Origin of the sequence: Kitasatospora humi (assembly GCF_020907985.1) — a bacterium.
In the GTDB taxonomy this organism is placed as follows: Bacteria; Actinomycetota; Actinomycetes; order Streptomycetales; family Streptomycetaceae; genus Kitasatospora; species Kitasatospora humi.
Genome location: NZ_JAJJPA010000030.1, coordinates 1 through 57071 on the forward strand (window position 1 = coordinate 1; position 57071 = coordinate 57071).

Below are 57071 nucleotides of genomic sequence, written 5' to 3' on the forward strand. Positions count from 1 at the left end.
TCGGGGGGCCGACGTTTGCCGTCGAGCCGGGCGGGACATGCCCTAGCGGGGCCCGCCGTTTCGCCCTTCCGGTCACGGCCGGAAGGAACCCCCAGACGCCGGACAGCCGGCGGCCGGACAACGCACTCCGTACGGGTGATCGTCCTTGACGCGGCGGTCCGGAGGGAGGAGCGTTGGCTGTTATGAGGGGCGAGCCAAGTTGCCCGAGGTGCGCCGGTCGGGTGCGTGCCCCCGGTCTCTTCTCCGACACCTGGCAGTGCGACACGCACGGCGCCGTCCACCCGATGCAGCCGGTTCTGCCGCCGAGTGTGGAAGCCCTGGGGGTGGCGGTGGCCCGGTCCGAGGTCCCGGTCTGGCTGCCCTGGCCCCTCCCGGTGAGCTGGCTCTACACCGGTATCGCGCACGTCGGTGACGACCTTTCCGGTGCCCGGGCCACCGCGGTGGCCTGCTCCGGGCCGGCCCCGCTGGGCGGCTTCGGTGAGTTGGTGCTGGTGGCCGAGGAGTTGGGCGTCGGCCTCGGCGCGCGCTACGCGGGGCTCAAGGGTCCGGATCCGGGCGAGGGCATCTCGGTGGACCGGCCGGCCGACACCAAGCTGCTGGCCGCCGGGCGCCCGACCCCGATGTGGCACGTGCAAGGTGCCCCGGAGGACCGCGCGGTCTACGTCGGCGAGGCCCGCGGCCTCTGGATCTGGGCGATCGCCTGGCCCGAGCAGTCGGCGCTGCTGATGTACGACGAACTGGTCCTCACCGATCTGCGGGACGCCGGCGCCGAGCTGGAGCTGCTGCCCTGCGGGGCGCTCTCCCCCCGCTTGCTCGGCTGACGGCCCATCCCCGACCTCCCGGCCCGTCCGCCACTATCCTGGGCCGCTCCGACCCACGACTTCGTCCGTCAGGAGCCAGCCCGTGCGCATCGACCTGCACGCCCACAGCAACGCCTCCGACGGGACGGACAGCCCGGCCGAGCTGATCGCCGCGGCGGTCGCGGCCGGCCTGGACGTGGTTGCCCTGACCGACCACGACACCGTGGCCGGCCACGAGGAGGCGGCCGCGGCGCTGCGAGCCCTGCCGGCCGGCACCCGGCTGACGCTGGTGCCGGGGGCGGAGCTGTCCTGCCGGGTCGAGGGGATCAGCATGCACCTGCTGGCCTACCTCTTCGACCCGACGGAGCCGGCCTTCGCCGCCGAGCGCGAACTGGTGCGCACCGACCGGTTCCGGCGCGGGCGCGCGGTGGTCGACAAGTGCCGGGCGCTGGGTGCGCCGATCACCTGGGAGCAGGTGCAGCGGATCGCCGGAGGCGGTTCGGTGGGCCGTCCGCACATCGCCAGCGCCCTGGTGGAGGCGGGTGTGGTGGCCACCGTTTCGGACGCCTTCACCGCCGAGTGGCTGGCCAACGGCGGCCGGGCCGACGTGCCCAAGCACGAGACCGACCCGTTCGAGGCCGTCCGGCTGGTCCGGGCCGCCGGCGGAGTGCCGGTCTTCGCCCACCCGGGCGCGGTCAAGCGCGGCCGGATCGTCTCCGAGCAGGTGATCACCGAGCTCGCGGCGGCCGGGCTGGGCGGGCTGGAGGTGGACCACGTGGACCACGACCCAGCGACCCGCGCCCGGCTTGACCGGCTCGCCACCGGGCTCGGGCTGTTCCGCACCGGCTCCAGCGACTACCACGGCACCCGCAAGACGGTGGCGTTGGGCGCCTTCACCACCGAACCGGCGGCCTACCAGGCACTGCTCGACCAGGCCACCGGAGCGAAGCCGATCACCAGCTGACTCCCACCGCCCCGGGCACCGGCCGGGGACCGGGCCGGCTCCGAGTCAGTCCAGCGGGACCCCGCGGCGCTGCGGATCGCGCAGGTCGGTGCCGTGCGCCAGCCAGCGCTCCTGCAACTCGGCGGCGCCGCGCACCCGCTTGTGCGCGGCCTCGTTGGGCGTCATCGGCAGCAGCGGCAGGAAGCGCACCGCCTCGGCGGGCTCGGGCAGTTCCAGGTCCTCGACCATCCCCCAGCCTTCGGCCGGGGGGACCCCCATGCCGCCCTCACCCACCAGCACCGAGGTGAACGGCGCGCCCGGCCAGAGCGGCTCGCCCAGGTCCAGCGAGCTGCCGGGCGCCACCACCAGGCCTTCCACCTGCGGGGTGGCCGCGAAGACCGCCAGCGCCCTGAGCACCTCGTCGCGTCCGCCGCGCAGCGTGAGGACCAGCTCGGCACGGGGGCCGCGGACCGGGTCGGCCACCACTGCGGTCGGGTCGGCCATCGGTGCGGCCGCCATGCCGAGGGTGGTGTAGCGGACCAGGCCGTCGGCGTCCGGACCGAACCGCAGCACCTCGATCTTCTCGGCGCCCAGGAAGGTGACCGCGGCCCGTCCGCTCGGTTCGCCGAAGGTGGCCAGCAGCCGGGCCTCGACGGCGGTCAGCACCTCGGCGCGGGTCGGTCCCGGTGGGGGCACCTCCCGGCCGGAGGCCGCGGGAGGGTCGTTCGGCGCCGAGGAAGGGTCGCCGAACAGCGGGAAGTCGGAGGCAGCCATACCCGCGAGCCTACCCGCCGGTAGTCAGCGGGCCCCGGCGTAGGCCGGTCAGCGCCGTTCCCCGCGCAGCACCAGCCCCAGCCCGGCCAGGATCAGCAGCAGCGCCGGCCAGGACGCGGCCGGCGGCAGCTGGCGCAGCCACAGCGCGGCGATCAGTGTCGCGCCCGGGGTCTCCAGCAGGATCGCGGTGGAGGTCACCGAAGCCCCCAGCGTGCGCACCACGCGGTTGCTCAGGGAGTGGCCGAGCAGTTGGGCGACCACCATGAGCAGCCCGATCTGCCACCAGGCGGTGGCCGACCAGCCGCTCAGCCGGGTGCCGGTGGCCAGGCAGAGGACCAGCAGCACCAGGGCGGTGGTGGCGTAGCAGACCAGGGTGTAGGCGGTGGTGCTGACGGTCCGCCGGACCTCCGCGCCCAGCAGCATGTAGCCGGCCGCCGCCAGCCCGGCGGCCAGCGCCAGCCCGTCGCCCAGCAGCGCCCGGGTGGAGAGGCCGAGGTCGACGCCGGTGAGCACCAGCACCCCGGCGAACGCGGTGGCCGTGCCCAGTCGGACCAGCCTCGGCGCCCGGTGCCCGGTCAGCTGCAGGATCAGGATGGTCCACAGCGGGGTGGTGGTGACCAGCGCGGTGGCCGAGGCCACCGAGGTCATCCGCAGGCTGGGCATCCAGAGCGCGAAGTGCGCCGCCAGTAGCGTCCCGGCTCCAACCGCCAGCAGCAGCTGCCGCCGGCCTATGCGGCGCAGTTCGGCGCGGTGCCGCAGCAGCGCGTAGGGGCCCAGCACGCCGACCGACATGACGTTGCGCCAGCAGGCGATGGCCAGGGCCGGTGCGGCGGTGGCGCTGATCAGCGGTGCGGAGAAGGAGATGCCGGCGACCGAGACGGCGAGCAACGCCAGGTCGACGGCGGGCAGCGCGGCGCGGTCCGGCGCCGCGGTCTGCCGGACCGCGGCGGCGGGCCGGGTCAGGGCGGGCGAGGGCGAACCTTCAGCCACGTCGGCGCCGTCGGCCCAGTACCAGCTTCGGCAGCCCGGCCGGGATCGGCTTGCGGGTGGTCGCCGCGCTCGGCATCGGCTCGGCGCTGTGCGAACCGTCCGGCATCGCGCCCGGGCGCTCGCTGAGCCCGCCCACCGGCTCCAGGCGGAACACCTGGCACTCGGCCGCCCAGCGGTCCGTGATGGTGTCGGTGTCCGGCGCGTTCAGCCGCTTGCCCTTGAGCTCCTCCACCGCGCCCTGCCAGGCCTCGCCGCGCGGTTCGAGCGCCGTCACCCGGGCCCGGAAACCGACCAGCCGCCCCCACTTGTCCTTGCTGCGCACGGTGACCTCGGCCGTGGCACCGGCCCGCAGCCCGTGCAGCGGCTGCTCGGCACCGCCGCCGACCAGCACCACCGCGTCGTCGTACCAGGCGTGCCAGAGCGGGCGGCTCTCGGCGACGCCCTCCGGTCGCACCCAGAGCAGCCCCGACTTCTTCACCGCCTCCTCGAGCAACGCCCGGTCGAGGAGGTGGTCAGCAGTCGCGGTGGTCCCGTCCATGCGGCACAGCGTACGGGGCGGTACGAGGGCGGCGGCAAGCCCGGCCGTCATCCGTTCGATAACCTGGCCCGAACACGAGCGGAGGGAAGTCCATGGCAGGACCTAGCAGCCGGGTCTTCATCTCCCATCTGGCGGGGATCTCCGTCTTTGACCCCAACGGCGACCAGGTCGGGCGGGTGCGCGACGTCGTGGTGGCGCTGCGGATCGGTGCCCGCCCGCCGAGGGTGCTCGGCCTGGTGGTCGAGGTGGTGGGCCGGCGGCGGATCTTCCTGCCGATGACCCGCGTCACCAGCCTGGAGTCCGGCCAGGTGCTGACCACCGGTGTCATCAACATGCGCCGCTTCGAGCAGCGGCCGACCGAGACCCTGGTGCTGGCCGAGCTGCTGGACCGCCGGGTCACCGAGACCGCCACCGGCGCCGAGGTCACCGTGCTGGACGTGGGCATGGTGTCGACCCGGCTGCGCGAGTGGGAGATCAGCAAGGTCTTCGTGCAGCGCGGCAAGCCGGGCCGGCTGCGCAAGTCCCGCGGCGAGACGGTCACGCTGGACTGGTCGGCGGTCACCGGTTTCACGCTGGCCGAGGAGGGCCAGGGCGCGGCCAACCTGCTGGCCACCTTCGAGCAGCTGCGCCCGGCCGACCTGGCGAGCATGATGCACCACCTGTCCGCCAAGCGGCGGGCCGAGGTGGCGGCCGCACTGGACGACGAGCGGTTGGCCGACGTGCTGGAGGAGCTGCCCGAGGACGACCAGGTGGAGATCCTCGGCAAGCTGCAGGACGAGCGGGCCGCCGACGTGCTGGAGGCGATGGACCCGGACGACGCCGCCGACCTGCTCTCCGAGCTGCCCGGCGACGAGGCCGAGCGACTGCTCCAGCTGATGGAGCCGGACGAGGCGGCGCCGGTGCGCCGGCTGCTCACCTACGAGGAGAACACCGCCGGCGGTCTGATGACCACCGAGCCGATCATCCTGGAGCCGGACGCCACGGTCGCCGAGGCGCTGGCCCGGGTCCGGGTCCGTGACCACAAGCCGGCGCTGGCCGCGCAGGTCTACGTCTGCCGGCCGCCGAACGAGACGCCCACCGGCAAGTACCTGGGCACCGTGCACTTCCAGCGGCTGCTGCGCGAGCCGCCGTTCACCCTGCTCGGCTCGCTGCTGGACGACGACCTCGATCCGCTGCCGCCGGACACCCCGCTGCCGCTGATCACCAGCTACCTGGCAACCTACAACCTGGTCGCGGCGCCGGTGGTCGACGAGGCCGACCACCTGCTGGGCGCGGTCACTGTGGACGACGTCCTGGACCACCTGCTGCCCGAGGACTGGCGGGAGGCCGCCCTGCACGGCGAGGGGAACGGGACATCCGAGCACGAGAGCGAGGCGCACCTTGGACGCTGACCGCAGCAGGCGCGGCCGCACCGGCCGCGACGGCGACGACGAGGGGCTGCGCCAGCGCCTGCAGGGCGAGCTGCGGCAGCTGCGCGAGCCGCGCGGCCGGGAGGGTGGCGGCAAGCAGCGCGCGGAGACCGCGCACGGCGCCGCGATGCGGGCCCGGCTGGACCAGCCGCGCACCGGCAAGGCCCCGCTGCTGGCACTGCCCAGCTACGACCCGGAGGCGTTCGGCCGGCTCTCCGAGCGGATCGCCCGCTTCCTGGGCACCGGGCGGTTCATCGTCTGGATGACCGTGGTGATCATCATCTGGGTCGCCTGGAACACCCTGCTGCCGAGCACCGTCCGGTTCGACGAGTACCCGTTCATCTTCCTCACCCTGGTGCTCTCGCTGCAGGCCTCCTACGCGGCCCCGCTGATCCTGCTCGCGCAGAACCGCCAGGACGACCGCGACCGGGTCAACATGGAGCAGGACCGGGCCCGCGCCGAGCGCAGCATCGCCGACACCGAGTACCTCACCCGGGAGGTGGCCGCGCTGCGCCAGGGCCTCGGCGAGGTGGCCACCCGGGACTTCGTCCGCTCGGAGCTGCAGAGTCTGCTCAAGGAGCTGGACGAGCGCCGGGAGGCGGCCGACCTGCTGTGATCTGCGGCACGCTACCGGTCAGTCGGTCGGCCCGGTGGCGCGCCGTACCATCAAGGCATGGCCAATGAGACTGAGGTCGCGACCGGCGTGACGGAGGAATCCGTCCGCAAGGCGCTGTCGACCGTGCAGGACCCGGAGATCAACCGCCCGATCACCGACCTCGGCATGGTGAAATCCGTGGAGCTCGGCGACCAGGGCGCGGTCAAGGTCGCCGTCTACCTGACCGTCTCCGGCTGCCCGATGCGCGAGACCATCGTCGACCGGGTGAAGACCGCGGTCGGCCGGATCCCGGGTGTCGCCACCGTCGAGGTCGAGCTCGACGTGATGAGCGAGGCGCAGCGCAAGGAGCTCTCCCAGCTGCTGCGCGGCGGCGCGCCCGAGCGGGAGATCCCGTTCGCCAAGCCCAACACGCTGACCCGGGTCTACGCCGTGGCGTCCGGCAAGGGCGGGGTCGGCAAGTCCTCGGTGACCGTCAACCTGGCCGCCGCGATGGCCGCCGACGGCCTGAAGGTCGCCGTGGTGGACGCCGACATCTACGGCCACAGCGTGCCGCGGATGCTGGGCGTCGAGGGCCGCCCGACCCAGGTCGAGGACATGATCATGCCGCCGTCCGCGAACGGCGTGAAGGTGATCTCGATCGGCATGTTCACCCCGGGCAACACCCCGGTGGTGTGGCGCGGCCCGATGCTGCACCGCGCGCTGCAGCAGTTCCTGGCCGACGTCTACTGGGGCGACCTGGACGTGCTGCTGCTCGACCTGCCGCCCGGCACCGGTGACATCGCGATCTCGGTGGCCCAACTGGTGCCGAACGCGGAGATCCTCATCGTCACCACCCCGCAGCAGGCCGCCGCCGAGGTGGCCGAGCGGGCCGGCACCATCGCGCTGCAGACCCACCAGAAGATCGTCGGCGTGATCGAGAACATGTCCGGCATGCCCTGCCCGCACTGCGACGAGATGGTGGACGTCTTCGGCACCGGCGGCGGTCAGACCGTGGCCGACGCACTCACCCGGGCCACCGGCGCCACCGTCCCGGTGCTCGGCAACATCCCGATCGACGTCCGGCTGCGCGAGGGCGGCGACGACGGCCGGCCCGTGGTGCTGGCCGCCCCCGACTCCCCGGCCGGCGCCGCCCTGCGCACCGTGGCCGGCAAGCTGGGCGGCCGCCAGCGCGGCCTGGCCGGCCTGTCCCTCGGGCTGACGCCGAAGAACAAGTTCTGAAGCTGACGCGCCCCCAGGACCTGGCCCCCGTCAGGGTGTGACGTACGGTGCCAGGTCCTGGACCACGCTGAAACCCATGGCGTAGGCGCTGACGCCGCGGCCGTAGGCGCCGAGCAGCACGCCGGGGGCCTCGCCGGCCAGTACCCAGCCGTACTCCGACTCGCGGTAGCGGAACGGCTGGGGCGAGCCGTTGACCGGCAGGGTCAGCGGGGACCAGCCGGGGCCGGCGAGGTCGTCGGCCAGGTCCCAGGCCAGGGCGGTCTGCTGGTCCAGCCACTCCTGGCGGCGGGCCCGGTCCAGCTGTCCCGGCCAGGTCGAGCCGAGCAGGCCGGAGCCGGCCAGCCAGGCGGCCGACGAGGCCGAGGTCGCCTCCAGCACACCGGTGCCGTCCGCGCTGCGCCGGCCGGGCCGGTGGGCGACCGTCACCACCACCGCGAACCGGCGGTTGCCGTGCGTCTCCTGCTGGCGCGGCGGCTCCTCGCCGTGGCCCAGCGAGCCGTAGTCGATGGTGCGCGGCTGCCCGGGGCGGATGCCGCCGGCGCCCGCCTGGAGCAGCCAGCGGCGGCCGGTCCAGCCCTCGTCCAGGCCGTACCACGGGAAGTCGGCGGCCAGGTAGGGCGCCAGCGGGTCGGCCGGCTCGGCGGTGCGCCGACCGGGCACCTCGGCCGCCTGGGCGGTAGCCGTGGCGGCCGGGCCCGCCTGACCACTCGACGCGTCCATCCGGGACCTCCTCAGCGAGCTGTCGAACCATCAGAACAATAGCGGCGTGACACGACGACACCCCGCCGGGCCGGTGGCCGGACGGGGTGTCGTAGGTCCGTTGGGGGCACGGGCCGGGGGTCAGGTGGCGTCGGGATCGAACGGCGCGCGCTCGCCGGCGGCCAGCGGCACCCCGGTGTCCGGGGCGGCCTGGTGACCGCCCGCGGAAGCCACCGGCTTGGTGGTGCCCAGCGGGCCGGCCGGCTTGTCGTCGAGCACCGACCGCAGGTCCAGCTCCTGGCGGAGGGTGTCGATCCCCAGGCTGTCGTTGATCTCCTTGAAGCCCAGCGGATCGGCGCCGTCGCCGACCAGGTTCTTGCGCACGAAGGTCTTCGGGTTGAGGTCCTCGAACTCGAAGTCCTTGAACTCCGGGCCGAGTTCCTTGCGGATGTCCTCCTTGGCGCCGTCCGCGAACGAACGGATCTTGCGGATGAACCCCACGCTGTCCTGGATCAGCTTGGGCAGCTTGTCCGGCCCGAAGATGATGACCGCCATCACGACCAGCGTGGCCATCTCAAGTGGGCCTATGTCGAAGAACACGTGAGCTCCCAGTTGCCGGCGGTCTGACCCGGCTCGGCCCGCGACGCCGGTCCAATACAGGGTAATGGTCGCCGGCCGCTATCAGCCCACGGGGCGATGAATCCCCGGGGTGGCGATCGGGGTGCCCGGCGGGACCGTCCGCCGGGCACCCCGAAATCCATGCCCGCTAGGGCAGCTGGTGGCCGTTCACCACCGGGTTCGCCGCTCCGCCGGTGGGGATGGAGCTCACCAGGTCGTACGGCCTGCCGAGGTGCGCGTGGGACGGGAAGTCGACCGACATCGGCTCGCTCGCCGGCAGTGCCGGGCTGTCGCTCCCCGGCACCTGCGGGTTGACGGCCGTGCCGTGCTGGTCGTCCACCGGACTGTCCCCCGCCACCGCGGCCAGCCCGAGGCTGCCGAAGCCGCTCAGGGTCACCGCCGCCACCGAGAAGGCGCCGGCGGCCGCGACCACCAGCCGCCGCCCGCGCGGCACCGCGGGGCGGCTGGACGGCAGCACCGCGGCCGGACGCCGGCGGTCGGCCCCCGCCGGGCTCGGGTCGGTGCCGCGCCGCCCGCTCCACAGCCGCACGTCGCCGAACCTCCCGCCCTGGTGGGCCCGGGGGTCGGCCGGCGGCAGCGGCGCGCCGGCGCCCAGTGCGTTGCCGCCGAAGGAGGCGCCGCGACCGAACGAGCCGCCGGTCAGTCGGCTGCCGCCGAGCGTCGGCCCGGTCGGCTCGGTGAGGGGCTCCGGCGCGGCGGGCGTGCCGCTCCCGGGGCCCGGAGCCTCGTCGTCCGGCAGGGCGGCGACCGCCAGCAGCCGGGCCATCAGGGCCCCGGACGGACCGGGTGCCTCGGTGCGGGTGAGCAGTTGCTTGACCCCGCGCGCCGCGTCGACCTCGGCCAGGCACTGCGGACAGGTCGCCAGGTGGGCCTGCACCCGCTCGCGGGCGTCATGGCCCAGCTCACCGTCCAGGTAGGCGGTGAGCCGCTCGCCGAGGTGGTGCTCCCCGGCCGACTCCGGCGGCCGGATCGCGATCGGACGGAGCTCCGGCAGTTGTGCCTTCGCGCCGTCCGCCCGGCCGGACGCCGTGCGCCGGGCCGCGGACCGGCCTGCCCCGCTCACGATCGCCTCCGTCCGCTCCCGCCCGGCAACCCGGCAACCGCCTCGGCGGCCACCGCGCCCACCGGCACCGGCTCCGGCTCAGCGCTGGACCCGCCGCGCCGGACCCGGCCGGGCGCGGCACCCGGAGCCCGGTGCTTGAGGGCGGCCCGCAGGTGCGAGCGGCCCCGGTGGATCCGGCTGCGCACGGTCCCGAGCTTGACGCCGAGGGTGGCGGCGATCTCCTCGTAGGACAGCCCCTCGATGTCGCACAGCACCACGGCGGCGCGGAACTCGGGGGCCAGGGTGTCCAGCGCCTGCTGGACGTCGGCGTCGAAGTGGGTGTCGCTGAACGCCTGGGCGGGGCTGGGCTCGCGGCTGGCCAGCCGCTCGGCGGCGTCCTCGGCGAGCGCGTCGAACCGGATCCGCTGCCGGCGGCGGACCATGTCCAGGAAGAGGTTGGTGGTGATCCGGTGCAGCCAGCCCTCGAAGGTGCCGGGCGTGTACGTGGAGAGCGACCGGAAGACCCGGACGAAGACCTCCTGGGTGAGGTCCTCGGCGTCGTGCTGATTGCCCGTCAACCGGTAGGCCAGCCGGTAGACCCGGGCGCTGTGCGCCTCGACGATCTCCTCCCAGCTGGGCGGCGTCCAGCCCTGCGCACCCGGTCCCTCATGGAAGGTCGCGAGCGCGGCGGGGGCCGAGGTCTCGGCGGCGGCACCGTCGAACGAGGGGTCCAGGGGAGCGTGCGCAGACTGGTTCATCACGGGCTTCGGCGTACGGGCCGACGCGAAGGTGCGGTGTTGCCGCCGCACAGGGACGTCGCCCTCGGCCACACCTCCTCGGTTGGCTCTTCTGCCCAGCAAGGCCACCACCATATCCACCTCACCCGTCAGTTCCGGATAAAAGTGTGTTCTTCCACCGAGAACCGTTCACGCACTCCAACGGCCCGCCGTCGGACGCGGTTCCCACCCGGCCAGTAATCTGTGCCAGGAAATATCGACATCCGGCAGCGCCCCTACCCATCAGGACGACAGATCATCGACTTCGGGCCCGCGGCTGCGACCCTCGCCGACACCTACGTCGGCGAGGACGCCGTGCTGACCTACGCCCGGTCGCAGGCGGCCCGCACCGGGATCACCTCGATCAGCCCCAGCGGCGGCGCCTGCCTGCGGCTGCTGGCCGCCGCCCTGGGCGCCAAGGCGGTGGCCGAGATCGGCACCGGCACCGGGGTCTCCGGGCTCTACCTGCTGCGCGGCATGCGCCCGGACGGCATCCTGACCACCGTCGACCCCGAGCCGATCCGCCAGGAGCTGGCCCGCGAGGCCTACCTGGCGGCCGGCTTCGCCGTCAACCGGGCGCGGTTCATACCCGGCCGGGCCCTGGAGGTGCTGCCGCGCCTCGCCGACGGCCAGTACGACCTGGTGTTCTGCGACGGGGACGCCGCGGAGTCGCACTCGTACCTCGCGGAATCACTGCGGCTGCTGCGTCCCGGCGGGGCGGTCTGCTTCGAGGGGGTGTTCCAGCAGGGCCGGTTGACCGACCCGGCGCTGGACGACCCGGAGACCGGCGCGATGCGCGAACTGGTGCAGGCGGTCCGGGAGAGCGACCTGCTGCTCCCGGCCCTGCTGCCGGTCAGCGACGGCCTGCTCTGCGCGGTCAAGCGCTGAGGGGGGCGCCACCGGCCCGGGCGGGCCGAGGAGAACGCACGAGGCCCGGTCCGACCACAGGGGGTCGGGCCGGGCCTCGCGGCGAAGATCGCGCCGGGAGTCAGCCGCAGGCCGTCTTCAGGGCCTCGCCCAGGGCGCTCGCCTCGTCCGGAGTGAGCTCCACCACCAGGCGACCGCCGCCTTCGAGCGGAACTCGCATGATGATGCCCCGCCCCTCTTTGGTGACCTCCAGCGGGCCGTCACCCGTCCGCGGCTTCATGGCCGCCATGCTCGTTCCCCTTCCTGCAGCCGCTCAGCTAGGTACCAGCGGTCCGTCCACCACTGGTATCGAACGCTTTGATCGGAAGCCATTATCCCGCATGCGGTGCCCCGATGACCAACGTCACGCGATCCGTACCCGCCGCCGCACCGGCACAGGCGGTCCGAACGCATCCCGGACGCCCCATCACCCGGCCGGGCGAAGACCCCTCAGTTGCCCTTGCCAGCCTGCCCGAGCCCGCCGTCCCGGGAGCGGCGCCGAGCCGCCGGGCCCGGTCCGCGCAAGTCCCGGCAAAGGTGCGCTACCTCACACTCCCGCAGCTCGCCGCGCTCCGGCATGCTGACTCGGGTCCGTGGTGCACCGACCGGTTGGGAGCTCTCACCCATGTCCGACTCCGTCCTCTACGAGCGCGACGGCGCGCTCGCCGTCATCACCATCAACCGGCCGGACGCGATGAACGCGCTCGACGTGCCGACCAAGGTGGCGCTGCGGGACATCGTGACCGAGGCCGCGAACGACCCGGGGGTACGCGCCGTGCTGCTCGCCGGCGCGGGCGACAAGGCGTTCTGCGTCGGCCAGGACCTCAAGGAGCACCTGGGGCTGCTGAAGCGGGCCGAGGAGACCGGCGAGGCGCCGCTGAAGACGGTGGCCGAGCACTACAACCCGCTGGTGCGGGCGCTCGCCGGGATGCGCAAGCCCACCGTGGCCGCGGTCCACGCGGTGGCCGCCGGCGCCGGCGCCTCGCTCGCCTTCGCCTGCGACTTCCGGATCGTGGCGGACACCGCCGGCTTCAACACCTCGTTCGCCGGGGTCGCCCTGACCGCCGACTCGGGCGCCTCCTGGACCCTGCCGCGGCTGGTCGGGCACGCCCGGGCGACCGAGCTGCTGATGTTCCCGCGCACCGTGAAGGCGGCCGAGGCGCTCACCCTCGGGCTCGCCACCCGGGTCGTGCCGACCGCCGAACTGGCGGCAACGGCACGTGAGTTCGCCCAGCAGCTGGCGAACGGCCCGACCGTCGCCTACGGCGCCATCAAGACCGCGCTGGACTTCGGCGCCAGCCACACGCTGAGCGAGACCCTGGACAAGGAGGACGAGCTGCAGACCATGGCCGGGGCCAGCGAGGACCACCGGATCGCGGTGCGCGCCTTCATCGCCAAGGAGCAGCCCGAGTACGTCGGTCGCTGACGGCCCGTCAGCCGGCCGTCCGGCGCACGTGGCAGTCCGCCAGGTGGTCGTTGACCAGGCCGCAGGCCTGCATCAGCGCGTAGGCGGTGGTCGGGCCGACGAACCGGAAGCCGTTGCGCTTCAGCTCCTTGGCCAGCGCGGTGGACTCCGGCGTCACGGCCGGCACCTCGGCCGGGGTGCGCGGGGCCGGCCGGTCCGGGTCGCCGGCGAACCGCCAGACCAGCGCGTCCAGGCCGCCGGACAGGGCTTCGGCGGCCCGGGCGTTGGCGATCGCCGCCTCGATCTTGGCCCGGTTGCGGATGATCCCCGGATCGGCCAGCAGCCGGGCCGCGTCCTGCTCGGTGAACCGGGCCACCTCGGCTATCCGGAAGCCGGCGAAAGCGGCCCGGAAGCCCTCGCGACGGCGCAGGATGGTGATCCAGGAGAGCCCGGACTGGAAGGCCTCCAGGCAGATCCGCTCGAACAGCGGATCCTCGCCGTGCACCGGACGGCCCCACTCGGTGTCGTGGTACTCCCGGTAGTCGTCGGCCGTGACGCCCCACGGGCAGCGCAGCAGGCCGTCCGGGCCGGGCGCCGACGCGTTCATTCCTGCTCCCCGCGCCCGGGCGCGTCGTCGGCCGCCCCGGTGCCCGGCGCGGCGGCCGCGACCGCCGCCTCCAGTTCGGCGATCCGGTCGTCCCGGTAGGCCAGTTCCGCGCCGAGGCGGTCCAGCACGTCGTCCACCTCGTCCATCCGGTAGCCGCGCACCGCCATCGGCAGCCGGATCTCGTCCACGTCGGTCCGGGTGAGCGGGCGCTCCTGCGGCAGCCGGGCCGCGATCCGGTCGTGCACGGCCTCCGGCAGCGATCCGCCGCCGCCCAGCGCCACCAGCGCGGCGCCGCCGACCACCACGGCCATCGCCGCCACGATCACCCAGAACACGAGTTGTCCTCCCGAGACGTGAGTATGCGGCCATGTGAGGGATCATGGATCCCGGGGACGGCCGGGGCCCAATCATCGCACCAGGGCACCCCCGGTTCGATACCTGCGAGACCTGACTGAGACACCGGCTGCACCGGTCGGCGAGAGCGTGAGGAGCAAGGGTGGCACTGCGCCTGGGACCGTGTGAATTCGGTGCGGATGAGCTGGTCATCATGGCCATCGTCAACCGTACCCCGGACTCCTTCTTCGACCGCGGCGCGACGTTCGCCGACGAGGCCGCGTTCGCCGCCGCCGACCGGGCGGTGGCCGAGGGCGCGCGGATCCTCGACATCGGCGGGGTGAAGGCCGGGCCCGGCGAGGAGGTCACGGTCGAGGAGGAGCTGCGCCGCACCGTGCCGTTCGTGGCGGCGCTGCGCGAGCGCCACCCGGACGTGGTGATCAGTGTGGACACCTGGCGCCACGAGGTGGGCGACGCGGTCTGCGAGGTGGGGGCCGACCTGCTCAACGACGCCTGGGGCGGAGCCGATCCGCGGCTGGCCGAGACCGCCGCCCAGCACGGCGTTGGCCTGGTCTGCACCCACGCCGGGGGCGCCGAGCCGCGCACCCGGCCGCACCGGGTCGGCTACCAGGACGTGATGGCCGACATCCTCGACGTCACGGTGGGGCTGGCCGAGCGGGCCGCCGCGCTCGGCGTGCGGCGGGACGCCCTGATCATCGACCCGGGGCACGACTTCGGCAAGAACACCCGGCACTCGCTGGAGGCCACCCGGCGGCTGCCGGAGATGACCGCCACCGGGTTCCCGGTGCTGGTCTCGCTCTCCAACAAGGACTTCGTCGGCGAGACCCTGGACAAGCCGGTGAACGAGCGCCTGCTGGGCACCCTGGCCACCACGGCGGTCTCGGCGTGGCTGGGCGCCCGGATCTACCGGGTGCACCAGGTCGCCGAGACCCGCCAGGTGCTGGACATGGTCGCCTCGATCCGCGGCACCCGCCGACCCGCCGTGGCCCGGCGCGGACTCGCCTGAGCCGCCTCAGACCTCGATGCCGTTGGGCTTGCGGCTGTCCGCCATGATCCGCAGCACCTCGTCGACCTCGTCGGTCACCTGGAACAGCTCCAGGTCGGCCGGCGAGGCCTTGCCCTGGGCCACCAGGGTGTCGCGCAGCCAGTCCACCAGGCCGCTCCAGTAGGCGCTGCCGAAGAGGATCACCGGGAACCGGGTGACCTTCTTGGTCTGCACCAGGGTCAGCGCCTCGAACAGCTCGTCCAGCGTGCCGAGCCCGCCGGGCAGCACCACGAAGCCCTGCGCGTACTTGACGAACATGGTCTTGCGGACGAAGAAGTACCGGAAGTTCAGCCCGAGGTCGACGAACTCGTTGAGCCCCTGCTCGAACGGCAGCTCGATGCCCAGGCCGACGCTCAGGCCGCCGGCCTCCGAGGCGCCGCGGTTGGCCGCCTCCATCGCGCCGGGCCCGCCGCCGGTGATCACCGCGTAGCCGGCCTCGGCCAGGGCCCGGCCGATCGCCACCCCGGCCTTGTACTCCGCGGAGTCGACCCCGGTCCGGGCCGAGCCGAACACGCTGACCGCGGGCGGGAGTTCGGCGAGCGCGCCGAAGCCCTCGACGAACTCCGAGGTGATCCGCCAGACCCGCCAGGGGTCGGTGTGCAGCCAGTCGGTGGGCCCGGTGGTGTCCAGCAGGCGCTGGTCGGTCGTACTCGGCTCCACCTGGTCCCGGCGCAGCAGCACCGGGCCCTTCCGCTTCTCCGGCCAGGCCTTCTTCTGCGGCTCGGCCCCGGTCACGGGCTCGTCCACCAGCTCCGGCCCGTGGCCGAAGCGCCGTCCCTCTGCGCCGTCCTGCGCTGATGTCCCTGTCATGACGGAACTGTACGCCCGCCACCCGTGGATCACGGGGAACATCCGGATGACCGACCGGCGAAACGATCCTTACCCGTTGGACTCGACGGGGCCCGTCAACCAGTCCCGGAGCCGCTGCTCGCACTCGGCGATGGCGGCCAGCGAGCAGTGCTCGTCCCGCTTGTGCGCCAGGTTGGGGTCGCCGGGGCCGTAGTTGACGGCGGGCACGCCCAGCGCGCTGAACCGGGCCACGTCCGTCCAGCCGAACTTGGCCCGCGCCCGGCCGCCGGTGGCGGCCAGGAAGGCCCGGGCCGCCGGGCGGCCCAGGCCGGGCAGCGCGCCCGGTGCGGAGTCGGTCACCTCGACCGGGAAGCCGGCGAACACCTCGCGCACGTGGGCCTCGGCCTGCTCGGGACTGCGGTCCGGCGCGTAGCGGAAGTTGACGGTCACCAGGCACTCGTCGGGGATCACGTTGCCGGCCACGCCGCCGCGGATGTCCACCGCGTTCAGCCCCTCGCGGTACTCCAGCCCGTCGATCAGCACGGTGCGCGGCTGGTAGGCGGCGAGCCGGCCGAGCACCTCGCCGGCGTGGTGGATGGCGTTGTCGCCGAGCCAGCTGCGGGCCGAGTGGGCGCGCACCCCGGTCAGCCGCACCCGCACCCGCAGGGTGCCCTGGCAGCCGCCCTCGACCATCGCGCCGCTGGGCTCCATCAGCACCGCGAAGTCGGCCCCGAGCCACTCCGGGTGCGCGGCCGCCAGCCGCCCCAGGCCGTTGCGGGAGGCCTCGACCTCCTCGCAGTCGTAGAAGACGAAGGTGAGGTCGCGGTTGGGCGCCGGCAGCGTGGCGGCGAGCCGCAGCTGCACCGCGACCCCGGACTTCATGTCGCTGGTGCCGCAGCCGTACAGCAGGTCCCCCTCCACCCGGGAGGGCACGTTGTCGGCGATCGGCACGGTGTCCAGGTGGCCGGCCAGCAGCACCCGCTCGGCCCGGCCCAGCTCGGTGCGGGCCACCACGTTGTTGCCGAACCGCTCGACGCTCAGGTGCGGCAGCTCCCGCAGCGCCTGCTCCACCAGGTCGGCCAGCTCCTGCTCGTCGCCGCTGACCGAGGGCTGGTCGACCAGCCGGGCGGTCAGGGCACCGCCGTCCAGGGTCAGATCGAGGCGGGTCGGGGCGCTGGTACCGGGCTGGCTCGTCATGGCCGCAAGCCTATGTGACCGCCGGCGCGGGGCGCGGAACGCAACCAGCGGGGACCGCACTGTCGTCCGATCAGGCACCGAGTCGATACGGTGACCTTCGGACTTCACGAGGTGAGAGGGGCCGCAGTGGCCATGGAGGAGGAGGCGGCCGGTGGCCGCCGGCGTCGGCCGCTGCGCTGGGTGCTGGTCTCGCTGCTGCTGGTCGGAGCGGTGATCGCGGGCCTGGTGCTGTGGAACCGCAGCCACAACCAGGCCACTGCCGAGGGCTGCGAGGTGACCCCGGTCGGCGGCAAGCCGATCACCATGGACCTCGACCAGGGGGAGGACGCGGCCACCATCGCGGCCGTCACCATCTCCCGCGGCCTGCCGGAGCGCGCCCTGACCATCGCACTGGCCACCGCGCTGCAGGAGTCCAAGCTGCGCAACCTGGACGGCGGCGACCGCGACTCGGTCGGCCTCTTCCAGCAGCGGCCCTCGCAGGGCTGGGGCACCGCCCAGCAGATCCAGGACCCGGTCTACGCGACCAACAAGTTCCTGGACGCCCTGGTCAAGGTGCGGGGCTACGCCGAGCTGTCGCTCACCGATGCGGCCCAGGCCGTGCAGCACAGCGCCTACCCCGGCGCCTACGCCAAGCACGAGGCGCACGCCACCGCGCTGGCCGAGGCGCTGACCGGCCGCGCGCCGGGTACGTTCAGCTGCACGGTGCACCAGTTCCTGCAGATCGACCCGGGCCTGCTGACCAGCCCGAGCGGCGCCGCCACCGCTGCCGCCACCGACGCGGCCACCCCGGTCGCCCAGGCCTCGCCGACCGCCCAGGCCTCGCTGGTCGGCCGGCAGCAGCTGACCGACCGGCTGCGGGCGGAGTTCGGACGCACCGTCACCCTCGGCCCGGCGCCGGCCGGCGCGGCCGACCCCAAGGTGGCCGGCACCGTGCTGGCGCTCACCCCCGACCCGGCGGCGAACACCGACACCGGCACCGACGCCCGGCGGCAGAGCGGCTGGGCGGTGGCCCAGTGGGCGGTGGCGAACGCCGAGGAGGTCGGCATCGGCACGGTCCGCTACGACGGCAAGGTCTGGCGGGTGGACTCCTCGGCCGCCGGCTGGCAGACCCAGGCGAACGGGGCCGGCGCCGACCAGGTGCTGATCACCCTGGGCATGCCCAACGCCAAGAAGTGACCCCGCGACGTCCCGTGGTTGACGGGCCGTCAACCGATCACGCCAAGGGTTCACCCGGATGCCCCTCCGGCGGGTGAACCCTGGCGTGCCCGGCGAAACCTTCTCGCTCCTGGCGCGGTAACCACGGCGTCCGCCCCGGCGGACTGTCGTCCCGTCACTTCGTTTAGGAGCACCATGTCCCTCCCCCTCTCCCGCCGGATCGCGCGGGCCGCGCTGCTGGTCGCCGCCGGGGCGACCCCGCTGGCTGCCGCCGGGGCGGCGTCCGCGGCCGATCTGATGCCCAAGGGCACCGACCTCGGCGCCGGAATCAGCAAGCTGGACGGCGTCACCTCGTCCTCGACCATCAAGGGGGAGGCCCACCAGGTCGGGCAGGCGCTCGGCAGGACCGGTTCGGTGCTGGCCGCCACCGCCCTCCCGGCGACGGCCGACATCGCCGGCATGGCGGCCGCCCAGACCCTGCCCAGCACCGAGGACGCCGTCCGGACCCTGGCCGACCCCGGCTCGGCCCTCACCAGCGCCGCCACCAACGGCAGCGGGCCGCTGGCGAACACCCTGGGCAAGGTGAGCCGGCTGACCCCGCTGGGCCACGTGCTGCCCGGCGCCGCGCCGCGCTCGATGCCGTTCGGCGTCGGCCAGCCGGCGGCGGCGGTGCCGCACGCCCCCGCGATGCCCAGCGTCACGGGCGTCGACAAGCTGGTGAACGGCGACAGCCTGAGCAACCCGCTCGGCGAAGCCGACCACCTGGCCCAGCAGGTCCCGGCCGCCAGCGGCCTGGCCGGCCAGCTGCCCACCCAGGACCGCGTGGTCAGCGCGCTGCCGAGCCCCGACCGGGTGACCGGCGTGCTGCCCACCGGCGACCTCTCCTCGGCGCCCGACGTCCAGCAGCTCACCCAGGCGGTGCCCAGCACCGCGAAGCTGGCCGACGTGGCGCCCGCCACCCACGGGCTCTCCGGCCAGCTGACCGCCGCCGACCAGCTGACCCACGCGCTGCCCGCCACCGACCTGGCGCACCCCGCCGAGGCCTTGGACGCCGCCCACCTGACCACCCTGGAGGGCCAGGCCACCGGCGCCACCCACCGGCTGGGCAGCCTGCCCGACCTGAGCGGTGTGAGCCACCTGGCCACCTCGATCGGCGGCGGCGTGACCAACGCCCTGCACCACCTGCCGTCGGTCGGCTGAGACCGCCCGGCCATGACGGCGGCCCCGGCCGGAGGAGCTCCCTCCGGCCGGGGCCGTCCGATCGACGGGGTGGTCGTCAGCCCTTGAGCCGCGCCACCGCCGCCGCCACCCGCTCGTCGGTCGCGGTGAACGCCACCCGGACGAACTCCGCGCCCGCCGGACCGTAGAAGTCCCCGGGGGCCACCAGGATGCCGCGCTCCGCCAGGTACGCCACGGTGTCCCAGCAGGGCTCGTCCCGGGTCGCCCAGAGGTAGAGGCTGGCCTCGGAGTGCTCGATCCGGAAGCCGGCCGCCAGCAGCGCCTCGCGCAGCGCCGCCCGCCGGGCCGCGTACCGGGCGCGCTGCTCGGTGACGTGGGCGTCGTCGCCGAGTGCCGCGATGGTCGCGGCCTGCACCGGGGCCGGCACGATCATGCCGCCGTGCTTGCGGATCTCCAGCAGCTCGCGCACCACCACCGGATCGCCCGCCACGAAGGAGGCGCGGTAGCCGGCCAGGTTGGACCGCTTGGAGAGCGAGTGCACCGCCAGCAGGCCCTCGTGCGAGCCGCCGCAGACGTCGGCGCGCAGCACCGAGACCGGCTCGGCCTCCCAGCCCAGCTCCAGGTAGCACTCGTCGCTGACCAGCAGCGCGCCGTGGCGGCGCGCCCAGGCGACCGCCTCGCGCAGCTGGTCGGCCGTCAGCACCCGGCCGGTCGGGTTGCCGGGCGAGTTGAGCCAGAGCAGCCGGACCCGGGCCGGGTCCAGCTCGTCCAGGCTCCCGTAGGCCACCGGCTCGGCGCCGCAGAGCCGGGCGCCCACCTCGTAGGTGGGGTAGGCCAGCCGCGGGAAGGCGACCTGGTCTCCCGGGCCGAGGCCGAGCTGGCCGGGCAGCCAGGCCACCAGCTCCTTGGAGCCGACGGTCGGCAGCACCGCGGCCGGACCGATCTCGGCGCCGCAGCGCCGGTTCAGCCAGCCCGCGATCGCCTCGCGCAGCTCCAGCGGGCCCCAGACGGTGGGGTACCCGGGCGCGTCGCCGGCGTCGGCCAGGGCCTTCTGGATCAGCTCCGGCACCGGGTCGACCGGGGTGCCGACGGAGAAGTCGCAGAGCCCGTCCGGGTGGGCCAGCGCAGTGGCCTTGTACGGCTCCAGCTTGTCCCAGGGGAAGGCCGGAAGCCGGTCGGATACGCGGCGCGCCGCCCCCGGGTGGCCCGGGAACGGCGCGCGCGGTGTGTCAGTGGTGCTCACTGGTCAGTTGCCACCGATCGTCAGTGCTCGGCGTTCTGCGGCGGCAGGGCCGCGATGAACGGGTGGTCCCGCTCGATCAGGCCCAGCTTCGAGGCGCCACCGGGCGAACCGAGCTCGTCGAAGAACTCGACGTTCGCCTTGTAGTAGTCCTTCCACTCCTCCGGAGTGTCGTCCTCGTAGAAGATCGCCTCGACCGGGCAGACCGGCTCACAGGCACCGCAGTCGACGCACTCATCCGGGTGGATGTACAGAGAGCGGCTGCCCTCGTAGATGCAGTCAACCGGGCACTCTTCGATGCACGCCTTGTCCTTGACGTCGACACAAGGCTGCGCGATGACGTAGGTCACGCTGTCGTTCCTCCTCGGATGGGCCGGTGCCCAAACTATCTGCTTGCGTGCGCCGGGTGAGCGCGGCGTCGTCGATGCCCGCCCCTAGTATCGCGGGTCAGAGCCAACAAATGCACCGGAGGTCCCTTTGAGCACCAGCCAGTTTCCGGACGGCGGGACGGCCGAGATCCGCATAGACCGCTCTGACGTGGGACGACGGGTCTCGGTGCGGCGGCTGGAAACCCCGGCGGACCCGGCGACCGGGCGACCTGTGTTCCGGGATGTGATCGGCGTGCTCACATCATGGAACGATCATGAGCTGACGGTGGTCGGCCGGGACTGCTCCGAGGCCCGGATCCCGGTGGACCGGCTGGTGGCCGGCAAGGTGGTGCCGCCACGCTTCGACAGGCGGGGGGCGGCCCGGCGCGGCGAGCAGCCGCAGGCCGGCCCGGCCGAGCTGCAGCGGCTGGCCGCCGGCAGCTGGCCCGCCGTCGAGCGGGAGCAGCTGGGCGACTGGACGCTGCGCGCCGCCCAGGGCTTCACCAAGCGGGCCAACTCGGCCCAGCTGCTCGGTGATCCGGGCCTGCCCCGACCGGCCGCGCTGGAACGGGTGCGCGCCTGGTACACCGCCCGCGCGCTGCCCGCCTGGGTCGAGGTGACGGTGCCGGGCACCGACCCGGCGCTGGTCGCGGAGCTGGACGGGCTGGGCGAGCGCGTCACCCCCACGCTGGTGCGGACCGCGCCGCTGGCCCCGCTGGCCCGCCCGGTGCCGGGTGCGGAGCTGGTGCGGCTGTCCCGCACCGCGGGCGACGACTGGCTGGCGGTCTACCACCGGTTCGAGGACGACGGCACCAGCGCCGAGGCCGCCCACCGGGTGCTGCACGGCGGCCCCTCGGTCTGGTTCGCCACCGTGCCCGACCCGGACGGCGCTGAGCCGCTGGCCATCGGACGCTGCGTCATCGACGGTGCCTGGGCGCACTTCGGGGCCGTGGAGGTGCAGCCGCGGGCCCGGCGTCGGGGGCTGGCCCGCGCGGTCATGGCGGTGCTCGCCGCGCGGGCCGCCGAGGAGCGCGCCCGCGGCGCCCACCTGCAGGTCGAGGCGGACAACGAGGCCGCGAACGCGCTCTATGACGATCTGGGCTTCAGGACCAGTCACACTTACCACTACGTGCGTCTTCCCCAGGCGTAGCAGTCGTCGTAGGTTCCCGCCGTAGCATCACCGAAGCAGCACCGCCTGACGCATCCCGTGCCGCACACGAAAGCCAGCGCAGCCACCGTGACCGAGCAGAGCAGAGCCCGCTTCCGCACCGAGGCCAGGTCCGAGCAGCCCGATCCGGTGCTGCTCTGCCTGCTCGCCGCCGCCGAGCACACCCTGGCCGGCCCCGGCCGGCCCGAGGAGGAACCGGCGCCGACCCTGGCGGAACTGGAGGCCGCCTGCCGGGCGGCCCTGGAGCGGCACGCGGCCGCGGTGCGGCGCGCCGTGGCCGAGCGCCGTCCGACCTCCCCGGAGGAGACCGCGGCGCTGCTGGCCGCGGTGCTGGCCGGGCGCGAGCGGTTCCACGGCCGGCAGTCCGACTACAAGCGGCTGGAGTCCTCGCTGCTGCCCGAGGTGCTGCGGCGCCGCCGCGGGCTGCCGATCATGCTCTCGCTGGTCTGGTCGGCGGTCGCGGCCCGGGCCGGGCTGACGGTGCACGGGATCGCGCTGCCGGGGCACTTCATCGTCGCGGTCGGGGCGCCGGAGCCCGGCGACGATTACGTCCTGGCCGATCCGTTCCACGGCGGCCGGCTGCTCTCCTCGCAGGACGCGGCGGCGATCGTGGTGGCGGCCGGGCACCCGTTCACGCCGGAGCTGCTCACCCCGGCCCAGCCGCTGGACATCACGCTGCGGGTGCTCGGCAACATCCGCGCCTGGGCCGCCGAACGGCCGGAGCACGCCAGGACCCAGCTGTGGGCCACCGAGCTGTCCCTGCTGCTCCCCCGACACCCGGCCCAACTACGGCTGGAGCGCGCGGAGTTGCTGGTGCGCACCGGCGACTTCCTGGGCGGGGCGGCCGAGATGGACGCCTACGCCCAGATCCTGGACGCCTTCGACCCGGACTCGGCCGCGCGGGTCCGGCAGGACGCCCGGGCCGCCCGCCACCGCCTCAACTGACCCGAGCACAAGGACCGTTCAGAGCCAGCCCTTGTCCTTGGCGACCCGCACCGCCTCGGCCCGGTTGCGGGCCCCGGTCTTCTGGATCACCATCGACAGGTAGTTGCGCACGGTGCCCTCCGACAGGTGGAGCCGGCGGGCGATCTCGGCGTTCACCGCGCCGTCGGCGGCCGCCGCCAGCACGTCCTGCTCGCGCCCGGTCAGCGGATTGGCGCCCTCGGCCAGCGCGGCGGCGGCCAGCGTCGGGTCGATCACCCGCTCGCCGCGCAGCACCCGGCGCACCGCCTCCGCCAGCTCGGCCGCCGGCGCGTCCTTTACCAGGAAGGCGTCGGCCCCGGACTCCATCGCGCGGCGCAGGTAGCCGGGCCGGCCGAAGGTGGTGGCGATCACCACCTTGGTCGCCGGGCTCTCCCGCTTGACCAGCGCGGCCGCCTCGATCCCGGTCATCCCGGGCATCTCGATGTCCAGCACCGCGACCTGCACCCGGTGCTCCAGCACCGCCGGCAGCACCTCGTCGCCCCGGGAGACCTGCGCGACCACCTCGATGTCGCCCTCCAGCGAGAGCAGCGCGGCCAGCGCCTCACGCACCATCGACTGGTCCTCGGCGAGCAGCACCCGCACCTGATCGTCACTCATGTCGCCGCAGCTTAGGGCCTGCGCGCGGCGGTCAGCCCCAGCGGGACCAGGGCCCGGACCGTGAAGCCCCTGCCGTGCCGGCCGGTCGCCGTCTCCAGCCGGCCCCCGACCAGGGCGAGGCGCTCGTCCAGTCCGGTCAGCCCGTTTCCGGGGGCGGACTTGCCGGGACCGCGCCCGTTGTCGGCGACCTCCAGCACGGCGAACCTGGCGCCGTCGCCGTCCCAGGTCTCGTCCAGCGCCACGGTGCACAGGGTGGCGCCGGCCGCGTGCCGGACCACGTTGGTGACCGCCTCGCGCAGCGCCCAGGCGAGCGTCTCGGCTTCCGCGCCGCCCAGCCCCGGGTGCTCCTCGGTGAGCGTGGACGGCGCGTCCAGGGTGACGCCGGTGGTGGCCAGCGCGGTGCGGGCGGCGGCCAGCTCCACCGAGAGGCTGGGCTTGCGGTACCCGCTGACCGCGGAGCGCACGTCGGTCAGCGACTGGCGGGCCACCTGCTCGATGTCGGCCACCTGGGCCCGGGCCTGGTCGTCCTTGCCGGCGTCCATGAACCGGCCGGCCAGCTCGCTCTTCAGGGTGATCAGCGAGAGCGAGTGACCGAGCAGGTCGTGCATGTCCCGGGCCAGCCGCAGCCGCTCCTCGGCGGCCGCCAGATGGGCCGCCACCTCGCGGGCCTCGCGCAGCTCGCGCATGGTGGTCACCAGTCGCTGCAGGCCGGTCATCGCCGCCCCACTGAGGAAGGTCGGCAGCACCAGCGCACCGAGCTCGTCGGACTTGGTGTGCAGGATCAGCGCCGTGACCAGCAGCAGACCCGCGGTCGCGAGCACCCCGCCCAGGGCGAACCGGGGTGGCAGCACCGCGCCGGCCGCGACCGACAGGTAGGTGAACAGCCCCAGCCACTGCCCGCCGAGACCGAACGAGGTGGCGAACGCCAGCCCCAGCATCAGGGCCAGTACGGGATAGGTGCCGCGCCACCCGTCCCCACCCACCGAACGGAAGATCACCAGGCTGAGGTAGCCGCCGACGAACCCCGCCAGCGCCAGCGCACCGAGCAGCGTGCCGACCGTGCCGTGCCTGCCACCGGCCAGGTCCTCGATCGGATAGACCAGGTAGAACATCCACAGCAGCATCCAGCAGATCTTCACCAGCAGCTGCCGGCGGGTGTCCACCGGGGCGCCGGGGATGTGCTGCCGGTCGCCGACGGCCGGCCGCGCGAGCAGCGCGGTCGGCCGGTCGGTCGGACGGCTCTCCCGGGTCGGTGACGACTGTGCCGAACCGTGGTCCAGGGAGGTGCGCGTCATGGTGCTCATCATGCCTGCCGGGTGTCCCGGCGGTACAGGTAGGAGGCGGCGGCCACGAAGACCACCAGGAAGCCGGCCAGGCCCACCGCCGCGCCGGCGTCGAAGCCGTTGCCCGGGGTGGTGAAGGCGGCCAGCCGGTTGTACAGGTACACCGGGTCGAACTTGGCGATGTCCTTCATGCCGCCGCTGATCGGGTACCAGGTGCCGCCCAGCACCGACAGCACCATGTAGGTGATCATCACGATCGGCTGGACGGCGTTGGGCTCGGCCGCGTAGCCGAGCGCCACGCCGAGCGCGGCGAAGACGAAGCTGCCCGCCCAGAGCACCCCGACCAGGCCCAGCCACTGGCCGGCCGGCAGCCGCACGCCCTCCGCCGCGCCGAGCCCGAACAGCACCAGGATGGACGGCAGCGTGGTGACCGCACTGGCGCAGATCTTGGCGGTGGCGTAGGCCCGCCCGGGCAGCGCGGTCAGCCGCAGCTGCCGGGTCCAGCCCGACTTCCGCTCCAGCGAGATCCGCTGCGCGCTGCCGGTGAGCACCGCGCCGACCGCGCCGAAGGTGGCCATCGAGACCATGAAGTAGGCCTTGACGCTGCCCCCGCCCGGTATCGAGTGGTTCACGTTGATGAAGAACATGTACAGGATCGCCGGGTAGAGCACGGTGAAGAACACGTACCGCTTGTTGCGCAGGGTGCGCAGGATCTCCAGCTTGATCAGGGTCTTCATCGCGCGCTCTCCAGGGCGGGCTCGGTGCCCTCGGTCGACTCGGCGGCCTCGGTGATGGTCAGGAAGGCCTGCTCCAGGCCCAGGCTGGTGACCTCGATGCCGCGCGGGTACCAGCCCGCGCGGTAGAGGCCGGCGACAAGCGCGTCGGTGTCGGTGGCGCGGATCCGCACGGTGCGCACCCCGTCGGCCGGGCCGCTGACGTCCAGTGCGGTCAGGCCCGGCAGCGCGCGCAGCTCGGCCTCGTCCACGAAGCCGTCCGCGGCGTGCAGTTCGAAGCTGATCCGGCGGGCACCGGCCCGGGCCTTGATGTCGGCCGAGGAGCCGTCGGCGAGCAGCCGGCCGCGGTGCAGCACCAGCACCCGGTCGGCGATCGAGTCGGCCTCCTCCAGGTAGTGGGTGGCAAACAGCACGGTGCGGCCCTGGTCGGCCTGGGCGCGCATGGAGGCCCAGAACTGCTGGCGGACCGAGACGTCCATGCCGGTGGTCGGCTCGTCCAGCACGATCAGGTCGTTGGCCCCGGCGATCGCCAGCGCGAACCGGACCCGCTGCTCCTGGCCGCCGGAGAGCTTGTCGACCCGGCGGTCGGCGATCTCCTCGATGCCGGCCTCGCGCAGCACCTCGGCCGCCTTGTGGCCGCGCGGGTGCACGTCGCAGGCCAGCTGCACCAGCTCGCGGACCTTGACGTCGGTCATCAGGCCGCCGCTCTGCAGCATCGCGCCGACCCGGCCGGCCTCGATCGCGGCCCGCGGGCTGCCGCCGAACAGCGTCACCGTGCCCTCGTCTGGCTCGCGCAGCCCGAGCAGCAGGTCGAGGCTGCTGGACTTGCCGGCACCGTTCGGGCCGAGCAGGGCCACCGTCTGGCCGGGATACAGCGTCAGGTCCAGGCCGTTCACCGCCCTGACCTTGCCGTAGCTCTTGCTGACCTGCCGGAAGGCGGCCACTTCCCCGCTCATCGTCCCCGTCCTCTCGCTCGTCCTGGCGACCGCACAAGAGTCCCGCGCGGCGCGGGGTGCGCGGCAGTGTGCCGGGTCGTGTCCTCGGCATGACGGATGTCATGCCGAGGACGTGACGACCGCGCAGGCCGGGGGCGTCAGGCGGGCATGCCGAGGGCGTCCTTGAGGAACGCCACCTGGAGCAGCAGCAGGTTCTCGGCGACCTGCTCCTGCGGGGTCATGTGGGTGACCCCGGAGAGCGGCAGCACGGTGTGCGGGCGGCCGGCGGCCAGCAGCGCCGAGGAGAGCCGCAGGGTGTGCGCCACCACCACGTTGTCGTCGGCCAGGCCGTGCACGATCATCAGCGGCCGCTCCAGCTTGGCCGCGTCGTCGAGCAGCGAGTGCTCGCGGTACCGCTGCGGGTGCTCCTGGGGCATGCCCAGGTAGCGCTCCTGGTAGTGGGTGTCGTACAGCGTCACGTCGGTCACCGGGGCGCCGGCGACGGCGGCGTGGAACACGTCGGGGCGGCGCAGCACCGCGAGACCGGCCAGGTAGCCGCCGAACGACCAGCCGCGGATCGCCACCCGGCCGAGGTCGAGCGGGAACTCCTCGGCGAGCGCGTGCAGCGCCGCCACCTGGTCCTCCACGGGCGGCCCGGCCAGGTCGCCGGCGACCGACTTCTCCCAGGCCGGGCTGCGGCCCGGGGTGCCCCGGCCGTCCGCGACGACCACCGCGAAGCCCTGGTCGGCGAACCACTGCGAGCTGAGGAAGCGCTCCTGGGACTGCACCACCATCTGGGCGTGCGGCCCGCCGTACGGGTCCATCAGCACCGGCAGCAGGCCGTCCCGCTCCCGGTCGTAGCCGGTGGGCAGCAGCACGGCCGCCGGGATCCGCCGCTCGCCGGCCCAGCGCAGCACCGGACGGGCCGTCAGCACCGGGGTCTCGGCGTGCGAGGTGACGATGTGACCGGCCGGGGCGCCGTCGACCAGCACCTCGGTGCGACGGCCGGCCCGATCCAGCGCGGACCAGGAGACGACCGTGACCGGGCCGCCGCGGACCGCCTCCACCGCGCCGCCCTCGCGCAGCAGCCGGGGCGCGCCCCCGTCCAGCGGCACCGCGTAGACACCGGTCAGGCCGGGGACCGTCTCGGCCCGCTCGCCCTCGCTCGCCCGGACCAGCACCTCGCCGGCGCCGACCGCCAGCACCGTGCGCAGGTGCAGGGTGTCGTCGGTGAGCACGGTGTCGCCGGCCAGCAGCGCCCGGTGGCCCGGGGCGTCGCTGATCCGCAGCAGCCGGCCGTCCGCCGTCCAGGCCGGCACGCCGTGGAAGAGCTCCAGCCAGGCCTCGTCCCGCTCGACGACCAGGGTCTCGGTGGCGCCGGTGGCCGGGTCGACCGTGAGCACCAGCTGCTCGCGCTGGCTGCGGGCCTGCACCAGGAGCAGCGGCGGGCCGCCCGCCGACCAGTGCACCCGGGCGAGGTAGGGGTACGTGGTCCGGTCCCAGACCACCTCGGTGCGGGTGCCGTCCAGGTCGACCAGCCAGAGGGTGACGTCGGCGTTGGGGGTGCCGGCCGCGGGGTAGGCCACTTCGGTGGGGGCGCTGGCCGGGTTGGCCGGGTCGGCGATCCACCAGCGCTGCACCGGCGCGTCGTCCACCCGGGTGGCCAGCAGCCGGTCACCGGCCGGGGACCACCAGAACCCGCGGTCCCGGTGCATCTCCTCCTGCGCGATGAACTCGGCCTGGCCCCAGGTGATCCCGGGCTGCTCGGCCTCGACCAGCGAGCGGTCGCCGCTACCGTCCGCGGCGGTCAGGCGCAGCGCGCCGGCAGTGGTCGGGTAGGCCACCCAACGGCCGTCCGGCGAGGGCCGCGGGTCGAGCACCGGGCCGGCGGCCGGCAGTTCGCGCGCCGCACCGGCGACCAGGTCGGCCGCGAAGAGCCGGCCGGAGAGCGGGAAGACGGCCAGCTCCGCGGCCTGGTCCAGGGCGTAACCGACGATGCCGGCCGCGCCCTCCCGGCTGCGCTCCCGGCGGGCCCGCTCGGCCGGCGAGAGCTCCTCCTCGCCGCCGCCCAGCAGCGCCACCGGGTCGGCGGCGATCTTCTCGGAGCCGTCGGCCGGGTCGAGGGTCCAGAGCAGGTTGGCCCGGTCGCCGCCGCCGCGCGAGCGCAGGAAGACGACTCGGGAGCCGTCCGGTGCCACGGCGAACGAGCGGGGCATGCCCACGGTGTAGCGCAGGGTCCGCGCGTACTGCCGGGGAAAGGTGTCGGCTGCGGTCTCAGTGGTGGTCATGGATCGCACCCTATGGGGTCCGTCCACCGTTGATCACTCTTTCGGCGCAGCGCGCGGAACTGGTTCGCGCGGGCCCCGAGAGCCCTTCCCACCGGCCCAGGGACGGCTTCCGACGCCCCGTGACACGAGCCGTCGCGCCTCACCGAACGTAACGCGCGCGTCACTCATCGGGTATTCCTGGGTGCAGCGACCGATTTCGCCGTCCAGAAGGGGCGGCGGCACCCGGAAAGGGGTGTGAGCCGCCATGGCTCTGAACATCTCCGCAGCCGTGCTGATGCTGACCATCGTGGTGGTACTGATCCGCCGTTCCGGCCTGAAGATGGCCCACGCGATGATCTGCTCCCTGCTGGGCTTCTACCTGGCCTCCAGCTCGATCGCCCCGTCGATCCAGCAGGTCACCAGCAACCTGGCAGGCATGCTGAACGGCCTGAAGCTCTAGCCCGCGCGGCAGCGGTCTAGGCTCTCCCCCATGACCGCTGCCGACCGACGCCTGCTGCTGGTGCACGCCCATCCCGACGACGAGTCGATCGGCAACGGCGCCACCATGGCCCGCTACGCCGCGGAGGGCGCCCGGGTCACCCTGGTGACCTGCACCCTCGGCGAGGGCGGCGAGGTGATACCGCCGGAGCTGGCCGAGCTCACGGCGGACCGGACCGACACCCTGGGCGAGCACCGGATCGGCGAGCTGGCCGCCGCGATGCGCGAGCTCGGCGTGACCGACGTCCGCTTCCTGGGCGGCCCCGGCCGGTACCGGGACTCCGGGATGATGGGCGTGCCCGACAACGACCGGCCGGACTGCTTCTGGCAGGCCGACGTGGTGGAGGCGGCCGGACAGCTGGTCGAGGTGATCCGCGAGGTCCGCCCGCAGGTGCTGGTCACCTACGACGAGCACGGCGGCTACGGCCACCCCGACCACATCCAGGCGCACCGCGTCGCGATGCGCGCGTACCGGTTGGCGGCCGATCCCGACTGGCGCCCGGAGCTGGGCCCGGCCTGGCGGATCGTCAAGGTGTACTGGACCAGGGTGCCGCGCTCGGTGCTGCTGGCCGGCCTGGAGCAGGCCGCCGCCCGCTACCCGCTGGCCGCCGCCGAGCAGGACGTGCCGGGCGTGGTGCCCGACGAGTTGGTGGACGCCGCGCTGGACGGCGCGCGGTACGCCGGGCACAAGGCCGCCGCGATGCGCGCGCACGCCACCCAGATCACCGTGGACGGCACCTTCTTCGCGCTGAGCAACGACCGCTGGCAGCCGTTGCTGGCCGACGAGTACTACCAACTGGTGCACGGCCCGGCCGGGTCGGCGCGCCCCGAGCGCGACCTGTTCGCGGGAGTCGAGGTCCGGTGAACCCGCTGCACAGCCTGCTCGGCACCCGGGCCCAGCGACTGGCCGAGCCGCTGCCGGCCCGTCGGTTGCGCATCGCCTGCTACGTGGTGGTCTTCGTGCTGGGCGTCCTCGACGCGCTCTGCGGTTGTTTCGTGCAGGCCCTGTGGAGTCCGTGGGGCCTGCTGCTGGCGCTGGCGGGCAACGCGGCCGTCTTCTACGGGGGCGTCCGGGTGAGCGGCACCAAACTCGGCCTGGCGGCCGGTCTGGTCGGCTGGCTGCTGGTGATGTTCGTGCTGCTGGCGCCGCGTCCGGAGGGCGACTTCGTGCTGTCGGCCGCGGCCACCTCGTACGCCTACCTGCTCGGCGGGTTGGCCATCGGACTCGGTGTCGGACTGCTGCCCACCCGATCGCCGTACGCCTTCGGCATCCCGCGCCAACGTGACTGACTACCCGTAGGCTCGGGGTACGGAACCGGACGTATCGGGTTCTAAGGGAAGCAGTTCGCCACTCTGGCGTTCCCAGTATGGTGGTGCCGCAGCATCGTCGGACGAGCCGTCCGGCCGCGAACCCGGAGCAGAGCAGCATTGAGCAGCCGCGAATCTGACAGCGCCCACCCGTCGTCCCGTCGTGGGGCGGGCGGAGCCGACGCCTATCCGTCGGGCACACCGCCCTACGGCATCCCGGGGTTGGGCGGCGGCTTCGACCCGTTCGGCCGGACCCCGGGCTTCGACGTTCCCCCGGGCGGCCCGCAGGAGCCGGAGCCGGAAACCCCGAAGACCGAGACCACGCTGACCACCAAGATCTCCATCAACATCCCCGGCTCCCGGCCGATCCCGCCGGTGGTGGTGCGCAGCACCGTCAAGCCGGAGGAGGGCGCGGGCGAGCCGCCTGCCGCCGAGCCCCCGGCCGCACCCGGCGGCCCCCGGCACCGCTCGGCGCCGCCGGCCGCGCCGGTGCTCGGGGTGATGGACCAGGGCGGCCGCACCAGCACTCCCCCGGACCTGCCACCGCAGTGGCGCGGCCCGGCCGAGCAGAAGTCCGACGCCTCGGAGTCGGAGTCGACCGGCGAGTGGTTCCGGCCGCGGCAGAAGTCGCGCCCGGAGCCGGTGGCGACCACGCCGGCCGCCGGCACCCCGCGGTTCGCCGCCGGCCGGCCGCCGGCCGGTGACGGGCGCGGTGCGGCGCAGCCCGGCGGCTACCCCGCCGATCCGTACGCGACCGGCGCCCGCGACCCGTTCGACCCGGGTGCCCGTGACCCGTTCGGCGGGGGTGCCCCCGACCCGTTCGACGGCGGTGTCCGCGATCCCTTCGACCCGGGTGCCCGCGACCCGTTCGACCCGGGTGCCCGTGACCCGTTCGGCGGGGGTGCTCCCGACCCGTTCGGCGCCGGCCCGGCGGGTCCGGGCGCGCCGCAGCAGGGCATGCCTCCGTTCGGCGCCGGCCCGGCCCAGGGCAACTCGGGCGGCTTCCCCGGCCCGGCCCAGGGCAACGCCGCGCCGTTCGCCGGCGAGCCGGGCCAGGGGCACGGCCCGCTGGGTGACGACGCGGCGGCCGGCAACCCCGTCCGTCCTGCCGCCGACCCCACCCCGGCCGCCGGCCGGGACGTGCCCCCCCACACCGCTGCGGCACCAGCCGCTGCGCCGCGCCCCACCGGCACTCCGGGCGCCCCCGGCCGGTTCGCCCGGCCGCAGCAGCCGATCAGCACGTTCCCGGGTGGTCCGGCCCGCCCGTCCGGGGAGCCGGAGGACACCCAGATCGGCGGCTTCGATCCGATCACCGGCGAGGGCCGGCCGACTCCGGGGCGGATACCCGGCGGCCCGCCGCCGACCGGTCTGTACGGCACCCCGCCGACCGCCCCCGGTCGTCCCGGCCCCGCCCCGGGCCTGCGTGGCGCCGCCGCAGGCTTCCCCAACTCACCTGCCGCGCAGGACGGTTCGCTGTCCGGCGAGGCGGCCGAGCCGTCCGCGCCCGGGGCGGACGCCGAGTCCTCGCCCGCCCCGAAGCCGCCCGCCCCGAAGCCGGCCGCGGCCAAGCCCAAGGGCCGTTCCAAGGTCCAGAAGCTGCTGGTCACCGGTGCCGGCGGGGTGCTCTTCGTGGGCGCCGCCGCCTACGGCACCGGCCTGATGCTCAACCAGACCGACGTGCCGCGCGGCACCAAGGTGCTCGGCGTCGACATCGGCGGCAACAGCCGCGACCAGGCCATCCACACGCTGGACTCCACGATCGGCAAGATCGGGCAGCAGCCGATCCAGTTGAAGCTGGGCAACCAGGCGCTCACGCTGGACCCGGCCGCGGCGGGACTCGGCTTCGACACCACCGCCACGGTGGACGGCCTGACCAAGCACAGCTACAACCCGTCTGACGTGCTCCAGTCGCTGACCGGCGGCAGCAAGAACGTGCCGCCGGTGGTGCACATAGACCAGGCCAAGCTGAAGGCTGCCCTGGACGGCCTGTCGGCCAGTTCCGCGCAGGGGCTCAAGGAGGGCTACATCCAGTTCTCCGACACCGGCGACCCGGTGGTGGTGCCCGGCCAGCCCGGGCAGGCGGTGGACGACAGCACCGCCGTCGCCCAAGTGGCGCAGAGCTACCAGGACCGGGCCGACGGCAAGACCGACGCCCCGGTGAACCTGCCGGTGACGGCGGCTCAGCCGAAGGTCGCCACCCAGACGCTGCAGCAGACCGCGGACGGCCTGGGCAAGGCGATCACCAGCAGCAACGTGGTGGTCCAGGCGGGCAACAAGCAGTTCCTGTTCGGCAAGAAGGCGGCCGCCAAGGCCCTCACCCTGGTCCCGGACGGCTCGGGCAACCTGGTCCCGAAGTGGGACCTGGACCAGCTCGGTTCGATGATCGGCAACACCTTCGACAAGCTTCGGTACAAGAAGGACGACAGCACCCTGGCGCCGATCACCACCCAGGACGTGGCCAACGCGATCGCCTCGGTCTATGACAAGAACACTGCGGCGGAGCGCACTTATCGCTTCCATATGTGAACATGTCAAAATTGCCCGGCGGGACCCCGGAACGCGCTCCGTTCCGGGGTCCCGCCGGCTTTCTCGGCGACATCCCGCCAGTGGCGTGTAACTGTCACCGACGTTGGGCAGCAACTCTCCCGACGGATTTGCAAGCACCTGCTTAAAGGCTGACGAAAAGTCGCCAGCGGCGGCATCCCGCCATATCCGTCCGATATGCGGACGCAAAAAACCGCCGGGCAGATCGCCCGAAACCACCCCAAAGCGGACACCTGTATCTATGCGCGTCAACGTCCCCAGGAGCGGATCGAGACGTTCAGATACCGGTGTTACTAAGCCCTCGTTACGAACTCATGAACGCGCTTTATGGCTTTATGTCCGTTTTATCCCGTCTCGCCTAAGGGGTGTCAAGTGGTTGAAAGCTACAACCTGATGGACATTCCAGAACGAAGCCAAAACTGGCTGTCCAGCCACAGAGAAACTCTTGACGTTCGATAAACGAGTTGCGAGAGTCCGTTCGACCAACTTCTTCCTCGTTGCTGCTGCACAGACCACCGGCGGGAGCTTTCGCACCATGACGACGCCAACTGAGGACACGACTGAGACCGAACCGGTCCTCGTCGCGTCCGCGACAGGAGACGCCGGCAACAAGCCGAACGCACTCCAAGGGCGCACCCCGGGCCAGATTGCCTGGAGCCGCTTCAAGCGCAACCGCATCGGTGTGATCTGCGCCGGCATCGTGATCCTGTACATCCTGGTCGCGATCTTCGCGCCGGTGATCACCGGGCTCTACGGACAGTCGCCGTACATCCCCTACGGCACGCGCGACATGTCGCTGCTCGACGACAGCGGCCTGCCCATCGGCGCCAACGGCGGTATGAGCGCCGCCCACTGGCTGGGCATCACCCCGGACGCCGGCTACGACATCTTCGCCAAGCTGGTCTACGGGATCCGCACCTCGCTCGGCATCGGCCTGCTGATCACGATCGCCTCGGCGATCGTGGGCATCGTGCTCGGTGTCGCGCAGGGCTACATCGGTGGACGCTTCGACTACTTCGTCGGGCGCTTCACCGACCTGCTGCTCGGCTTGCCGACCCAGCTCTTCTTCATCGCCTTCACCCCGATCGTGGAGAACTGGTTCGTGCCCGCGGACCGCGCGATGCCGGTCTACATGCGCGTGCTGTCGGTCGTGCTGGTCCAGGCGTTCCTCGGCTGGATGGCCACCGCCCGTCTGCTCCGCGGCATGTCGCTCAGCCTGCGTGAGCGCGAGTACGTCGAGGCGGCCAAGATCTCCGGTGCCTCCTCCTGGCGCATCATCTTCAAGGAGCTGATGCCCAACCTGGCCACCACGATCCTGGTCCAGGTGACCCTGCTCCTCCCGACGATGGTGACCGCCGAGGCCGGCCTCTCCTTCCTCGGCGTCGGCATGGTCGACCCGACGCCCGACTGGGGCCTGATGTTCCAGGACGCGACCAGGCACTACCAGGACGACCTGACGTACCTGATGGTCCCCGGTATCTCGCTGATGATCTTCGCCGTGGCGTTCAACCTCTTCGGTGACTCCGTTCGCGACGCGCTCGACCCGAAGACCATCCGCTGACCGCTCCACCCCGCTCCACCCCCGCTCCACTGCTGTAACCCCCGCTCCCCCCAGCACCGGCCACCCCGGGGCAGTGCCGCCCCGCCGGTCCGCGCTGGCCAGACAACACATGACCAGTGACAGGTAGGAACCAATGAGACTTCGCAAGGCAGCACTTGTGCCGGCGCTCGTGGCGGTCAGCGCCCTCACGCTGACGGCTTGTGGTGGGGGCGGCGGCAAGACCGCCGGCTCGGGCTCCAACAAGGGCGCGACCGCGGGCGCCGCACAGAGCTTCTCGGTCGGCAACAAGGCCGACTCGACCGGTCCGGCCAAGGACGTCCCCGGTGCCAAGAAGGGCGGCACCGCCTTCGACATCGAGACGACCGGCTTCGACTACCTGGACCCGAGCCAGCAGTACGTCAACCAGCTGCAGGCCGTCGGCATGCTCTACAGCCGCCAGCTGACCAACTACAAGACCGACCCGGTCACCGGCAAGGTCACCCTGGTCGGCGACCTGGCCACCGACACCGGCACCCTCGCCGACGGCGGCAAGACCTGGACCTGGACCCTCAAGGACGGCCTGAAGTTCGAGGACGGCACGCCGATCACCTCGAAGGACGTCAAGTACGCGATCGAGCGCCTGTACCAGGACTACCAGACCAACGGTGCGACCTACTTCCCGACCTGGCTGTCCGGTGCCGGCTACCGCGACGTCTACAAGGGCCCGCAGACCGGTGAGCTGCCGGACAGCGTGATCGGCACCCCGGACGCGAAGACCATCGTCTTCCACTTCCAGCAGGCGCACACCGACGCCAACTTCGCCGCTGCCGAGCCCGACATCACGGCGATCGAGCGCTCCAAGGACACCGGCCCGCAGTACAACAGCCACCCGGTCTCGATCGGCCCCTACAAGATCGCCGACTACCAGCCGGACAAGTCGCTGACCCTGGTCAAGAACGACCAGTGGGACCCGAACACCGACCCGCTGCGCCACCAGTACGTGGACAAGTGGCAGTTCCAGCTCAACGTCTCGTCCCAGCAGATGACCCAGCGCCTGATGAACGGCAGCGGGGACGACAAGAACGCGATGAACCTCGCGAACAACGCCGACCCCAGCCTGATCAAGCAGATCCAGGACGACACGTCCATGGCTCCCCGCACGATCAGCCAGTACACCCCGTTCGTCGACACCTTCGACATCAACGACACCCGGGTGAAGGACGTCAACGTCCGCAAGGCCCTGGTCGCCGCCTTCCCGGCGGCCCAGATCCAGCGTCTGCTCGGTGGCTCGGCCACCGGTGACATCGCCGGCAACCTGATCAGCCCCACCATCGCCGGCTGGCAGGACAGCGACCCGCTGGGCATCAAGGCCAACAAGGCGGGCGACCCGGCCAAGGCCAAGAAGATCCTGACGGACGCCAACCAGCTCAACTACCACATCGAGGTCGGCTACGCCAACACCCCGAAGTGGGAGGGTGTGGCCAACGCCCTCGTCGACGCCCTGAACCAGGCCGGCTTCAAGGCCGAGAAGAAGGAAATCGACGCCACCAGCTACTACTCGGTGATCGGTAAGAAGGACAACCAGTTCGACATGTACCGCACCGGCTGGGGTGCCGACTGGCCGCAGGGTGACACCGTCATCCCGCCGACCCTGGACGGTCGTCTGATCGCCGACGGTGCGACCAACTACTCGCACTACAACAACGACGCGATGAACAAGGAGATGGACACCATCTCCGCGATCACCGACCAGACGCAGGCGGCCAGCCAGTGGATGTCCCTCGCTGACAAGATCCTCACCACCGACGTGCCGAAGATCCCGCTGGAGTACGACAAGTTCTTCAACGTCTACGGCGCGGGCCTTGGCGGCGTGGCCTACAACCCGGTTCTGGGCTGCATCGACCCGTCCAGCGTCTACCTGAAGGGCTGACAAACCCCGGAGTCGGCCTCCGGGCCGACTCCCCCCGGGCGGGGTCACCTGATCGGGTGACCCTGCCCGGGCCGCGTGTCGACTCCACGTGACCCGTGGGTCGCACACTCCACGACGTGGCCGCCGCAGGCGCCCTCACTTCGGAAGAGCTTCATTCCATGCTCCGATTTCTCATCCGCCGGGCGCTCGGCGCGATCGTCATCATTCTGCTGCTGATCTGCCTCACGTACTTCGCCTTCTTCTCCCTCGCGGTGGACCCGGCGCAGCTGGCCTGCCCGCCGAAGTCGTGCACGCCTGAGCTGCTGGCGCAGATCCGCTCCAACATGCACCTCAACCTGCCGATCTACCAGCAGTTCTGGAACTACCTCAGCGGGCTCTTCGTCGGCCAGGACCTCGGGCAGCTCGGCCACTGCGCCGCTCCCTGCTTCGGCTACTCCTACAACTCCCAGCGGTTCGTCTGGGACGAGATCTCCGCCAACTACCCGGCCACCTTCGTGCTGGCCATCGGCGGCGCGGTCGTCTTCCTCGCCATCGGTGTCGGCCTGGGCATGCTCTCCGCCTGGAAGCAGGGCACCATGCTGGACCGGGTCGCCAGCTCCATCTCGCTGATCGGCCAGTCGACCCAGATCTACTTCGTCGGCCCGCTGGCCATGGCGCTCTTCGTCTACAACCTGCAGTGGCTGGGCATTCCGAAGTACGTGCCGTTCACCCAGGACCCGGTCGGCTGCTTCACGGGCATGCTGCTGCCGTGGCTGGTCATGTCGATCATCTTCTGGGCCAACTACACCCGCCAGGTCCGCTCGCTGATGCTCGAGCAGCTCTCCGAGGACCACATCCGGGCCGCCCGCGCCAAGGGCATGTCCAACCGCTACGTCTGGTGGCGCTACGCGCTGCGCGGTGCGATGGCCCCGATCATCACCATCTTCGGCATCGACCTCGGCTCGGTCTTCTCCGGCGCCATCATCACCGAGTACACCTTCAGCATCCAGGGCCTGGGCTTCCTCGCCGTCAAGTCGGTCAACAACGCCGACCTGTACCTGGAGCTGGGCGTGCTGATCTTCAGCTCGGTCGCGATCCTGCTCTTCAACATCGTCGTCGACGCTGCTTACGCTCTCCTCGACCCCCGGGTGCGGCTGGCATGACCCCGTCCGTATCCATGCCCGTCCCGCACCACCCCGCCCCCGAGGAGATCCGACCGTGAGCACCCTCACCAAGTCCGAGTCCGGCACCGCACCCAAGGCCGGCTCCGCGTTCCTCTCGGTGCACGACCTGCAGGTCCGCTTCCGCACCGAGGACGGCATCGTCAAGGCCGTCAACAACCTCACCTTCGACCTGGAGAAGGGCAAGACCCTCGGCATCGTCGGTGAGTCGGGCTCCGGCAAGTCGGTGTCCAACCTGGCCGTGATGGGCCTGCACAACCCGCGCAACACCACCATCGAGGGCTCAATCACCCTCGACGGCCAGGACCTGCTCAGGGCCTCCCAGAAGGACCTCGAGAAGCTCCGCGGCAACAAGATGGCGATGATCTTCCAGGACGCGCTCGCCGCGCTGTCGCCGTACTACACGATCGGCCGGCAGATCGCCGAGCCGTTCATGAAGCACACCGGCGCCAGCAAGAAGGAGGGCCGGGACCGCGCCATCGAGATGCTCCGCCGCGTGGGCATCCCGCAGCCGCAGACCCGGGTCGACGACTTCCCGCACCAGTTCTCCGGCGGTATGCGCCAGCGCGCGATGATCGCCATGGCGCTGGTCTGCGACCCCGAGCTGCTGATCGCCGACGAGCCCACCACCGCGCTGGACGTGACCGTCCAGGCCCAGATCGTCGACCTGCTGAAGGACCTCCAGCAGGAGAGCGGCACCTCGATCATCTTCATCACCCACGACCTCGGCGTGATCCGCGAGATCGCCGACGACGTGCTGGTGATGTACGCCGGTCGGGCCGTCGAGCGCGGCACCATGCGCGAGGTCCTCAAGAGCTCCCAGCACCCGTACGGCTGGGGCCTGCTCAGCTCCATCCCGCGGATCAACGCCTCGGTCGACATCCCGCTGATGCCGATCCCGGGCACCCCGCCGTCCCTGCTGAACCCGCCCGCCGGCTGCGCCTTCAACCCGCGCTGCGCGTACCGTGAGCTGGTGCCGGGTGACAAGTGCGAGACCGAGCGCCCGCCGCTCGCGCCGGCCAACGGCCACCTGTCGGCCTGCCACCTCACGGATGAGCAGAAGCAGTCCATCCTCACCGAGCAGATCCTGCCCCGGCTGAGCAGCTGATCCTCGGTAACGGAGTCAAGGAAATCCCATGAGCGCAGAGCAGACCTCGCTGACCAAGGCCAAGGAGACGCCGGCGGCCTCCGGCTCTCCCCTGCTGGAGGTCACCGGCCTCACCAAGCACTTCCCGGTGATGGGCGGCTTCCCGTTCAAGCGCCAGGTCGGCGCGGTGCAGGCGGTCGACAACGTGAGCTTCACCGTGGGCGCGGGCGAGAGCCTGGGCCTGGTCGGTGAGTCCGGCTGTGGCAAGTCGACCACCGGTCGCCTGGTCACCCGGCTCTACGAGCCGACCAGCGGCAGCATCAAGTACCTCGGCCAGGACATCACCCACGCCGGCCGCAAGGAGCTGGCGCCGATCCGGTCCGAGATCCAGATGATCTTCCAGGACCCGTACTCCTCGCTGAACCCGCGGCACACCGTCGGCACCATCATCACCAACCCGATGGAGATCAACGGGATCAACCCGCCCGGTGGCCGGGACGCCCGGGCCAAGGAGCTCCTGGAGATCGTCGGTCTCAACCCGGAGCACTTCAACCGGTTCCCGCACGAGTTCTCCGGCGGTCAGCGCCAGCGCATCGGTGTCGCCCGCGCGCTCGCGCTCAACCCGAAGCTGATCGTCGCCGACGAGCCGGTCTCCGCGCTCGACGTGTCGATCCAGGCGCAGGTCGTCAACCTGCTCCAGGGGCTGCAGCGCGAACTGGGCATCGCGTTCGTCTTCATCGCCCACGACCTCTCGATCGTGCGGCACTTCTCGCAGCGCGTCGCGGTGATGTACCTGGGCAAGGTGGTCGAGATCGCCGACCGCGACTCGCTCTACAGCAGCCCGCGCCACCCGTACACCCACGCGCTGCTGTCGGCGGCCCCGGACGCCGACCCGGACAACGCCGCCGCCGAGCGCATCCGGCTCACCGGCGACGTGCCGTCGCCGCTCAACCCGCCGTCCGGCTGCCGGTTCCGCACCCGCTGCTGGAAGGCGCAGGAGAAGTGCGCCACGGAGGAGCCGCCGCTGATCCAGCTGGCCGGCAACGCCGAAGGCCACCTGACCGCCTGCCACTTCCCGGAGGACGGCAGCTCCAAGCCCGTCGGCGCCAGCTCGGTGCCGAAGGCCCGCGACGCGGCCGAGCTCAAGCCGAAGGCCGCGAAGGCCGAGGGCACGCCGAAGGCCGAGGGCACGCCGAAGGCCGCGAAGGCCGGTGCCAAGGCTGAGGGCAAGGCCGAGGCTGAGGGCAAGACCGAGGGCAAGGCTGAGGGCAAGGCCGAGGCTGAGGGCAAGACCGAGGGCAAGGCTGAGGCCAAGACCGACGCCAAGGCCGACGCCAAGGCCAAGGGCGAGAAGTCCGAGGACTGATCAGGCCAGGGAAGCGCAGGGCCCCTCCCGTCCTCGGGAGGGCCCTGCGCCTTTTCAACTCTGCCCGTCGCCCGGCTCCTCCCCAGGAGCGGTCCCCTTCTCCGGGGGACCCGCACCGGTGTCACGTTCCTCCATCGGAGGCGCCCCGGTCTCCCGCTCCGCCGCACTCTGCTCAATCTCGCGCTCCACCGCGCTCTGCTCCACCTCCCGCTCCGCCGCACTCTGCTCCACCTCCCGCTCCGCCGCACTCTGCTCCACCTCCCGCTCCGCCGCACTCTGCTCCACCTCGCCCTCCACCGCACTCTGCTCGACCTCACCCTCCGCCGCGCTCTGCTCCACCTCGCGCTCCGCCGCGCTCTGCTCGATCTCGCGCTCCGCCGCGCTCTGCTCAATCTCGCGCTCTGCTGCGAAGTGACACGCCGAGTCGTGCGCGGCCAGTCCGGTCAGCCAGGAGGGGCGGGCCAGCAGCGGCTCCTCGATGGCGCACTTCTCCTGGGCCTTCCAGCAGCGGGTGCGGAACCGGCAGCCCGATGGCGGGTTGGCGGGTGACGGGACGTCGCCGACCAGCACGATCCGGTCCCGGGCCTCCCGTGCGACCGGGTCGGGGACGGGCACGGCGGAGAGCAGCGCCTGGGTGTACGGGTGGGTCGCATGCTCGTAGATCTCCAGATCGGTGCCCATTTCCACCAGCTTGCCCAGGTACATCACGCCGACCCGGTCGGAGATGTGCCGCACGATGGACAGGTCGTGGGCGATGAACATGTACGAGAGGTTGAACTCGCCCTGCAGCTGTTCCAGCAGGTTGATCACCTGGGCCTGCACCGAGACGTCCAGCGCGGAGACCGGCTCGTCGCAGATGATCACCTCGGGCTTGAGCGCCAGGCCGCGGGCGATGCCGATCCGCTGGCGCTGGCCACCGGAGAACTGGTGCGGATACCGGTTGATGTGCTCCGGGTTGAGCCCGACCACGTCCAACAGGTCCTCCACGGCCTTGCGGCGGTCGCCCTTGGGGGCCACCTCGGGGTGGATCTCGAACGGTTCGCCGATGATGTCGCCGACCGTCATCCGCGGGTTGAGCGAGGTGTACGGGTCCTGGAAGACCATCTGGATGTTGCGCCGGACCGCCTTCAGCGCCGAGCCGGTCAGCCGGGAGATCTCCTCGCCCTTGTAGCGGACCGAGCCGCTGGTGGCCGGCTCCAGGTTCATCAGCACCTTGGCGAGCGTCGACTTGCCGCAGCCGGACTCGCCCACGACGCCCAGCGTCTCACCCTTCATCAGGTCGAAGGAGACGCCGTCCACCGCCTTCACCGCGCCGACCTGCCTCTTGAAGATCACGCCCTGGGTCAGCGGGAAGTGCTTGACCAGGTTGCGGACCTCCAGGATCGGCTCGCCCTCGGTGACCGGCAGGGCGAACGCCTCCTCCTCCGGCCGGGTCGCGTCGGTCGCGGTCGCTCCGTCATTCGCCATGGAGCGTCTCCTTCCAGAAGTGGCAGGCGCTGGCCCGGCCGGGCACGGGGGTGCCCGTCTCGTCCGTCACCTCGAAGAGCGGCGGATCCACCTCCCGACAGATGGTCCGGGCCCGGGGGCAGCGCGGGTGGAACGGGCAGCCCGGCGGGATCCGCAGCAGGTTGGGCGGCAGGCCCTTGATCGCGTAGAGCTCCAGGCCCTTCTGGTCCAGCCGCGGGATCGACTGCAGCAGGCCCTCGGTGTACGGGTGCGCGGGGCCGGCGTACAGCCCGTGCACCGGGGCGGTCTCCACGATGCGTCCCGCGTACATCACCGCGATCTTGTCCGCCACGTCGGCGACCACCCCGAGGTCGTGGGTGATCAGGATCAGGCCCATGTGGTACTCGTCCTGGAGCTCCGCCAGCAGGTCCATCACCTGGGCCTGGACCGTGACGTCCAGTGCGGTGGTCGGCTCGTCGGCGATGATCAGGTCCGGCTGCAGGGCCAGCGCCATGGCGATCATGATGCGCTGGCGCATGCCGCCGGAGAACTGGTGCGGGTAGTCGCCGACCCGCTCCTTGGCGGCCGGGATGCGCACCCGCTGCATCAGCTCGACCGCCTTCTCCCTGGCCTCCTTGCGGGAGGTCCCGTGGTGCACCCGGAACATCTCGCCCAGCTGGGCGCCGACGGTGTGCACCGGGTTGAGCGCGGAGAGCGCGTCCTGGAAGATCATCGCGACCTGGGCACCACGGACCTTGCGGCGCTCCTCCTTCCCCATGGTCAGCAGGTCGCGCCCCTTGAAGACGATCTGACCGTCGGTCACGAAACCGGGCGGACTGTCGAGGATGCCCATCACGGCCTGCGCGGAGACCGACTTGCCGGAGCCCGACTCGCCCAGGATGGCCAGCGTCTCACCCGCCCAGACCGAGTAGTTCACCCCGTTGACCGCCTTGGCCACCCCTTCCCTGGTGCGGAACTCCACCCTGAGGTCGCGGACTTCGAGCAGCGGACCGGTTCCGGTGCCCGCCCTGCCCGCACGCGGCTGTGCACTGGTGCTGCTGGTGCTCATCGCTGGTGCCCTCTCTCAGCGCAGCTTGGGGTCGAGGGCGTCGCGGACCGCGTCGCCGAGCATGATGAAGGCGAGCACCGTGATGCTGAGCGCGCCGGCCGGGAAGAGCAGCATGTGCGGCGCCACGCTGAAGGAGTCGGAGGCCGCCGAGATGTCGATGCCCCAGGAGACGGTCGGCGGTCTGAGGCCGACGCCGAGGTAGCTCAGGGTGGCTTCCAAGGCGATGTAGGTGCCGAGCGCGATGGTGGCGACCACGATGATCGGCGCGACCGCGTTGGGCAGGATGTGCCGCAGCATCAGGCGGTTGTTGCTCGCGCCCAGCGCCCGGGCCGCCGTCACGTAGTCCTGCTCCTTGGCGGTGATCACTGCGCCGCGCCCGATGCGGGCGAGCTGCGGCCAGCCCAGCACCACGATGAAGGCCACCACGATCCAGATCGACTTGTTCTTGATCACGGAGAGGAAGACCAGGCCGCCCAGGAGGATCGGGATGCCGAAGAAGATGTCGGCGACCCTGGAGATCACCGAGTCGGGCCAGCGGCCGAAGAAGCCGGCCACCCCGCCCAGCACGGTGCCGACGAGCGCCGCGCCGACGGTGGCGCAGACGCCGACCGTGATCGAGGCCCGGGCGCCGTAGACAGTGCGGGCGTAGACGTCGCAGCCCTGGGTGTCGAAGCCGAACGGATGTCCGCCGGTGGGACCCAGCTGGGACTTGGACAGGTCGCAGTTGAGCGGGTTGGTCGAGGTCATCATGCTCGGGAAGATCGCCACCAGCACCAGGAAGACGATCAGGAGACTGGAGACGATGAAGATCGGATTGGTCCGCAGGTCCCGCCAGGCGTCCTGCCAGAGGCTGCGCGGCACCACCCGCTCGTCGGCCGACGGCGCCTCCGGATGGTCGGCGAGGCGTTCGCCCTTGACTAACGTCTCACCTTCCATGGTCCCGAGGTCGAACTGCCGGTTCTCGATCGCACTCTGCATCTCCTCCTCTTCGGTACCGGCCCCGGCCATCGGATCCGCTTCGTTGTACTTCTCCTGATCAGGCATACCGGATCCTCGGGTCCAGGACCGCGTAAAGCAGGTCGACGAGCAGATTGGCCAGCAGGAAGATGATGATCAGGACGGTCACGAAGCCGACCACGGTGTTGGTGCTCTGCCGCACGATCCCCTGGTAGAGGGCGTAGCCGACACCGTGGATGTTGAAGATCCGCTCGGTGACCAGGGCACCGCCCATGAGGGCGCCCAGGTCGGTGCCGAGGAAGGTGACCACCGGGATCAGGGAGTTGCGCAGCAGGTGGTTGACCACCACCCGGTGCCTCGGCAGGCCCTTGGCCACCGCGGTGCGCACGAAGTCGGCCCGGGAGTTCTCCGCGACCGTGGTCCGGGTCAGCCGGGCGACGTAGGCGAGCGAGACCGAGGCCAGCACGATGCCGGGCAGGATCAGCGACCTCAGGGTGACGTCGAAGCCGACCGTGGCCGGCAGCACCCCCCACCTCACCCCGACCAGGTACTGCAGCACGTAGCCGGTGACGAAGACCGGGATCGAGATCACCACCAGGGTGAGGATCAGGACCGAGCTGTCCGCGAGCCGTCCCCGGCGCAGGCCGCTGAGCAGCCCGAGACCGATGCCGAAGATCACCTCGATGGTGAAGGCGACGGCCGTGAGCTTGAGCGTGGTCGGATAGGCGGCGGCCAGCTGCGAGGTGACGGTCTGGCCGGTGAAGGTGGTGCCGAAGTCCCACCGGAAGAGCCGGCCCATGTACAGCACGTACTGCTTCCAGAGCGGGTCGTTCAGGTTGTACTGGGCCCGGATCTGGGCGGCGACCGCCGGATCCGGCGCCCGGTCGCCGAAGAGCGCGTTCACCGGGTCGCCGAGCGCGTGCACCATGACGAAGATCAGGAAGGTGGACCCGATGAACACCGGGATCATCTGGAGCAGGCGCCTCAGGACGTAGCTTCCCATGCGCGTACCTCCCACTGGGTCGGCGAGCCGCGGCGGCCGGCTCCGCCCGGGAGCCGGCCGCCGCCACCCGACTAACTGACGGTGATCTGCCAGTAGACCGGGACGCTGAACGGGTCGAGCGTCACGTTGTTCACGTGGCTGGACCAGGCAACGGTGCCGTTCTGGTACCAGAGCGGGATCGCCGGCACGTCGGTGACCAGCATCTTCTCGGCGGTCTGGAAGTCGGTGACCGCGGTGGCCTGGTTGGGCTCGGCGTTGGCGGTGTTCACCTGGGCGTCGAAGGCCGGGTTGTTGTAGTGCGAGTCGTTGGAGGACCCGTCCGTCGTGTACACCGGCTGCAGGAAGTCCTGGATCAGCGGGTAGTCCATCTGCCAGCCGGTCCGGAAGGGGCCGTTCATCTTCTTGCCGGTGATCTGGTTGCGGAAGTCCGCGAAGGTGCCGACCGGGTTGCCGACGCAGGCGCTGTTGTTGCCCAGCACCTGGTTGATGCTGTTGCAGGTGGCGTCGACCCAGTCCTTGTTGCCGCCGTCGGCGTTGTAACTGATGGTCAGCTGACCGCCGGGGATGCCGCCGCCCTGCTGGATCAGCTGCTTGGCCATGGTCGGGTTGTAGGTGCACAGCTGGCCGCAGAGGCCCTCCTTGAAGCCGCCGGTCGTGCCCAGCACCGGGGAGGTCCAGTCGCTGGCCGGGGTCCGGGTGTTGGTGAAGATGTTCTTCACGATGGTGGGCCGGTCGATCGCCATGGAGATGCCCTGGCGGACCAGCTTGGCGTTCGGCGTGCTCCACTGGGGCTGGTAGAGCGGGAACGAGATGGTCTGGATGATGCCGGCCGGGGTGTTCAGGAAGCGGCCGCCGCTTGGTCCGCTCGCCAGGGTCTTCAGCGCCGTGGTGGAGAGCGTGTTGTCCACGTCCAGCGCGCCCGACTGCAGGTCGGAGTAGGCCGCGTTGGGGTCGGTGTAGACGGTGAGCGTGATGCCGCCGTTCCTCGGCTTCTCGGTGCCGCTGTAGTCCGGGTTCGGCACCAGCTGCATCTGCTGGCTCCGGGTGTACGACTGGATCATGTACGGCCCGTTGCCGATCGGCTTGTTCAGGTAGGCGGCGTGGTTGCTGAAGAAGCTCGCCGGCAGCGGGTAGTAGGCGCTGTAGCCCAGGGTCGCCGGCCAGGTGGAGAACTTCTGGGTGAGCGCGACCGTGAAGGTGTTGTCGTCGACCACCTTGAGGCCGGACATGGTCTGCGCGGTCGGCGAACCGCTGGCCGGCGCCACCTGGTCGTAGCCCTGGATGTAGGAGAAGAAGCTGCTGTTGACCTGCTTGTTGGTGGAGAGCGCCCCGTAGTTCCAGGCGTTGACGTAGGAGGAGGCGGTGACCGTGGTGCCGTCGCTGAACTTCCACCCCGGCTTCAGCTTCACCGTCCAGTTCTGCTGGTCGGAGGAGGTGATCGAGTCGGCGTTGGCGTTGCTGGGCGCGCTGGTCTTGGGGTCGTACTGGACCAGACCGGCGAAGATCATGTTCATCACCGCGCCGCCGTTCACCTCGTTGGTGTTCGCCGGCTCCAACGGGTTCTGCGGGTCGCCCCACCAGGCCCGGACGACGCCACCGGACGACGTGCCGCCACTGCTGCTGCCGCCGCCGCAGCCGGTGGCCGCCACGGCCACCGAGGTGACGGCGATCACCGCCCAGCGGATCCGCTTGGCTGCGCGCATGGATGTCCCTCCTACTGGGGTGTGTGGTGCATCACACCCCATTCGAAGGTCCCCACTGCGGCGGCGCACCCGCAGCGGCCCCTAAAGAGCCCTCGGTACGGCCGAACGGATGCCTGAAAAGCCGTCAGCCGGCCCCCGTGGAACGGGGACCGGCTGACGGGTGGTCAGTTGGGCCGCGTCAGGCCTTCTTGGCCCGGGAGGCGGACCGGCCGCGCTCCTTCTGGTCCAGCACCACCTTGCGGATGCGGACCGTCTCCGGGGTCACCTCGATGCACTCGTCCTCGCGGCAGAACTCCAGCGACTGCTCCAGCGAGAGCTTGCGCGGCGGCACGATGGACTCCGCCACATCGGCCGTGGAGGAGCGCATGTTGGTGAGCTTCTTCTCCTTGGTGATGTTGACGTCCATGTCGTCGGAGCGGGAGTTCTCACCGACGATCATGCCCTCGTAGACCTCGGTGCCGGGCTCGCAGAAGAGCACGCCGCGCTCCTGCAGGTTGGTCATCGCGAAGGCGGTCACCACGCCGGCCCGGTCCGCGACCAGCGAGCCGTTGTTGCGGGTGGTCAGGGTGCCGAACCAGGGCTCGTGGCCCTCGTGGATCGAGTGGGCGATGCCGGTGCCGCGGGTGTTGGTCAGGAACTCGGTGCGGAACCCGATCAGGCCGCGGGACGGCACCACGAACTCCATCCGGACCCAGCCGGAGCCGTGGTTGGACATGTTGTCCATCCGGCCCTTGCGGATGCCCATCATCTGGGTGACGGCACCCATGTGCTCCTCGGGCACGTCCACGGTGAGGCGCTCGACCGGCTCGTGGGTCTTGCCGTTGACCTCCTTGGTGACCACCTGCGGCTTGCCGACGGTCAGCTCGAAGCCCTCGCGGCGCATGGTCTCGATCAGGATGGCCAGCGCCAGCTCACCGCGGCCCTGCACCTCCCAGGCGTCCGGGCGCTCGGTGTCCAGCACCCGCAGCGAGACGTTACCGATCAGCTCGCGGTCCAGGCGGTCCTTCACCTGGCGGGCCGTCACCTTGCGGTCCACCTTGGCACCGGACTTGGCGTCCGCGCCCTTGCCGGAGCCGCCCTTGCCGACCAGCGGCGAGGTGTTGGTGCCGATGGTCATCGAGATGGCCGGCTCGTCCACCGTGATCAGCGGCAGCGCGATCGGGTTCTCCGGGTCGGCCAGGGTCTCGCCGATCATGATGTCGGCGATGCCGGAGACGGCGCAGATGTCACCGGGACCGGCCTGCTCGGCGGGCTTGCGGGTGAGCGCCTCGGTCATCAGCAGCTCGCTGATCCGGACGTTCTGGACCGAGCCGTCGCGCTTGATCCAGGCGACCGTCTGGCCCTTCTTGAGGTAGCCCTGCTCGACCCGGAGCAGCGCGATGCGGCCGAGGAAGTTGTCCGCGTCCAGGTTGGTGACGTGGGCCTGCAGCGGGGCGTCCTCGTCGTAGCCGGGGGCCGGGACGTGCTCCAGCAGGGTGGAGAAGAACGGCTCCAGGCTGTCGCTGTCGGCCGGCACGGTGCCGTTCTCCGGCTTGGTCAGCGAGGCGATGCCGTCACGGGCGCAGGCGTAGACGATCGGGAACTCGATCTGGTCCTCGTCCGCGTCCAGGTCCAGGAACAGGTCGTAGGTCTCGTTGACGACCTCGTCGATCCGGGCGTCCGGACGGTCGGTCTTGTTGATGCAGAGGATCACCGGCAGCTTGGCCTGCAGGGCCTTGCGCAGCACGAAGCGGGTCTGCGGCAGCGGACCCTCGGAGGCGTCCACCAGCAGCACCACCGCGTCGACCATGGACAGGCCGCGCTCGACCTCGCCGCCGAAGTCGGCGTGGCCGGGGGTGTCGATGATGTTGATGGTGATGGGCTCGCCACCGCCCTTGGGGTGGTACTTGACCGCGGTGTTCTTGGCGAGAATGGTGATGCCCTTCTCGCGCTCGAGGTCGTTGGAGTCCATCATGCGGTCGTCGAGCTGCTGGTGAGCCGCGAAGGCGCCGGCCTGCTTGAGCATCGCGTCGACCAGGGTCGTCTTCCCGTGGTCGACGTGGGCGACGATGGCGACGTTGCGGATGTCATTGCGCGTGGGCATGCGGAGCGAACTCTCCCGGAGTCGTGGGTTGTGGCGCCCCGGTGCATTCCCTGACCGGTCCACCTGCCGGGCGGCACATGCCACGGCTTGTCCTATGGTACGTGGCCGGGGTGCCGAACTGCTCAGCAGGCGATGATCACCGCTCAGCGCAGGAAGCCGAGATCCTGGTAGCGGGGCCAGCCGAAGCCGTACGCTCCGGCGCCGGCCACCCCGGTGCGCACCGCGACCAGCTCGGGGCGCTGGTAGAGCGGGACCGAGTGGCCGATCTCCCAGATCCGCGCGTCGGCCTCCTGGAGCAGGGCGGTCTGCCGGGCCTGGTCGGGCTCGGCGGCGGCCTTGTCGAACAGTCCGTCGATCTCGTCGGTGCCGATGCCCGCGTAGTTGAGGCCGGGCAGCGGGCGGCCGTCCGGGCCCGGGCTCGGCTTGGCGTAGAGCGGGCGCTCGTCCACGGCCGGGAAGGCGGTGGCCGGCCAGGAGACCAGCGCCAGGTCCCAGTCGCCGGCCGCCAGGTGGTCGTGGACGAAACCGGCCACCGGCAGCGCCCTGGCGTGCAGCGCCACGCCGTGCGGGGCGAGCTGGGCGGTCAGCGCGTCGGCCGTGCGGCGGGCGGCGGCCGAGTCGTCCGGGTAGACCAGGTCCAGGTCGAGGTGGAGCGCCTTGACGCTGCTGCCGAGGACCGTGCCGTTGTCCCGGTAGCCGGCCTGGTCGGCCATCAGCAGGTGGTTGCCGAGCGGCACCGCGGCCAGGCCCAGCGGGCCCAGCGCCGCCCGGGCCAGCTTGCCGCGGTCCACCAGGGCGGCGAGCGCGCGGCGCACCGCCAGGTCGGTCAGCGGGCCGCGGGTGCCGTTCAGGGTGAGCTGGGTGAAGGACGGGGCGGCCGCGCGGTGCAGGGTGATGCCGGGCAGCGCCTCGGCCCGGCGCAGGGCCTGGGTGGCCGAGTCGAGGGCGTCGGCGGACCTGGCGGTCGGCGGGTGGTCGACGGTGCCCTCCAGGGCGGCCACGTCGACCTGCTGGGCCTGCAGGGCGGCCAGCCGGTCGGGCGTGGCCAGGAAGTCGATCCGGTCGACCTTGGGCCGCTCGCCCCACCAGCGCGGGTTGCGCAGCACGGTCGCCCTGCCGCCCTTGGCGTCCAGGGTGGCGAGGGTGAACGGGCCCGCGGTCCTCCCCTGCCCCCCGGCCGGGTAGAGCGGGCTGAAGAGCGCCCGCCACTGGGCGTACGGCCGCCGGAAGACCACCTTCACCTGGTGCGGGTCGGCGCCCGGCGTGATCGACTCGATGGCGCCGTAGCCGGGCTGGCCGGCCCGCAGCGCGTTCCACTGCACGGTGAAGTCGGCCGCACCCAGTGGGGTGCCGTCGCTCCAGACCGCCTTGGGGTTGAGCCGGTAGGTGACGGTGCGGCCGGTCACCTCGGCGCCGGCCAGGTAGTCGGGATCGGCCACCGGGCGGGCGTGCTCGTCCAGCCGGTAGAGGCTCGGCAGCACCGCGTGGGCGATCAGCGCGGTGTCCGGCGGGGCGTCGGCGCTGTAGACGTTCAGGTCGCCCGGCACCGCGTCGACCGCCCAGCGCAGGGTGCCGCCGTCGCGCACGGCGCTGCGGTCGGCCCGGGTCAGATCGGCGGCGGTCGGCGCCGGCGCGGCCGGACCCGACGATCCGGAGCACCCCGTCAGGGTGCCGAGCACCAGCAGCGCGGCGAGCAGACGTTTCATGCGGACACTCAACTCCACCGTGCCATCGAAAAGCTGACGGCACGACAAGCTGACACCCCTTCGGCGCAACGAACTCCGGTCAGAACCCTTCCGCGACTTTGTGATCAAGGTCACACTTCCAGAATGGCCACAATGACCAAACGTGCGGTCATCGCGGACCGCACCCTGCGCACCGATGCCTGGTGGCTGCCCCAGCTGGCCACCGCGCTGGGCCTGCTGCTCTTCGTCGGCTACTCGACCTGGCGGGCGTTCGCCGGCGCCGACTACTACGCGGCGCCCTACGTCTCGCCGTTCTACTCCCCGTGCCTGGCGGCGAACTGCCTGCCGATGCGCGGCGGGGCCGACTGGGCGGTGTTCGGCGACTGGTGGCGGCTCTCCCCCGCCCTGCTGGTGCTGATCTTCCCGCTCGGCTTCCGGCTGACCTGCTACTACTACCGCAAGGCGTACTACCGCGCTTTCTGGTCCTCCCCGCCGGCCTGCGCGGTGGCCGAGCCGCACGCCCGCTACACCGGCGAGTCCCGGTTCCCGCTGGTGCTGCAGAACCTGCACCGCTACTTCTTCTACCTGGCCGTGCCGGTCGCCGGGATCCTCAGCTACGACGCCGTGCTGGCCTTCAGGGACGGCGCCGGGCGCTGGGGCCACGCCGGCCTCGGCACCCTGGTGCTGCTGGTGAACGTGCTGCTGATCTGGGCGTACACCCTCTCCTGCCACTCCTGCCGGCACATCGTGGGCGGGCGGCTCAAGCACTTCTCCCGGCACCCGGTGCGCTACCGGGCCTGGCTGCTGGTCGGCCGGCTCAACGCCCGCCACATGCAGCTCGCCTGGTGCTCGTTGTTCTCGGTCGGTCTCGCCGACCTCTACGTCTACCTGGTCGCGTCGGGCACCTTCGCCGACCCGCGGTTCTTCTGAGGGAGCGTTGGATGGAGCAGTACGACGTCGTGGTGGTCGGCGCCGGCGGGGCCGGGCTGCGGGCCGCGATCGAGGCCCGCGAGCAGGGCGCCCGGGTCGCGGTGGTCTGCAAGTCGCTGTTCGGCAAGGCGCACACCGTGATGGCCGAGGGCGGCATCGCCGCCTCGATGGGCAACGTCAACAGCGGCGACAACTGGCAGGTGCACTTCCGCGACACCATGCGCGGCGGCAAGTTCCTCAACCACCCGCGGATGGCCGAGCTGCACGCCAAGGAGGCACCCGAGCGGGTCTGGGAGCTGGAGACCTGGGGCGCGCTCTTCGACCGCACCGCCGACGGCCGGATCTCGCAGCGCAACTTCGGCGGCCACGAGTACCCCAGGCTCGCCCACGTCGGCGACCGCACCGGCCTGGAGCTGATCCGCACCCTGCAGCAGAAGGTGGTCGCGCTGCAGCAGGCCGACCACCGCGAGACCGGCGACCACGAGTGGGGCCTGAAGGTCTTCCAGGAGTACACGGTCACCCGCATCCTGAAGGAGCACGGCGCGGCGGACGGCGGGCGGGTGGCCGGGGTGTTCGGCTACGCCCGGGAGAGCGGCGAGTTCTTCGCCATCGCCGCGCCCGCCGTGGTGCTGGCCACCGGCGGCATCGGCAAGTCGTTCAAGGTGACCTCCAACTCCTGGGAGTACACCGGCGACGGGCACGCGCTGGCGCTGCTGGCCGGTGCCCGGCTGCTCAACATGGAGTTCATCCAGTTCCACCCGACCGGCATGGTCTGGCCGCCCTCGGTGAAGGGGATCCTGGTCACCGAGTCGGTCCGCGGTGACGGCGGGGTGCTGCGCAACAGCGAGGGCCGCCGGTTCATGTTCGACCACGTGCCGGACGTCTTCCGGGCCCAGTACGCGCAGACCGAGGCGGAGGCCGACCGCTGGTACACCGACCCCGACCACAACCGCCGCCCGCCCGAGCTGCTCCCCCGCGACGAGGTGGCCCGGGCCATCAACGCCGAGGTCAAGGCGGGCCGCGGCACCGAGCACGGCGGCGTCCACCTGGACGTCTCGTCCCGGCTGCCGGCCGAGGAGATCGTCCGCCGGCTGCCGTCGATGCACCACCAGTTCCTGGAGCTGGCCGATGTGGACATCACCCGGGAGCCGATGGAGGTCGGGCCCACCTGCCACTACGTGATGGGCGGCGTGGAAGTGGATCCGGACACCGCCGCCAGCCCGGCCGTGCCCGGGCTCTACGCGGCCGGCGAGGTGGCCGGCGGGATGCACGGCGCCAACCGGCTGGGCGGCAACTCGCTCTCCGACCTGCTGGTCTTCGGCCGCCGCGCCGGGCTGCACGCGGCCCGCTACGCCGCCGCGCTGACCGAGCGGCCGCAGCCCGCCGCCGAGCAGCTGGACGCGGCCCGCGCCGAGGCGGTGGCCCCGTTCGGCGAGGGCACCGAGCACCCGTACGCGCTCCACCAGGAGCTGCAGCAGACCATGAACGACCTGGTGGGGATCATCCGCCGGGCCGGTGAGATGAAGCAGGCGCAGGACCGGCTGGCGGTGCTGCGGCGGCGGGCCGAGCAGGTCGGCGTCGAGGGCCACCGCCAGTTCAACCCCGGCTGGCACCTGGCCCTGGACCTGCGCAACATGCTGCTGGTCTCGGAGTGCGTGGCGAAGGCGGCGCTGCTGCGCCGGGAGAGCCGCGGCGGGCACACCCGGGAGGACTGGCCGGCCATGGACCGCGACTGGCGGCGCAGCAACCTGGTCTGCGCCCTGGTGGACGGGGGCATCGAGGTGCGGCGGCAGCCGCTGCCGCCGCTGCGGGCCGACCTGATGGCCCTGTTCGACCGCACGGAGCTGGCGAAGTACTTCACCCCGGAGGAGCTGGCCGATGAGCAGTCTTGAGTTCCGGATCTGGCGCGGCGAGGCGGGCGAGGGCGGCTTCGTCTCCTACCGGGTGGAGGTCAACGACGGCGAGGTGGTGCTGGACCTGGTGCACCGGCTGCAGGCCACCCAGGCGCCGGACCTGGCGGTGCGGTGGAACTGCAAGGCGGGCAAGTGCGGTTCGTGCAGCGCCGAGGTGAACGGGCGGCCGCGGCTGCTCTGCATGACCCGGATGTCCACGCTGCCGCCCGACCGGCCGGTGGTGCTGACCCCGCTGCGGGCCTTCCCGTCGATCCGCGACCTGGTGACGGACGTCGGCTTCAACTACGCCAAGGCGCGCGAGGTGCCGTCCTTCGTGCCGCCGCCGGGGCTGGCGCCGGGCGAGTACCGGATGGCGCAGCAGGACGTGGCGCGCTCGCAGGAGTTCCGCAAGTGCATCGAGTGCTTCCTCTGCCAGGACACCTGCCACGCGGTGCGCGACCACGAGGAGAACAAGGGCGCGTTCGCCGGGCCCCGGTTCCTGATGCGGCTGGCGGAGCTGGACATGCACCCGCTGGACGCCGCTCCGGACCGCAAGCGGGACGCGCAGGAGGTGCACGGCCTGGGCTACTGCAACATCACCAAGTGCTGCACGGAGGTGTGCCCGGAGCACATCAGGATCACCGACAACGCGCTGATCCCGCTCAAGGAGCGGGTGGCCGACCGCAAGTACGACCCGCTGGTCTGGCTGGGGTCGAAGATCGGTCGGCGACCGAAGGACTGACGTCCGGTCAGAGCGAGAGCTCGAACCAGACGATCTTCCCGTGCGGGGTGCGGCGGCTGCCCCAGCGTTCGGCCAGCAGGCTGACCAGCTGGAGGCCGCGGCCGCCCTCGTCGGTCTCCTGGGCGCGGCGCTGCCGGGGCTGGGCGTAGCCGTCGTCCCAGACCTCGCAGACCACCGCGGTGTCCTTGAGCAGCCGCAGCCGGATCTCGCCCCGGCCGTGCCGCAGCGCGTTGGTGACCAGCTCGCTGACCAGCAGCTCGGTGGTGTCCACCAGCTCGTCCAGGCCGCGCACCCGCAGCCAGCCGCAGGCCAGTTCGCGGGCCTTGGCCACCGAGGTGGGCTCCGGCGGCAGCCGCCAGTCGCCGACCGCCTCCTCGTCGAAGGCCCGCACCCGGGCCATCAGCAGTGCGATGTCGTCCTCGCCGTGGTGCGGGTCGAGCTCGTTGAGCACCTGGTCGCAGAGGGTCTCCAGGACCGGGCCGCCGTTCTGCAGGGCGGTCCGGAAGGCCAGCAGGCCCTCGTCCAGCTGGTGCTTGCGGGACTCCACCAGGCCGTCGGTGTAGAGGCCGAGCAGCGCGCCGTCCGGCAGCACCAGGGTGACCTCCTCGAACGGCTCTCCGCCCACGCCGAGCGGCAGGCCGGGCGGCACGTCCAGCATCCGGGCCGGCTCGCCGGGGCTGAGCAGCACCGGCGGCAGGTGTCCGGCGTTGGCGAAGGTGCAGCGCCGGGTGACGGCGTCGTAGACCGCGTAGACGCAGGTCGCCAGGTAGACCTCGGCGGCCTCCTCGTCCACCGGCCGGGCCGTCGCGCCGTAGCCGGGCAGCGGGCCGGGGCCGGGGTCGCCGAGGCCTCTGGCGATGTCGTCCAGGGCGCCGAGCACTTCGGCGGGCTCCAGGTCGAGCATCGCCAAGGTCCGTACCGCCGTGCGGAGTTGACCCATTGCGACAGCGGCCCGCAGGCCGCGGCCCATGACGTCGCCGATCACCAGCGCGGTCCGGTTGCCGGGCAGCGGGATGACGTCGAACCAGTCGCCGCCGACCTCGGTGTTGTTGCTGCTGGGCCGGTAGCGGCAGGCGATCTCCAGCCCGCTGGCCTCCGGGTTGCCGGGGGGCAGCAGGCTGCGCTGCAGGATCAGGGCCCGCTCGTGCTCGCGCCGGTAGAGCCGGGCGTTGTCCACGCAGACCGCCGCCCGGGCCGCGATCTCCTCGGCGATCGCCACGTCGCGGGCGTCGAACGGCTCGCTGCCGATCGCCCGGGAGAGCTGCACCAGGCCGAGCACCACGTTCCGCGCCACCAGCGGGACCACCAGGGTGGAGCGCAGCAGCGGGTTCGGCCCGGGGTCGGGGATCGCGCTGCGGCCGGTGCGCAGGGCTCGGGCGTGCGGGGAACGCGGCGGGTAGCAGAGGGTGCCGCCCGCCTCGGCGGCGGCCAACTGGCTGCTGAAGCCGAGGTCGTCGTAGGCCGTCGGGTCGCCGCCGAGCACCGCCGTCGGATCGCCCACCACGCTGGAGACCGCGACCCGGCGCAGCTCGCCGCTGCCGTCGTAGGCGCCGCCGCCACCGCGGGCCAGGGCCGGGCCGCTCTCGCCGGAGAGCAGCGCCGAATAGAGGTCGACGGTGGCCATGTCGCAGAACTGCGGCACCACCACGTCCAGCAGTTCCTTGGCGGTGGTCTCCAGGTCGAGGGTGGAGCCGATGTGCGCGCTGGCCTCGTTGACCAGCGCCAGGTTGCGCCGCACCCCGGCGGCCTCGCGCTCGGCCACCATCCGGCTGGTGACGTCGTTGACCTGCCCGGCGACGCCGATCGGCCGGTCCCCCGGCCCGGTCAGCCGGTACAGCGAGATCGCCCAGCGGCACTCGCCGCCGTGCGGCAGCACGCCGCTGAACCGCAGGTCGACCATCGGCTCGCCGGTCTCCAGCACCTTGCGCAGCGCCGCCTGCATCCGGTCGGCCTCGCCCGGCGCGAACAGTTCGTGGGCGGTGCGGCCCGCCAGCAGCTCGGCGCTGCGGCCGACCGCCTCGGCGAACGCCGGGTTGACCCGCTGCAGCCGCAGCTGCGGGTCGAACAGGAAGAAGCCGCTGGGAGTCTGGCCGAAAACAGCCGCGGATGCGGCCAGGTCGGTCTCGATCCGGCGCAGCTTGCCGAGGTCGACGGCGAGGCAGAGGGCACCGGCGGGGCCGGCCGCCCGCTCCGAACCCGCGGCGGGCATCAGATAGATCTCGGCCAGGCTCTCGCCGCCGTCGCGGTCGCGGTAGGGGGCGGTGCCGATCCACTCCTCGCCCGCCAGGGTGCGTTCCAGCCGCTCCCGGCCGCGCCGCCAGTACTCGCGCGGCACCAGGGTGGTGACCGGGTCGGCGCCGACCACCTCGGCGGCCGGCAGCGCGAAGAAGTCGGCGGCCCGGTCGCTCCACTGGCCGATCCGCCCGTCGGCGCCGATCGCGAAGGTCGCGACCCGGATGTACTCGTAGATCGATCCCGGATCGAGTTCGCCCCAACGTGCCTGCGGCAACGGGCCCGGCGCCGGCGGCGACACCGGCGCGCCCGACTGCCCGGGCACCGCGGCATGGCCGCCGCTGCCAGTCAGCGCTTCCCGCGCCGGCATGCTGTTCAAGGACCGACCCCTCCAACCCGCGCCCATCCGGATGTCGAGAAGACCGAGTATTCATCATCCAGGGGCAAGCGCACACGCCCCTGAGATCACAACATCAAATCGAGCGGGGGTTTTTGTCACCCACCCCGCACGACCACCACGCACCCCTCGCGCCCCCGGTCCGCTCCGGTGCGCCCGCCAGGGGAGTGTCATGAACAAGTTGCAAATATTCGAATACTTGGTCGATGAATCCGCTCGATTCATCCCCGGTCCGCTTCCTTCCCCGGCAATTCCTGCTCGAACCAGACCGCCTTGCCCATTCCCTCGGCCCTGGTGCCCCAGCGCAGCGCCAACCGGTGCACCAACTCCAGGCCCCGGCCGCCCTCGTCGCCGTCGGCCGCGTGCCGCTCCCGGGGCGGGTCCGGCAGCGGATCGGAGACCTCCACCAGCAGCACCCCGCCCAGCGTGAGCCGCACCCCGATCGGGGCGCTGGCGTAGCGCACCGCGTTGGTCACCAGCTCGCTCACCAGCAGCTCGGCGGTGTCCCCCAGCTCCGCCACCCCCCACTCCCGCAGCGCCCCGCGGACCAGCCGACGGGCCCGGGAGACCGCGGCGGGCTCGGCCGGCAGCGTCCAACCGACCACCTGGGCGCCCTCCGCGCCGCGACCCAGCCGGGCCAGCAGCAGCGCCACGTCGTCCGGTTCGCGCCCCTGCTCCACGGTGTCGAGCACCGCCTCGCAGGCGTGCTGGAGCGACGGGTGCGGCTTCTCCAGCACGCCCAGCAGCCGTCCCAGGCCGACGTCGAGGTCCTTGTCGCGGGCCTCCACCAGGCCGTCCGTGCACAACGCCAGCACGCTGCCCTCCGGGACCTGCAGCTCCAC

The 57071-nt window shown here is 72.2% G+C and carries 51 protein-coding genes and 1 pseudogene (1 of these 52 running past the window's edge); 24 read left to right on the forward strand and 28 right to left on the reverse strand.

Annotated features, from left to right (window positions below):
• Positions 1-182: 182 nt before the first annotated feature.
• Positions 183-821: a DUF6758 family protein gene (locus tag LN042_RS24590; RefSeq protein WP_230053514.1), complete on the forward strand. Its 639-nt coding sequence runs from the start codon at positions 183-185 to the stop codon at positions 819-821.
• 82 nt (positions 822-903) lie between these two features.
• Entirely contained in the window at positions 904-1764 is an 861-nt protein-coding gene (locus tag LN042_RS24595; RefSeq protein WP_230053515.1) for a PHP domain-containing protein, read from the forward strand.
• 45 nt (positions 1765-1809) lie between these two features.
• Here the strand turns inward: LN042_RS24595 and LN042_RS24600 are convergent, their stop codons facing one another.
• The 3 genes from LN042_RS24600 to LN042_RS24610 are packed head-to-tail and all read right to left on the reverse strand — an operon-like array spanning position 1810 to position 4045.
• Positions 1810-2517, reverse strand: coding sequence for a suppressor of fused domain protein (locus LN042_RS24600; protein WP_230053516.1), 708 nt, complete (start codon positions 2515-2517; stop codon positions 1810-1812).
• Between the two features lie 48 nt (positions 2518-2565).
• Complete coding sequence (locus LN042_RS24605; RefSeq protein ID WP_372495811.1) at positions 2566-3507, reverse strand: DMT family transporter; 942 nt, start codon at positions 3505-3507, stop codon at positions 2566-2568.
• Positions 3500-4045: a hypothetical protein gene (locus LN042_RS24610; RefSeq protein ID WP_230053517.1), complete on the reverse strand. Its 546-nt coding sequence runs from the start codon at positions 4043-4045 to the stop codon at positions 3500-3502. Before LN042_RS24610 ends, LN042_RS24605 begins: the two co-directional genes overlap by 8 nt.
• Positions 4046-4137: 92 nt before the next feature.
• Between LN042_RS24610 and LN042_RS24615 the strand changes: the two genes are divergently transcribed.
• The 3 genes from LN042_RS24615 to LN042_RS24625 all read left to right on the forward strand — a co-directional run bounded on the left by LN042_RS24615 (position 4138) and on the right by LN042_RS24625 (position 7288).
• A complete protein-coding gene (locus LN042_RS24615; RefSeq protein ID WP_230053518.1) occupies positions 4138-5436 on the forward strand; it encodes a magnesium transporter MgtE N-terminal domain-containing protein in 1299 nt (432 codons plus the stop codon).
• 145 nt (positions 5437-5581) lie between these two features.
• Positions 5582-6070 (forward strand): DUF1003 domain-containing protein, encoded by a 489-nt coding sequence (locus LN042_RS24620; RefSeq protein ID WP_230053579.1) that lies wholly within the window; start codon positions 5582-5584, stop codon positions 6068-6070.
• A gap of 57 nt (positions 6071-6127) precedes the next feature.
• Positions 6128-7288, forward strand: coding sequence for an Mrp/NBP35 family ATP-binding protein (locus tag LN042_RS24625; RefSeq protein WP_230053519.1), 1161 nt, complete (start codon positions 6128-6130; stop codon positions 7286-7288).
• A gap of 30 nt (positions 7289-7318) precedes the next feature.
• On the opposite strand, the gene LN042_RS24630 is transcribed toward LN042_RS24625, so the two are convergent.
• The 4 genes from LN042_RS24630 to sigE form a co-directional block, all read right to left on the reverse strand.
• Positions 7319-8008 carry a hypothetical protein gene (locus LN042_RS24630; protein ID WP_230053520.1) on the reverse strand — a complete coding sequence of 230 codons (690 nt, stop codon included), beginning with the start codon at positions 8006-8008 and terminating at the stop codon, positions 7319-7321.
• A gap of 120 nt (positions 8009-8128) precedes the next feature.
• Positions 8129-8587 (reverse strand): sec-independent translocase, encoded by a 459-nt coding sequence (locus LN042_RS24635; RefSeq protein WP_230053521.1) that lies wholly within the window; start codon positions 8585-8587, stop codon positions 8129-8131.
• A 166-nt stretch (positions 8588-8753) separates the two neighbouring features.
• Positions 8754-9689, reverse strand: coding sequence for a zf-HC2 domain-containing protein (locus tag LN042_RS24640; protein ID WP_230053522.1), 936 nt, complete (start codon positions 9687-9689; stop codon positions 8754-8756).
• Complete coding sequence (gene sigE / locus LN042_RS24645) at positions 9686-10426, reverse strand: RNA polymerase sigma factor SigE (protein ID WP_230053580.1); 741 nt, start codon at positions 10424-10426, stop codon at positions 9686-9688. The genes LN042_RS24640 and sigE overlap by 4 nt, the downstream gene beginning before the upstream one ends.
• A 273-nt stretch (positions 10427-10699) precedes the next feature.
• On the opposite strand from sigE, the gene LN042_RS24650 reads away from it, so the two are divergent.
• On the forward strand, positions 10700-11332 hold the full coding sequence (locus LN042_RS24650) for an O-methyltransferase (protein ID WP_230053581.1): 633 nt from the start codon (positions 10700-10702) through the stop codon (positions 11330-11332).
• A gap of 100 nt (positions 11333-11432) precedes the next feature.
• On the opposite strand, the gene LN042_RS24655 is transcribed toward LN042_RS24650, so the two are convergent.
• Entirely contained in the window at positions 11433-11600 is a 168-nt protein-coding gene (locus tag LN042_RS24655) for a DUF3117 domain-containing protein (protein ID WP_230053523.1), read from the reverse strand.
• 375 nt (positions 11601-11975) lie between these two features.
• Here LN042_RS24655 and LN042_RS24660 point away from each other — a divergent pair, with 375 nt between their 5' ends.
• Positions 11976-12776, forward strand: coding sequence for an enoyl-CoA hydratase/isomerase family protein (locus LN042_RS24660; RefSeq protein WP_230053524.1), 801 nt, complete (start codon positions 11976-11978; stop codon positions 12774-12776).
• 7 nt (positions 12777-12783) lie between these two features.
• Here LN042_RS24660 and LN042_RS24665 read toward each other — a convergent pair whose 3' ends face one another.
• Together LN042_RS24665 and LN042_RS24670 are read right to left on the reverse strand one after the other, a co-directional pair.
• Positions 12784-13362 (reverse strand): DNA-3-methyladenine glycosylase I, encoded by a 579-nt coding sequence (locus LN042_RS24665; protein WP_230053525.1) that lies wholly within the window; start codon positions 13360-13362, stop codon positions 12784-12786.
• Positions 13359-13697, reverse strand: coding sequence for a DivIVA domain-containing protein (locus tag LN042_RS24670; protein ID WP_230053526.1), 339 nt, complete (start codon positions 13695-13697; stop codon positions 13359-13361). Before LN042_RS24670 ends, LN042_RS24665 begins: the two co-directional genes overlap by 4 nt.
• A gap of 212 nt (positions 13698-13909) precedes the next feature.
• On the opposite strand from LN042_RS24670, the gene folP reads away from it, so the two are divergent.
• Entirely contained in the window at positions 13910-14722 is an 813-nt protein-coding gene (folP, locus tag LN042_RS24675) for a dihydropteroate synthase (RefSeq protein WP_230053582.1), read from the forward strand.
• Between the two features lie 6 nt (positions 14723-14728).
• Here the strand turns inward: folP and LN042_RS24680 are convergent, their stop codons facing one another.
• Positions 14729-15571 (reverse strand): LOG family protein, encoded by an 843-nt coding sequence (locus LN042_RS24680; protein WP_230053527.1) that lies wholly within the window; start codon positions 15569-15571, stop codon positions 14729-14731.
• A gap of 69 nt (positions 15572-15640) precedes the next feature.
• Complete coding sequence (gene dapE / locus LN042_RS24685; protein WP_230053528.1) at positions 15641-16747, reverse strand: succinyl-diaminopimelate desuccinylase; 1107 nt, start codon at positions 16745-16747, stop codon at positions 15641-15643.
• A gap of 132 nt (positions 16748-16879) precedes the next feature.
• On the opposite strand from dapE, the gene LN042_RS24690 reads away from it, so the two are divergent.
• Both LN042_RS24690 and LN042_RS38085 read left to right on the forward strand, forming a co-directional pair.
• A complete protein-coding gene (locus tag LN042_RS24690; protein ID WP_230053583.1) occupies positions 16880-17923 on the forward strand; it encodes a VldE C-terminal domain-containing protein in 1044 nt (347 codons plus the stop codon).
• Between the two features lie 174 nt (positions 17924-18097).
• Positions 18098-19102 (forward strand): hypothetical protein, encoded by a 1005-nt coding sequence (locus LN042_RS38085; RefSeq protein ID WP_372495812.1) that lies wholly within the window; start codon positions 18098-18100, stop codon positions 19100-19102.
• Between the two features lie 76 nt (positions 19103-19178).
• Here LN042_RS38085 and dapC read toward each other — a convergent pair whose 3' ends face one another.
• Positions 19179-20324, reverse strand: a complete 1146-nt coding sequence (dapC, locus tag LN042_RS24700; protein WP_308191860.1) for a succinyldiaminopimelate transaminase — start codon at positions 20322-20324, stop codon at positions 19179-19181.
• A 20-nt stretch (positions 20325-20344) separates the two neighbouring features.
• Complete coding sequence (gene fdxA / locus LN042_RS24705; RefSeq protein WP_101382073.1) at positions 20345-20671, reverse strand: ferredoxin; 327 nt, start codon at positions 20669-20671, stop codon at positions 20345-20347.
• Between the two features lie 127 nt (positions 20672-20798).
• On the opposite strand from fdxA, the gene LN042_RS24710 reads away from it, so the two are divergent.
• Together LN042_RS24710 and LN042_RS24715 are read left to right on the forward strand one after the other, a co-directional pair.
• Entirely contained in the window at positions 20799-21839 is a 1041-nt protein-coding gene (locus LN042_RS24710; RefSeq protein WP_230053529.1) for a GNAT family N-acetyltransferase, read from the forward strand.
• Between the two features lie 87 nt (positions 21840-21926).
• Positions 21927-22802 carry a transglutaminase family protein gene (locus tag LN042_RS24715; protein ID WP_230053530.1) on the forward strand — a complete coding sequence of 292 codons (876 nt, stop codon included), beginning with the start codon at positions 21927-21929 and terminating at the stop codon, positions 22800-22802.
• 18 nt (positions 22803-22820) lie between these two features.
• On the opposite strand, the gene LN042_RS24720 is transcribed toward LN042_RS24715, so the two are convergent.
• The 5 genes from LN042_RS24720 to LN042_RS24740 form a co-directional block, all read right to left on the reverse strand.
• Positions 22821-23438 (reverse strand): response regulator transcription factor, encoded by a 618-nt coding sequence (locus tag LN042_RS24720; RefSeq protein WP_230053531.1) that lies wholly within the window; start codon positions 23436-23438, stop codon positions 22821-22823.
• 11 nt (positions 23439-23449) lie between these two features.
• Positions 23450-24733 carry a sensor histidine kinase gene (locus LN042_RS24725; protein WP_230053532.1) on the reverse strand — a complete coding sequence of 428 codons (1284 nt, stop codon included), beginning with the start codon at positions 24731-24733 and terminating at the stop codon, positions 23450-23452.
• A gap of 8 nt (positions 24734-24741) precedes the next feature.
• The gene (locus tag LN042_RS24730) at positions 24742-25458 is read right to left on the reverse strand and encodes an ABC transporter permease (protein WP_230053533.1); all 717 of its coding nucleotides are present in this window, start codon (positions 25456-25458) and stop codon (positions 24742-24744) included.
• A complete protein-coding gene (locus LN042_RS24735) occupies positions 25455-26411 on the reverse strand; it encodes an ABC transporter ATP-binding protein (protein WP_230053534.1) in 957 nt (318 codons plus the stop codon). Before LN042_RS24735 ends, LN042_RS24730 begins: the two co-directional genes overlap by 4 nt.
• 137 nt (positions 26412-26548) lie before the next feature.
• On the reverse strand, positions 26549-28678 hold the full coding sequence (locus LN042_RS24740) for a S9 family peptidase (RefSeq protein ID WP_230053535.1): 2130 nt from the start codon (positions 28676-28678) through the stop codon (positions 26549-26551).
• A gap of 244 nt (positions 28679-28922) precedes the next feature.
• On the opposite strand from LN042_RS24740, the gene LN042_RS24745 reads away from it, so the two are divergent.
• From LN042_RS24745 to LN042_RS24785, 9 genes are all read left to right on the forward strand, one after another.
• Positions 28923-29117, forward strand: a complete 195-nt coding sequence (locus tag LN042_RS24745) for a DUF2304 domain-containing protein (protein ID WP_230053536.1) — start codon at positions 28923-28925, stop codon at positions 29115-29117.
• Between the two features lie 30 nt (positions 29118-29147).
• Positions 29148-30020 carry an N-acetyl-1-D-myo-inositol-2-amino-2-deoxy-alpha-D-glucopyranoside deacetylase gene (gene mshB, locus LN042_RS24750; protein ID WP_230053537.1) on the forward strand — a complete coding sequence of 291 codons (873 nt, stop codon included), beginning with the start codon at positions 29148-29150 and terminating at the stop codon, positions 30018-30020.
• The gene (locus tag LN042_RS24755; protein WP_230053538.1) at positions 30017-30445 is read left to right on the forward strand and encodes a DUF6113 family protein; all 429 of its coding nucleotides are present in this window, start codon (positions 30017-30019) and stop codon (positions 30443-30445) included. Before mshB ends, LN042_RS24755 begins: the two co-directional genes overlap by 4 nt.
• Positions 30446-30583: 138 nt before the next feature.
• Positions 30584-32989, forward strand: coding sequence for a peptidoglycan binding domain-containing protein (locus tag LN042_RS24760; RefSeq protein WP_230053539.1), 2406 nt, complete (start codon positions 30584-30586; stop codon positions 32987-32989).
• A gap of 553 nt (positions 32990-33542) precedes the next feature.
• Complete coding sequence (locus LN042_RS24765; RefSeq protein ID WP_230053540.1) at positions 33543-34568, forward strand: ABC transporter permease; 1026 nt, start codon at positions 33543-33545, stop codon at positions 34566-34568.
• A gap of 133 nt (positions 34569-34701) precedes the next feature.
• Positions 34702-36477: an ABC transporter substrate-binding protein gene (locus tag LN042_RS24770; RefSeq protein WP_230053541.1), complete on the forward strand. Its 1776-nt coding sequence runs from the start codon at positions 34702-34704 to the stop codon at positions 36475-36477.
• A gap of 158 nt (positions 36478-36635) precedes the next feature.
• A complete protein-coding gene (locus tag LN042_RS24775) occupies positions 36636-37619 on the forward strand; it encodes an ABC transporter permease (protein ID WP_230053542.1) in 984 nt (327 codons plus the stop codon).
• A 55-nt stretch (positions 37620-37674) separates the two neighbouring features.
• Positions 37675-38745 (forward strand): ABC transporter ATP-binding protein, encoded by a 1071-nt coding sequence (locus LN042_RS24780; protein ID WP_230053543.1) that lies wholly within the window; start codon positions 37675-37677, stop codon positions 38743-38745.
• 28 nt (positions 38746-38773) lie between these two features.
• A complete protein-coding gene (locus tag LN042_RS24785; protein WP_230053544.1) occupies positions 38774-40090 on the forward strand; it encodes an ABC transporter ATP-binding protein in 1317 nt (438 codons plus the stop codon).
• Between the two features lie 378 nt (positions 40091-40468).
• On the opposite strand, the pseudogene LN042_RS24790 reads toward LN042_RS24785, so the two are convergent.
• From LN042_RS24790 to LN042_RS24820, 7 genes and pseudogenes are all read right to left on the reverse strand, one after another.
• Positions 40469-41557: pseudogene (locus LN042_RS24790) on the reverse strand (ABC transporter ATP-binding protein); the annotation flags it as partial.
• The gene (locus tag LN042_RS24795) at positions 41547-42605 is read right to left on the reverse strand and encodes an ABC transporter ATP-binding protein (protein WP_230053545.1); all 1059 of its coding nucleotides are present in this window, start codon (positions 42603-42605) and stop codon (positions 41547-41549) included. The gene LN042_RS24795 and the pseudogene LN042_RS24790, both read right to left, overlap by 11 nt.
• A 15-nt stretch (positions 42606-42620) precedes the next feature.
• Complete coding sequence (locus tag LN042_RS24800; protein ID WP_230053546.1) at positions 42621-43649, reverse strand: ABC transporter permease; 1029 nt, start codon at positions 43647-43649, stop codon at positions 42621-42623.
• Positions 43642-44565, reverse strand: a complete 924-nt coding sequence (locus LN042_RS24805) for an ABC transporter permease (RefSeq protein ID WP_230053547.1) — start codon at positions 44563-44565, stop codon at positions 43642-43644. The genes LN042_RS24800 and LN042_RS24805 overlap by 8 nt, the downstream gene beginning before the upstream one ends.
• Before the next feature lie 71 nt (positions 44566-44636).
• Complete coding sequence (locus tag LN042_RS24810; RefSeq protein ID WP_230053548.1) at positions 44637-46268, reverse strand: peptide ABC transporter substrate-binding protein; 1632 nt, start codon at positions 46266-46268, stop codon at positions 44637-44639.
• Between the two features lie 178 nt (positions 46269-46446).
• Positions 46447-48351, reverse strand: a complete 1905-nt coding sequence (gene typA, locus LN042_RS24815) for a translational GTPase TypA (protein ID WP_230053549.1) — start codon at positions 48349-48351, stop codon at positions 46447-46449.
• 143 nt (positions 48352-48494) lie between these two features.
• The gene (locus LN042_RS24820; protein WP_230053550.1) at positions 48495-50057 is read right to left on the reverse strand and encodes an ABC transporter family substrate-binding protein; all 1563 of its coding nucleotides are present in this window, start codon (positions 50055-50057) and stop codon (positions 48495-48497) included.
• A 132-nt stretch (positions 50058-50189) separates the two neighbouring features.
• On the opposite strand from LN042_RS24820, the gene sdhC reads away from it, so the two are divergent.
• The 3 genes from sdhC to LN042_RS24835 are packed head-to-tail and all read left to right on the forward strand — an operon-like array spanning position 50190 to position 53600.
• Entirely contained in the window at positions 50190-50966 is a 777-nt protein-coding gene (gene sdhC / locus LN042_RS24825) for a succinate dehydrogenase subunit SdhC (protein WP_230053551.1), read from the forward strand.
• Between the two features lie 11 nt (positions 50967-50977).
• The gene (locus LN042_RS24830; protein WP_230053552.1) at positions 50978-52858 is read left to right on the forward strand and encodes a fumarate reductase/succinate dehydrogenase flavoprotein subunit; all 1881 of its coding nucleotides are present in this window, start codon (positions 50978-50980) and stop codon (positions 52856-52858) included.
• Positions 52845-53600 carry a succinate dehydrogenase/fumarate reductase iron-sulfur subunit gene (locus LN042_RS24835; RefSeq protein ID WP_230053553.1) on the forward strand — a complete coding sequence of 252 codons (756 nt, stop codon included), beginning with the start codon at positions 52845-52847 and terminating at the stop codon, positions 53598-53600. Before LN042_RS24830 ends, LN042_RS24835 begins: the two co-directional genes overlap by 14 nt.
• Before the next feature lie 7 nt (positions 53601-53607).
• Here the strand turns inward: LN042_RS24835 and LN042_RS24840 are convergent, their stop codons facing one another.
• Positions 53608-56202: a SpoIIE family protein phosphatase gene (locus tag LN042_RS24840; RefSeq protein WP_230053585.1), complete on the reverse strand. Its 2595-nt coding sequence runs from the start codon at positions 56200-56202 to the stop codon at positions 53608-53610.
• Positions 56203-56450: 248 nt separating this feature from the next.
• On the reverse strand, positions 56451-57071 hold the 3' end of the coding sequence (locus tag LN042_RS24845) for a SpoIIE family protein phosphatase (RefSeq protein WP_230053554.1). Its footprint extends 1989 nt past the window's final position; 621 of the gene's 2610 nt are visible here — the last part of the coding sequence; the start codon falls outside the window, past its right edge; its stop codon occupies positions 56451-56453.

Excerpts from the sequence above, each read along its gene's own strand:
- LN042_RS24590 (WP_230053514.1), top strand. The coding sequence starts at position 183 with ATGAGGGGCGAGCCAAGTTGCCCGAGGTGCGCCGGTCGGGTGCGTGCC.
- LN042_RS24600 (WP_230053516.1), bottom strand. The coding sequence starts at position 2,517 with ATGGCTGCCTCCGACTTCCCGCTGTTCGGCGACCCTTCCTCGGCGCCG.
- LN042_RS24610 (WP_230053517.1), bottom strand. The coding sequence starts at position 4,045 with ATGGACGGGACCACCGCGACTGCTGACCACCTCCTCGACCGGGCGTTG.
- LN042_RS24615 (WP_230053518.1), top strand. The coding sequence starts at position 4,138 with ATGGCAGGACCTAGCAGCCGGGTCTTCATCTCCCATCTGGCGGGGATC.
- LN042_RS24620 (WP_230053579.1), top strand. The coding sequence starts at position 5,582 with ATGCGGGCCCGGCTGGACCAGCCGCGCACCGGCAAGGCCCCGCTGCTG.
- LN042_RS24625 (WP_230053519.1), top strand. The coding sequence starts at position 6,128 with ATGGCCAATGAGACTGAGGTCGCGACCGGCGTGACGGAGGAATCCGTC.
- LN042_RS24630 (WP_230053520.1), bottom strand. The coding sequence starts at position 8,008 with ATGGACGCGTCGAGTGGTCAGGCGGGCCCGGCCGCCACGGCTACCGCC.
- sigE (WP_230053580.1), bottom strand. The coding sequence starts at position 10,426 with ATGAACCAGTCTGCGCACGCTCCCCTGGACCCCTCGTTCGACGGTGCC.
- LN042_RS24655 (WP_230053523.1), bottom strand. The coding sequence starts at position 11,600 with ATGGCGGCCATGAAGCCGCGGACGGGTGACGGCCCGCTGGAGGTCACC.
- LN042_RS24660 (WP_230053524.1), top strand. The coding sequence starts at position 11,976 with ATGTCCGACTCCGTCCTCTACGAGCGCGACGGCGCGCTCGCCGTCATC.
- LN042_RS24665 (WP_230053525.1), bottom strand. The coding sequence starts at position 13,362 with ATGAACGCGTCGGCGCCCGGCCCGGACGGCCTGCTGCGCTGCCCGTGG.
- folP (WP_230053582.1), top strand. The coding sequence starts at position 13,910 with ATGGCCATCGTCAACCGTACCCCGGACTCCTTCTTCGACCGCGGCGCG.
- LN042_RS24680 (WP_230053527.1), bottom strand. The coding sequence starts at position 15,571 with ATGACAGGGACATCAGCGCAGGACGGCGCAGAGGGACGGCGCTTCGGC.
- dapE (WP_230053528.1), bottom strand. The coding sequence starts at position 16,747 with ATGACGAGCCAGCCCGGTACCAGCGCCCCGACCCGCCTCGATCTGACC.
- LN042_RS24690 (WP_230053583.1), top strand. The coding sequence starts at position 16,880 with ATGGAGGAGGAGGCGGCCGGTGGCCGCCGGCGTCGGCCGCTGCGCTGG.
- LN042_RS38085 (WP_372495812.1), top strand. The coding sequence starts at position 18,098 with ATGTCCCTCCCCCTCTCCCGCCGGATCGCGCGGGCCGCGCTGCTGGTC.
- LN042_RS24720 (WP_230053531.1), bottom strand. The coding sequence starts at position 23,438 with ATGAGTGACGATCAGGTGCGGGTGCTGCTCGCCGAGGACCAGTCGATG.
- LN042_RS24725 (WP_230053532.1), bottom strand. The coding sequence starts at position 24,733 with ATGACGCGCACCTCCCTGGACCACGGTTCGGCACAGTCGTCACCGACC.
- LN042_RS24730 (WP_230053533.1), bottom strand. The coding sequence starts at position 25,458 with ATGAAGACCCTGATCAAGCTGGAGATCCTGCGCACCCTGCGCAACAAG.
- LN042_RS24735 (WP_230053534.1), bottom strand. The coding sequence starts at position 26,411 with ATGAGCGGGGAAGTGGCCGCCTTCCGGCAGGTCAGCAAGAGCTACGGC.
- LN042_RS24740 (WP_230053535.1), bottom strand. The coding sequence starts at position 28,678 with ATGACCACCACTGAGACCGCAGCCGACACCTTTCCCCGGCAGTACGCG.
- LN042_RS24745 (WP_230053536.1), top strand. The coding sequence starts at position 28,923 with ATGGCTCTGAACATCTCCGCAGCCGTGCTGATGCTGACCATCGTGGTG.
- mshB (WP_230053537.1), top strand. The coding sequence starts at position 29,148 with ATGACCGCTGCCGACCGACGCCTGCTGCTGGTGCACGCCCATCCCGAC.
- LN042_RS24765 (WP_230053540.1), top strand. The coding sequence starts at position 33,543 with ATGACGACGCCAACTGAGGACACGACTGAGACCGAACCGGTCCTCGTC.
- LN042_RS24770 (WP_230053541.1), top strand. The coding sequence starts at position 34,702 with ATGAGACTTCGCAAGGCAGCACTTGTGCCGGCGCTCGTGGCGGTCAGC.
- LN042_RS24775 (WP_230053542.1), top strand. The coding sequence starts at position 36,636 with ATGCTCCGATTTCTCATCCGCCGGGCGCTCGGCGCGATCGTCATCATT.
- LN042_RS24785 (WP_230053544.1), top strand. The coding sequence starts at position 38,774 with ATGAGCGCAGAGCAGACCTCGCTGACCAAGGCCAAGGAGACGCCGGCG.
- LN042_RS24795 (WP_230053545.1), bottom strand. The coding sequence starts at position 42,605 with ATGAGCACCAGCAGCACCAGTGCACAGCCGCGTGCGGGCAGGGCGGGC.
- LN042_RS24800 (WP_230053546.1), bottom strand. The coding sequence starts at position 43,649 with ATGCCTGATCAGGAGAAGTACAACGAAGCGGATCCGATGGCCGGGGCC.
- LN042_RS24805 (WP_230053547.1), bottom strand. The coding sequence starts at position 44,565 with ATGGGAAGCTACGTCCTGAGGCGCCTGCTCCAGATGATCCCGGTGTTC.
- LN042_RS24810 (WP_230053548.1), bottom strand. The coding sequence starts at position 46,268 with ATGCGCGCAGCCAAGCGGATCCGCTGGGCGGTGATCGCCGTCACCTCG.
- typA (WP_230053549.1), bottom strand. The coding sequence starts at position 48,351 with ATGCCCACGCGCAATGACATCCGCAACGTCGCCATCGTCGCCCACGTC.
- LN042_RS24820 (WP_230053550.1), bottom strand. The coding sequence starts at position 50,057 with ATGAAACGTCTGCTCGCCGCGCTGCTGGTGCTCGGCACCCTGACGGGG.
- sdhC (WP_230053551.1), top strand. The coding sequence starts at position 50,190 with ATGACCAAACGTGCGGTCATCGCGGACCGCACCCTGCGCACCGATGCC.
- LN042_RS24830 (WP_230053552.1), top strand. The coding sequence starts at position 50,978 with ATGGAGCAGTACGACGTCGTGGTGGTCGGCGCCGGCGGGGCCGGGCTG.
- LN042_RS24835 (WP_230053553.1), top strand. The coding sequence starts at position 52,845 with ATGAGCAGTCTTGAGTTCCGGATCTGGCGCGGCGAGGCGGGCGAGGGC.
- LN042_RS24840 (WP_230053585.1), bottom strand. The coding sequence starts at position 56,202 with ATGCCGGCGCGGGAAGCGCTGACTGGCAGCGGCGGCCATGCCGCGGTG.